Source organism: Streptomyces sp. H39-S7, assembly GCF_027158205.1.
Lineage (GTDB): Bacteria > Actinomycetota > Actinomycetes > Streptomycetales > Streptomycetaceae > Actinacidiphila.
Genome location: NZ_JAPVLU010000022.1, coordinates 100,225 through 146,164 on the forward strand (window position 1 = coordinate 100,225; position 45,940 = coordinate 146,164).

General features: G+C 72.2%; 41 protein-coding genes and 1 pseudogene (1 of these 42 cut by a window edge). 19 read left to right on the forward strand and 23 right to left on the reverse strand.

Features of this window, described 5'->3' with window-relative positions; translation table 11 throughout:
- Nucleotides 1-235, reverse strand: the beginning of a protein-coding gene (xylA, locus tag O3X23_RS22275; protein ID WP_269273243.1) for a xylose isomerase. Its footprint begins 935 nt before the window's first position; 235 of the gene's 1,170 nt are visible here — the first part of the coding sequence; it begins with the start codon at nt 233-235; its stop codon lies off the left edge, out of view.
- 77 nt (nt 236-312) lie between these two features.
- On the opposite strand from xylA, the gene xylB reads away from it, so the two are divergent.
- Both xylB and O3X23_RS22285 read left to right on the forward strand, forming a co-directional pair.
- Nucleotides 313-1,716, forward strand: a complete 1,404-nt coding sequence (gene xylB / locus O3X23_RS22280) for a xylulokinase (RefSeq protein ID WP_269273244.1) — start codon at nt 313-315, stop codon at nt 1,714-1,716.
- Nucleotides 1,717-1,900: 184 nt separating this feature from the next.
- Nucleotides 1,901-3,121 carry an ROK family transcriptional regulator gene (locus O3X23_RS22285; protein WP_269273245.1) on the forward strand — a complete coding sequence of 407 codons (1,221 nt, stop codon included), beginning with the start codon at nt 1,901-1,903 and terminating at the stop codon, nt 3,119-3,121.
- Nucleotides 3,122-3,214: 93 nt separating this feature from the next.
- Here the strand turns inward: O3X23_RS22285 and O3X23_RS22290 are convergent, their stop codons facing one another.
- Together O3X23_RS22290 and O3X23_RS22295 are read right to left on the reverse strand one after the other, a co-directional pair.
- Nucleotides 3,215-4,441, reverse strand: a complete 1,227-nt coding sequence (locus tag O3X23_RS22290) for a L,D-transpeptidase (protein ID WP_443047936.1) — start codon at nt 4,439-4,441, stop codon at nt 3,215-3,217.
- A gap of 307 nt (nt 4,442-4,748) precedes the next feature.
- Nucleotides 4,749-5,132 (reverse strand): hypothetical protein, encoded by a 384-nt coding sequence (locus O3X23_RS22295; protein WP_269273246.1) that lies wholly within the window; start codon nt 5,130-5,132, stop codon nt 4,749-4,751.
- Nucleotides 5,133-5,233: 101 nt separating this feature from the next.
- Here O3X23_RS22295 and O3X23_RS22300 point away from each other — a divergent pair, with 101 nt between their 5' ends.
- Nucleotides 5,234-5,446 carry a hypothetical protein gene (locus O3X23_RS22300; protein WP_269273247.1) on the forward strand — a complete coding sequence of 71 codons (213 nt, stop codon included), beginning with the start codon at nt 5,234-5,236 and terminating at the stop codon, nt 5,444-5,446.
- 170 nt (nt 5,447-5,616) lie between these two features.
- Here O3X23_RS22300 and hutH read toward each other — a convergent pair whose 3' ends face one another.
- From hutH to O3X23_RS22325, 5 genes are all read right to left on the reverse strand, one after another.
- Nucleotides 5,617-7,170 carry a histidine ammonia-lyase gene (gene hutH, locus O3X23_RS22305; RefSeq protein WP_269273248.1) on the reverse strand — a complete coding sequence of 518 codons (1,554 nt, stop codon included), beginning with the start codon at nt 7,168-7,170 and terminating at the stop codon, nt 5,617-5,619.
- 137 nt (nt 7,171-7,307) lie between these two features.
- On the reverse strand, nt 7,308-8,462 hold the full coding sequence (locus O3X23_RS22310) for a GGDEF domain-containing protein (protein ID WP_269273249.1): 1,155 nt from the start codon (nt 8,460-8,462) through the stop codon (nt 7,308-7,310).
- An 85-nt stretch (nt 8,463-8,547) separates the two neighbouring features.
- Nucleotides 8,548-9,351, reverse strand: coding sequence for an enoyl-CoA hydratase/isomerase family protein (locus O3X23_RS22315; protein WP_269273250.1), 804 nt, complete (start codon nt 9,349-9,351; stop codon nt 8,548-8,550).
- 92 nt (nt 9,352-9,443) lie between these two features.
- Complete coding sequence (locus tag O3X23_RS22320; RefSeq protein WP_443047933.1) at nt 9,444-10,595, reverse strand: adenylate/guanylate cyclase domain-containing protein; 1,152 nt, start codon at nt 10,593-10,595, stop codon at nt 9,444-9,446.
- Between the two features lie 149 nt (nt 10,596-10,744).
- Entirely contained in the window at nt 10,745-11,608 is an 864-nt protein-coding gene (locus O3X23_RS22325; protein ID WP_269273251.1) for a biotin--[acetyl-CoA-carboxylase] ligase, read from the reverse strand.
- 147 nt (nt 11,609-11,755) lie between these two features.
- Between O3X23_RS22325 and O3X23_RS22330 the strand changes: the two genes are divergently transcribed.
- From O3X23_RS22330 to O3X23_RS22345, 4 genes are all read left to right on the forward strand, one after another.
- The gene (locus O3X23_RS22330; RefSeq protein WP_269273252.1) at nt 11,756-13,345 is read left to right on the forward strand and encodes an acyl-CoA carboxylase subunit beta; all 1,590 of its coding nucleotides are present in this window, start codon (nt 11,756-11,758) and stop codon (nt 13,343-13,345) included.
- Nucleotides 13,346-13,432: 87 nt separating this feature from the next.
- Nucleotides 13,433-13,636 carry an acyl-CoA carboxylase subunit epsilon gene (locus O3X23_RS22335; protein WP_269273285.1) on the forward strand — a complete coding sequence of 68 codons (204 nt, stop codon included), beginning with the start codon at nt 13,433-13,435 and terminating at the stop codon, nt 13,634-13,636.
- A 78-nt stretch (nt 13,637-13,714) separates the two neighbouring features.
- Nucleotides 13,715-13,852 carry a morphogenic membrane protein MmpB gene (mmpB, locus tag O3X23_RS22340; protein WP_269273253.1) on the forward strand — a complete coding sequence of 46 codons (138 nt, stop codon included), beginning with the start codon at nt 13,715-13,717 and terminating at the stop codon, nt 13,850-13,852.
- 85 nt (nt 13,853-13,937) lie between these two features.
- On the forward strand, nt 13,938-14,540 hold the full coding sequence (locus tag O3X23_RS22345; RefSeq protein ID WP_269273254.1) for a nucleoside triphosphate pyrophosphatase: 603 nt from the start codon (nt 13,938-13,940) through the stop codon (nt 14,538-14,540).
- A 31-nt stretch (nt 14,541-14,571) separates the two neighbouring features.
- Here the strand turns inward: O3X23_RS22345 and O3X23_RS22350 are convergent, their stop codons facing one another.
- Entirely contained in the window at nt 14,572-15,030 is a 459-nt protein-coding gene (locus O3X23_RS22350) for a hypothetical protein (RefSeq protein ID WP_269273255.1), read from the reverse strand.
- Between the two features lie 374 nt (nt 15,031-15,404).
- Here O3X23_RS22350 and O3X23_RS22355 point away from each other — a divergent pair, with 374 nt between their 5' ends.
- On the forward strand, nt 15,405-17,171 hold the full coding sequence (locus O3X23_RS22355; protein ID WP_269273256.1) for an acetyl/propionyl/methylcrotonyl-CoA carboxylase subunit alpha: 1,767 nt from the start codon (nt 15,405-15,407) through the stop codon (nt 17,169-17,171).
- A gap of 73 nt (nt 17,172-17,244) precedes the next feature.
- Here O3X23_RS22355 and O3X23_RS22360 read toward each other — a convergent pair whose 3' ends face one another.
- Entirely contained in the window at nt 17,245-18,672 is a 1,428-nt protein-coding gene (locus O3X23_RS22360) for an MFS transporter (protein ID WP_269273257.1), read from the reverse strand.
- Nucleotides 18,673-18,801: 129 nt separating this feature from the next.
- On the opposite strand from O3X23_RS22360, the gene O3X23_RS22365 reads away from it, so the two are divergent.
- Nucleotides 18,802-19,371, forward strand: coding sequence for a TetR/AcrR family transcriptional regulator (locus O3X23_RS22365; RefSeq protein ID WP_269273258.1), 570 nt, complete (start codon nt 18,802-18,804; stop codon nt 19,369-19,371).
- A gap of 66 nt (nt 19,372-19,437) precedes the next feature.
- Here the strand turns inward: O3X23_RS22365 and O3X23_RS22370 are convergent, their stop codons facing one another.
- Together O3X23_RS22370 and O3X23_RS22375 are read right to left on the reverse strand one after the other, a co-directional pair.
- Nucleotides 19,438-20,376, reverse strand: a complete 939-nt coding sequence (locus O3X23_RS22370) for a DeoR/GlpR family DNA-binding transcription regulator (protein WP_269273259.1) — start codon at nt 20,374-20,376, stop codon at nt 19,438-19,440.
- A gap of 149 nt (nt 20,377-20,525) precedes the next feature.
- Nucleotides 20,526-21,974, reverse strand: coding sequence for an NAD(P)H-quinone dehydrogenase (locus tag O3X23_RS22375; protein WP_269273260.1), 1,449 nt, complete (start codon nt 21,972-21,974; stop codon nt 20,526-20,528).
- Between the two features lie 63 nt (nt 21,975-22,037).
- On the opposite strand from O3X23_RS22375, the gene O3X23_RS22380 reads away from it, so the two are divergent.
- The 3 genes from O3X23_RS22380 (at nt 22,038) to O3X23_RS22390 (ending at nt 25,331) form a co-directional block, all read left to right on the forward strand.
- Nucleotides 22,038-22,475: a gamma-glutamylcyclotransferase gene (locus tag O3X23_RS22380; RefSeq protein ID WP_138352192.1), complete on the forward strand. Its 438-nt coding sequence runs from the start codon at nt 22,038-22,040 to the stop codon at nt 22,473-22,475.
- A gap of 135 nt (nt 22,476-22,610) precedes the next feature.
- A complete protein-coding gene (locus O3X23_RS22385) occupies nt 22,611-23,420 on the forward strand; it encodes a purine-nucleoside phosphorylase (RefSeq protein WP_269273261.1) in 810 nt (269 codons plus the stop codon).
- Between the two features lie 228 nt (nt 23,421-23,648).
- The gene (locus O3X23_RS22390) at nt 23,649-25,331 is read left to right on the forward strand and encodes a phospho-sugar mutase (RefSeq protein WP_269273262.1); all 1,683 of its coding nucleotides are present in this window, start codon (nt 23,649-23,651) and stop codon (nt 25,329-25,331) included.
- A 7-nt stretch (nt 25,332-25,338) separates the two neighbouring features.
- On the opposite strand, the gene O3X23_RS22395 is transcribed toward O3X23_RS22390, so the two are convergent.
- From O3X23_RS22395 to O3X23_RS22435, 9 genes are all read right to left on the reverse strand, one after another.
- Nucleotides 25,339-26,160 (reverse strand): phosphate ABC transporter ATP-binding protein, encoded by an 822-nt coding sequence (locus tag O3X23_RS22395; RefSeq protein ID WP_269273263.1) that lies wholly within the window; start codon nt 26,158-26,160, stop codon nt 25,339-25,341.
- Nucleotides 26,161-26,177: 17 nt separating this feature from the next.
- Nucleotides 26,178-27,083, reverse strand: a complete 906-nt coding sequence (locus O3X23_RS22400; protein WP_269273264.1) for a sortase — start codon at nt 27,081-27,083, stop codon at nt 26,178-26,180.
- A 77-nt stretch (nt 27,084-27,160) separates the two neighbouring features.
- A complete protein-coding gene (locus O3X23_RS22405) occupies nt 27,161-28,291 on the reverse strand; it encodes an Ig-like domain-containing protein (RefSeq protein ID WP_269273265.1) in 1,131 nt (376 codons plus the stop codon).
- Between the two features lie 116 nt (nt 28,292-28,407).
- Nucleotides 28,408-29,385 carry a substrate-binding domain-containing protein gene (locus O3X23_RS22410; RefSeq protein ID WP_269273266.1) on the reverse strand — a complete coding sequence of 326 codons (978 nt, stop codon included), beginning with the start codon at nt 29,383-29,385 and terminating at the stop codon, nt 28,408-28,410.
- A gap of 204 nt (nt 29,386-29,589) precedes the next feature.
- Nucleotides 29,590-32,022 (reverse strand): hypothetical protein, encoded by a 2,433-nt coding sequence (locus O3X23_RS22415; protein ID WP_269273267.1) that lies wholly within the window; start codon nt 32,020-32,022, stop codon nt 29,590-29,592.
- A gap of 44 nt (nt 32,023-32,066) precedes the next feature.
- Nucleotides 32,067-33,770 carry a phosphate ABC transporter substrate-binding protein PstS gene (gene pstS, locus O3X23_RS22420; RefSeq protein ID WP_269273268.1) on the reverse strand — a complete coding sequence of 568 codons (1,704 nt, stop codon included), beginning with the start codon at nt 33,768-33,770 and terminating at the stop codon, nt 32,067-32,069.
- The gene (pstA, locus tag O3X23_RS22425; protein WP_269273269.1) at nt 33,767-35,038 is read right to left on the reverse strand and encodes a phosphate ABC transporter permease PstA; all 1,272 of its coding nucleotides are present in this window, start codon (nt 35,036-35,038) and stop codon (nt 33,767-33,769) included. Before pstA ends, pstS begins: the two co-directional genes overlap by 4 nt.
- A gap of 11 nt (nt 35,039-35,049) precedes the next feature.
- On the reverse strand, nt 35,050-36,072 hold the full coding sequence (gene pstC, locus O3X23_RS22430; RefSeq protein WP_269273270.1) for a phosphate ABC transporter permease subunit PstC: 1,023 nt from the start codon (nt 36,070-36,072) through the stop codon (nt 35,050-35,052).
- 672 nt (nt 36,073-36,744) lie between these two features.
- Nucleotides 36,745-37,158 (reverse strand): ATP-binding protein, encoded by a 414-nt coding sequence (locus tag O3X23_RS22435; protein ID WP_269273271.1) that lies wholly within the window; start codon nt 37,156-37,158, stop codon nt 36,745-36,747.
- A gap of 158 nt (nt 37,159-37,316) precedes the next feature.
- On the opposite strand from O3X23_RS22435, the gene O3X23_RS22440 reads away from it, so the two are divergent.
- Together O3X23_RS22440 and O3X23_RS22445 are read left to right on the forward strand one after the other, a co-directional pair.
- Entirely contained in the window at nt 37,317-37,859 is a 543-nt protein-coding gene (locus O3X23_RS22440; RefSeq protein WP_269273272.1) for a GntR family transcriptional regulator, read from the forward strand.
- A gap of 3 nt (nt 37,860-37,862) precedes the next feature.
- On the forward strand, nt 37,863-38,624 hold the full coding sequence (locus O3X23_RS22445; protein ID WP_269273273.1) for a GntR family transcriptional regulator: 762 nt from the start codon (nt 37,863-37,865) through the stop codon (nt 38,622-38,624).
- A 26-nt stretch (nt 38,625-38,650) separates the two neighbouring features.
- On the opposite strand, the gene O3X23_RS22450 is transcribed toward O3X23_RS22445, so the two are convergent.
- Nucleotides 38,651-39,292 carry a PH domain-containing protein gene (locus O3X23_RS22450; protein ID WP_269273274.1) on the reverse strand — a complete coding sequence of 214 codons (642 nt, stop codon included), beginning with the start codon at nt 39,290-39,292 and terminating at the stop codon, nt 38,651-38,653.
- A 234-nt stretch (nt 39,293-39,526) separates the two neighbouring features.
- Here O3X23_RS22450 and deoC point away from each other — a divergent pair, with 234 nt between their 5' ends.
- From deoC to O3X23_RS22470, 4 genes are all read left to right on the forward strand, one after another.
- Complete coding sequence (gene deoC / locus O3X23_RS22455) at nt 39,527-40,519, forward strand: deoxyribose-phosphate aldolase (protein WP_269273286.1); 993 nt, start codon at nt 39,527-39,529, stop codon at nt 40,517-40,519.
- A 5-nt stretch (nt 40,520-40,524) separates the two neighbouring features.
- The gene (locus tag O3X23_RS22460; RefSeq protein ID WP_269273275.1) at nt 40,525-41,955 is read left to right on the forward strand and encodes an aldehyde dehydrogenase family protein; all 1,431 of its coding nucleotides are present in this window, start codon (nt 40,525-40,527) and stop codon (nt 41,953-41,955) included.
- Nucleotides 41,948-42,853, forward strand: coding sequence for an aldehyde dehydrogenase family protein (locus tag O3X23_RS22465; protein WP_269273276.1), 906 nt, complete (start codon nt 41,948-41,950; stop codon nt 42,851-42,853). The genes O3X23_RS22460 and O3X23_RS22465 overlap by 8 nt, the downstream gene beginning before the upstream one ends.
- A gap of 165 nt (nt 42,854-43,018) precedes the next feature.
- Nucleotides 43,019-44,632, forward strand: a complete 1,614-nt coding sequence (locus O3X23_RS22470) for a hypothetical protein (RefSeq protein ID WP_269273277.1) — start codon at nt 43,019-43,021, stop codon at nt 44,630-44,632.
- Here the strand turns inward: O3X23_RS22470 and O3X23_RS22475 are convergent.
- The gene (locus O3X23_RS22475; protein ID WP_269273278.1) at nt 44,585-44,980 is read right to left on the reverse strand and encodes a hypothetical protein; all 396 of its coding nucleotides are present in this window, start codon (nt 44,978-44,980) and stop codon (nt 44,585-44,587) included. The two genes, O3X23_RS22470 and O3X23_RS22475, sit on opposite strands and share 48 nt — an antisense overlap.
- A 192-nt stretch (nt 44,981-45,172) precedes the next feature.
- Between O3X23_RS22475 and O3X23_RS22480 the strand changes: the two are divergent.
- Nucleotides 45,173-45,857 (forward strand): annotated as a pseudogene (locus O3X23_RS22480) (uridine kinase family protein).
- Nucleotides 45,858-45,940: the final 83 nt, after the last annotated feature.

Consider the following 45,940-nt stretch of genomic DNA (forward strand, 5'->3'; position numbering starts at 1 on the left):
GGGCCTGCCGGAAGCGCTTGATGTGCGCCTCGCGCTCGACCTCGGTGGCGCCGAACGGGATGAGGTCATCGTCGTGGAACGTCACGCCGTACGCGCCCAGCTCGGCGAGGCGGGTGACGGACTCGACCGGGTCGAGGGCGGGACGGGTCGCGTCGCCGAACGGGTCACGGCCCTGCCAGCCGACCGTCCAGAGGCCGAAAGTGAACTTGTGATCCGGGGTGGGGGTGAGACTCATGACGCTTGCTCCTATTCGTAAGACCGTTAAACAAATTAGTATGCGGAAGCCGCGATGGGAAGAGAGAGGGTCGTTTCATGGAGTCAACGGTCGTGATCGGGGTGGACAGCTCCACCCAGTCGACGAAGGCGCTGGCGGTCCGCGTGGACACCGGCGAGGTGCTGGCACGCGCCCGGGCACCGCACGCGGTCAGCGGGGGCGGGAGACGGGAAACCCACCCGGAGGTCTGGTGGCAGGCCCTGACCAGCACCCTCACCGAGCTGCGGGCCCAGGTGACCACGGCCCCCGGAGCGATTTCCGTCGGCGGGCAGCAGCACGGCCTGGTCACCCTCGACGCGTCAGGAGCGGCGCTGCGGCCCGCCCTCCTCTGGAACGACGTGCGATCGGCGCCCCAGGCCGAGGCACTCGTCGCGCGCTTCGGCGCGAAGCACTGGGCCGAGCGCTTCGGCTCGGTGCCCGGCGCCGCCTTCACCGTCGCCAAATGGGCCTGGCTGCGCGAGAACGAACCGGCCGTCGCCGCCGCGACAGCGGGCGTGCGGCTGCCGCACGACTTCCTCACCGAACGGCTGACGGGTCAGGCCGTCACGGACCGCGGCGACGTCTCGGGAACCGGCTGGTGGGCCTCGGACACCGAGACCTACGACGACGCCGTCCTCACCGCCGTCGACCTCGACGAGGCACTCCTCCCCCGCGTGCTGAACCCGGGCGGGTCAGCGGGCCCAACGCTCCACGGCCTCCCCCTCCCGCCCGGCATCCCGGTCGCCTCCGGCACCGGCGACAACGCCGCGGCCGCCCTCGGCCTCGGCCTGGCCCCCGGCCGCGCCGCGCTCAGCCTGGGCACGTCGGGCACCGTCTACACCCCCTCGGTCAACCGCCCCGCCGACCCGACGGGCACGGTCGCCGGCTTCGCGGGAGCGCACGGCGGCTGGCTCCCGCTCGCCTGCACGCTGAACTGCACACAGGCTGTGGACAAGATCTCCCAGCTCCTCGGCATCACCCGGGAAGCGGTCGAGCCCAACACCGCGATCACCCTCCTGCCCTTCCTCGACGGAGAGCGCACCCCCAACCTCCCCCACGCCTCGGGCACCCTCACCGGCCTGCGCCACGACACCACGCCCGGCCAGATCCTCCAGGCCGCCTACGACGGCGCCACGTACACCCTGCTCACCGCCCTGGACCTGGTCCTGGCAGTCGACGACCGGCCGTCCGACGAACCTCTCCTCCTGATCGGCGGCGGCGCCCGCGGCACCGCCTGGCGGCAGACCGTCCGCCGGCTGTCCGGACGCGCGGTCCAGATCCCCGACGCCGACGACCTCGTAGCCCTCGGCGCCGCCGCCCAGGCAGCCGCCCTGCTCACCGGCGAATCGCCCGCGGCGATCGCCACCCGCTGGGGCACGGCGGCAGGACCGGTCTACGATCCGATCGAACGCGACGACGCCGCGCTGGAATACCTGGCCGCAGCACTGGAAGCCACCAGCTGACGCGGCGTTCCGGGAAGCCGCCGAGCAACCGCCCCAACGGGTGGCTCGAACCGAAGGGGGACGGGTCCGCAGGTGCAGGAGTCCGAAATGCTGCCGTGTATTTGTGGGCGGCCACGCCCGTAAATATACGATTTCGGACCCCTGCACCGGAGGGCCCGGCCCCCGACCCGAAGAACGGAGCCCCGTGGCCAACGGAACCGGCCCCCAGGCCGCCCTGCGCCGCCGCAACCTGTCCAGAGTCCTGCACGCCGTCGCCACCGGCGACAAGTCCCGGGCAGCGGTCGCCGCCGAGGTCGGCCTCACGAGGGCCACGGTCTCGACGCTCGTCGACGACCTCATCGCGGCCGGCCTCGTCTCGGAGCTCGGCGCGCAGCGCCCCGGCACCGTGGGCCGCCCCGGCACCGCCCTCGCGCTCAGCGCGCGCGGCCCCGCCGGGATCGGCGCCGAAGTGGGCGTGGACCACCTCGCGGCGTGCGTCGTGGACCTGCGCGGCACCGTGCGGGCCCGGGCGACGGTCGAGTCCCGCAACCGCGGCCGGGCCGCCGCTCAGACGCTCGGGGAGCTGGAGGGGCTCGTCCGGCAGGTGACGGAGGAGGCGGTGGGGCTGGGGCTGCGGCCGGCCGGACTGACCGTCGCGGTCCCCGGCCTGGTGGGCCGGGACCACCACACGGTGCTGCGGGCGCCGAACCTCGGCTGGAAGGACGAGCGCACCACGCTCACCGTCGAGAACGAGGCGAACCTGGGTGCGCTGGCGGAACTGTGGCTGAGCGGCGGGGAGACCCCACCCGGCGCCTCCGGCACCCCCGGCACCCCCGGCACCCCTGAGACACCCGGCGCCCCCACCGCCCGGACGCCCCTCACCGACTTCATCCACGTCTCGGCGGAGATCGGCATCGGTGCGGCCCTCGTCATCAACGGCGGCCTCTTCCGCGGAGCGCGCGGCTTCGCCGGCGAGCTCGGGCACGTCCCGGTCTACCCGGATGGCCCGCGCTGCTCGTGCGGGGCGCGCGGCTGCCTGGAGCAGTACGCGGGCGAGGAGGCGGTGCTGCGGGCCGCGGGCATCGCCCCGGAGCTGCCGGGGCGCCTCAAGGCGCTGCGCACGGCGGCCGCGGACGACGACGCGCCCGCGCTGGCGGCCCTGGAGGCCGCCGGCCGGGCGCTCGGCATCGCGCTGAGCGGCGCCGTGAACCTACTCGACCCGCAGGCGGTGGTCCTCGGCGGCCCGCTCTCCGAGCTGGCGCCGTGGCTGCTGCCGGGTGTGCGGCGGGAGCTGGGCGAGCGCGTCACGGGCGGCGGCGCGCTGGTGGTCGAGTCCCGCCTGGGCCGCGACGGCGTCCTCCTGGGCGCGGCCTACAGCGCGATCCGCGCAGTCCTGGACGACCCGTCGGAATGGACGGCCCGCTAGGCCGAATCAGCCGGAAGCCGCGCAAGCGCAGGGCGCCGTCGCCCGCGCGGCGACGAACCCGACCGAAACCCGACCCTGCAGGCCGACCGCAGGTCAGGACGTGGCGCCCAGTGCCGATCCCGCGCTCCACGCGCTCCACGTCATGTTCCACCCGTTCAGCCCGTTGTCCGGCTGGACGGTCTTGTCGGGGGAGTTCTTCATGACGACGACGTCGCCGATCACCGAGTTGTTGTAGAACCAGGCGCCCAGCGTGTCCGGGTCCTTGGCGCCCTTGGCGTCACTGAGGCCTATGCAGCCGTGGCTGGTGTTGGCCGAGCCGAAGATCGACTTGTTGCCCCAGTAGTTGCCGTGGATGAACGTGCCCGAGGAGCTCAGCCGCATGGCGTGCGGGACGTCGGGGATGTCGTACTCGCCCGCGAAGCCGACCGAGTCGCCGTTCATGCGTGTCTGCGTGTACTTCTCGGAGATCACCATCTGACCGTTGTAGGTCGGGTGCTCGGTCGAGCCGGCGGAGATCGGGATGGTCTTGATCGTCTTGCCGTCGCGGACGATCGTCATCGTCTTGGTGTGGGCGTCGACCGTCGAGACCTGGGACCGGCCGACGGTGAAGTTGACGTCCTTGTTCTGGACGCCGTAGACGCCCGTGGAACCCTCGACGCCGTCGAGGTTCAGCTTGACGGTGACGTTCGAGCCGGCCTTCCAGTACTCCTGGGGACGGAAGTCCAGCCGCGTGGAGCCGAACCAGTGGCCCACGACCGTCTGGCCGCTGCTGGACGCCACCTTGATCGCGGACTCGACGGCCTTCTTGTTGGTGACGGCCTTGTCGAACTTGATCGACACCGGCATGCCGACGCCGACCGTGGAGCCGTCCTCCGGCGTGAAGTAGCCGATGAAGCTGTTGCTCGCGGAGACGGTGCCGAAGCTGGAGGTCTCGGTGACGGTGCGGCCCTTCGCGTCCTGCGCGGTGGCCGCGACCTTGTACTTCTTGCCGCGGTCGAGCGACGCGGCCGGCTTCCAGCTCAGCCCGTCGCCGGCTATCGCGCCCGTGACGGCCTTGCCGCTGACGACCTCGGTCATGGCGACCGCGGTGAGCTTGCCCTCGGTCACGGCGACCTTGGTGCCGCTGGCGATGCTCGCGTTGGTGGTCCCCGTCTTCGGGGTGATGACGATCTTGGCGTCCGAGGCGTCCTTGGCGGCCGCCGCGTCGACGTCCGCCTGCGTCTTGCCCTTGTCCGCCGCGGCGCCGCCGGCGTTGTCGGAACCGCCGCCGCACGCCGTGAGCGCGACCGCGCCGCCGAGCACCACCGCGGCGACCGTCAGTCCGGTGCGCCGCCTGCGCCGCGAGCGCGCGTGCTGGTCGGGCGTCGTGCCCTGGACGGGGCCGATGGCGGTGCCGGGCGACTTCACACAGATCTCCAATGCCTACGAACGCCCGTTCCCGACCCGCGTCCCCGCGGGCGACGGATCCGGACGAGATGGATCCGGAAACGAGCCTCTTCCATACCCAGAGGAACACGGACCGCTAGGGGTCCGTTCCGTTTGTCCGGAAAGTGTGTCGAGGCCCACGTACGGAACCCCGGGCCGCCGAACGGCCCGGGGTCGGGGAGATGTGCTGGTCAGACCGCCATCAGGCCGTCGTAGTGGCCTCCTGGACGTCCTCCTCGGCGTCCTCCTCGGCGGCATCGTCGTCGTCGTACATGTCCCACTCGTCGGACTCGGGGTCGTACTCGGTGTGCGCACAGGACCACGAGGCCTGCACGAGTTCGATCCCGGGGACCGACGTGACCAGGTCGAACGGGTCGATGAGGTAGGCCAGCGCCTCGGACTCGTCCTGCTTGACGGCCGCCTCGGCGTGGGTCCGCTCCTCGGCGGGCATCTCCGCGTCGGAGGCGATGTGCTCCAGCGCGGCAGCGGTCATTTCCTGCTCTTCGGTGACCTCGAGAACGAGCTCGACCTGGAGTCGTACATAGCGCGGGCCACTCTCGCCACGGGGAATCTCAGTAGTGCTCATGCCACGGAGCGTAAACGCCGGAGCGCCGGCTTCCCACCAGGCACACCAGGTCACTACCATCGGCGTCTACGGTCAAGTCGCCGCACCCAATGGGGGATCCGTTGACCTCTCCTCTGGCTTCTCCGCGCCCGTTCGTCGCCGCCGCCGCGGCCTCCGTCCTGGCCGCGCTCTACTTCGTGCCGTCCGCCACCGCCAGCCCGGATCCTGCCCCTGCCGCGCAGGTCAAGGCGCCCGCGGCGGCCTCAGGACCGACGACTTCGACGACCGGGACACTCCATCTCCCGGCCACCGGCACGGCGGACAGCACCCCCTGACCGACCGTCGGGGCCGCGTGCCTCGTCGACGGTCCGGGGCCTGCGCCGAACACCGGCCGCCCCTCCCGCGCAGGCGCTCCGACGCGCCGGGGGACGCACACCCGCGGGTGTGCGCCCCCTCCGTCGTCACGCTCAGCAGTCGGACCCGCGGCCCCACGACTGATCAGGCGTCAGGCCAGCGGCCCCGTCACCGACTCGGCCGCCTCGGTGAGCTTTCCGGCCCGGACGAACGCGTACGCGGCCTCCAGGTCGGGTGACAGGAAACGGTCCGGGCCGACGCCGTCGATGCCCGCCTCACGGACCGCCGCCACGATCGCCCGGGTCGCCGGAGCGGGCCGCAGGCCGTTCCCGGTGAGCTTCTCGCGCATCTCGATGGCGCGGGTCGCGGCGAACAGCTCGACCGCGATGATCCGCGCCAGGTTGTCGACCGCGGTACGCAGCTTGCGGGCCGCGGACCAGCCCATCGAGACGTGGTCCTCCTGCATCGCGGACGACGGGATGGAGTCCACGGAGGCCGGGACCGCCAGCCGCTTCATCTCGCTGACCAGCGCGGCCTGCGTGTACTGGGCGATCATCAGGCCGGAGTCCACGCCCGGGTCGTCGGCGAGGAACGCCGGCAGGCCGTGCGAGCGCGACTTGTCGAGCAGCCGGTCGGTGCGCCGCTCGGCGATGCTGCCGAGGTCGGCGGCGGCGATCGCCAGGAAGTCCAGGACGTACGCGACGGGCGCGCCGTGGAAGTTGCCGTTGGACTCCACGCGGCCGTCGGGCAGCACCACGGGGTTGTCGACGGCGGAGATCAGCTCGCGGTCGGCCACCAGGCGGGCGTGCGCGAGGGTGTCCCGGCCGGCGCCCGCGACCTGCGGCGCGCAGCGGATCGAGTAGGCGTCCTGCACGCGCGGGGCGTCGTCCTGGTGGTGGCCGGTGAAGCCGGAGCCCTCCAGCACGCGGCGCATGTTCTCGGCGCTCGCGGCCTGGCCCGGGTGCGGGCGGATGGCGTGCAGTTCGGGCGCGAGGACGCGCTCGGTGCCGAGCAGCGCCTCCAGCGAGAGCGCGGCGGTGATGTCGGCCGCGGTGAAGAGCTGGGCGAGGTCCGCGCACGCCATCACGAGCATGCCGAGCATGCCGTCGGTGCCGTTGATGAGGGCCAGGCCCTCCTTCTCGCGCAGCTCCACCGGCTCGATGCCGGCCTCGGCGAGCAGCTCGCCGGCCGGACGAATCGTTCCGTCAGGGCCTTCGGCCACGCCTTCGCCCATCAGCACCTGCGCGCAGTGGGCGAGGGGTGCGAGGTCGCCGGAGCAGCCGAGCGAGCCGTACTCGTGCACGACGGGGGTGATCCCGGCGTTCAGGATCGCCGCCATCGTCTCGGCGACGACCGGACGCACACCGGTGCGGCCGGACGCGAGCGTCTTCAGCCGGAGGAACATCAGGCCGCGTACGACCTCGCGCTCCACGCCGGGACCCATGCCGGCGGCGTGCGAACGCACCAGGGAGCGCTGCAACTGGGCACGCAGCTCCGGGCTGATGTGGCGGACGGCCAGCGCGCCGAAGCCCGTGGACACGCCGTAGACCGGCTCGGGCTTGGCCGCCAGCGCCTCGATGACCTGCCGCGACGCGGCGATCCCGGTCAGTGCCTGCTGCGACAGTTCCACCTTCGCGCCGCCGCGAGCCACGGCCAGGACGTCGTCCGCGCTCGCGCCGTCGGCGCCGATGACCACGTTATGCATATTCATATTCACGCACCCTAGAGAGTGAATCGCTGCCTGTCACTCCTTACCTTCGCAGGCGATCTTGGCGGACCCTCCCCCACGACCGCTCGCGGCCGGGCACAGCCCGCCCGCACGCCCCTCCGTCCGTCCGTCCGTCAGGGCCGGTGCCCCCCGCGGATCCGTCGCCGCTCCCCCTCCGGCGCGGGCGGCTGGTCCGCGAGGCGTACGACGGGGTCGTCCGGGCCGCCGCGCCCGGCGACGACGGGCGTGGTCGAGCGCAGCGCCTTGGCCCGGTACTGGGCGGCGTCCGCGAGGCGGAAGAGCCGGCGGGCGGTGCGTACCGGCCCGATCGGGTCGCCCGTCGAGGCGACCCCGCACGCGACGCCCTCGCCCACGTCCAGCTCGGCGGCCCGCCGGCACAGCTCCTCGGCCGCGCCCACCACCTCGTCCGCGCTCTGGCCGACCGCGAGGAGGCAGAACTCGTCGCCACCGAGCCGGGCCGCCAGGCTTCCCGGCAGGAGCGCTCCGCACAGCGACAGGACGGAGCCGAAACGTTCCAGCAGTTGGTCCCCGACCGCGTGCCCGAGCCGGTCGTTCACCTTCTTCAGGCCGTTCAGATCGCACACCACCAGGCTCACCACGGTTTCGGCCACCCGGTGCAGCTCCAGTGCCTCGTCGAGCCGGACATCGACCGCGCGCCGGTTCCCGAGCCCGGTCAGCGGGTCGGAGAAGGCCAGCCGCTGCACCTCGGCGAGCCGTTCGGTCTGCGAGATCCCGGCCGCGATCACGGCGGCCAGGACGGTCGCGAAGTCCGCGTCCTCCCGGTCGAAGACCGGCTCTCCCGCCCCCCGCGCCACGTACAGCTCGCCCCAGGCGCGCCCGTGCAGCACGATCGGCGCGACGACGCAGCAGCCGCGCCCGCGCCGCCGCAGGGCGGCGACCCGCTGGTGGCAGTACGCGCCGGTGCCCTGCGGCGCGCCGTCCGCCGTCTCGACCCAGGCGTGCGGTTCCCCGCCGCCGGCCCATTGCCCGTGCAGGAACTCGACGATCTCCGGGAAGTCGTTCACGGGATAGGTCTCGTCCTGCGGCTCCGGGAGCTCGCCGGGTGCCAGGTCGCCGTCGTTGACGAGCACCCTGAGCTGGCCCGATCCCCGTTCCCACGACGACAGCGCAGCGAACGACCCGCCCATCGCGCAGCGCGCCTTGGCGGCGGCCACCCGTACCGCCTCGCCCGGGTCCTGAGCGGCCGCCATCCCCTGCGCCAACTCCACGACCGCTCGCAGCCGCCGATCGGCCGTCCCGTCACCCATCCCACCAGGTTAAGAACAAATGTCTGCCTTGGGGCTGTTTGACTACTCCCTCAGCTGATTTACCTTTTGCCCATCAGCCTTCTGGTCACTCCCCCGGCCACTCCGGCGTCCGCTTCTCGTTGAACGCCGCCACGCCCTCGGCCCGGTCGCCGGAGAACGCGACCGTCCGCCACGCCGCGTCCTCGACGTCCAGCCCGGCCCGCAGATCCAGCCCGTGCCCCAGCCGCAGCGCCCGCTTCGCGGCCCGCAGACCCACCGGCGAGTTCGCCGCCATGCGCTCCGCGAGGGCCAGCGCGTCCGCGCGGTCCTCGCCCGCGGCGGCCAGGATGTCGACGAGCCCCAGCTCACGGGCCTCCTCGGCCGGCACCCGGCGCGCCGTGAAGATCAGCTCGGCGGCCCGTGCCGCGCCGACCCTGCGGGGCAGCAGCTGCGTGCCGCCGCCGCCGGGGATGACACCCACCGAGACCTCCGGGAGCCCCACCACGGCCGTGGCGTCCGCCACGATCACATCGCAGGACAGCGCCAGCTCGAACCCGCCGCCGAGCGCGAAGCCGTGCACCGCGGCGATCGACGGCATCGGCAGTTCCAGCACCGACGTGTACGCCGCCCGGGTGTGCGGCCGCTGCCGGCCGAGGTCGGCGTCCGTGAAGGAGTTGCGCTCCTTCAGGTCCGCGCCGACGCAGAACGCCCGCTCGTGGGTGGACGTCAGCACCACGACGCTGACCGTCCGGTCGGCGGCGAGCGCCGCACACGCCGCCGCCACGCTCCCGGCCATCTCCGTCGAGATGGCGTTCATCGCCTTGGGGCGATCCAGCACCAACTCCGCCACGCGCGCGCCATGCCGCCGCACGGCGACCCATTCCCCGAACCGCACTTCAGACTCCGTCATGCCCCGGATCATGCCAGCCCCGCCTGCCGCGCGGCAGAGCAGGCAACCCGGCCCGGCCCGGCGGGTTCGCTGCGCGGGGCCCGCGCGGGGCGTCAGGTTCTGCGGGTGAGCAGCCAGGGTTCGACGACCCCGAGGCCGCGGACCGGGCGGCGCCACATCGGCTGGAGGGCGAAGCGGTACTTGTCGTCCGCGGAGGCGTCGACCTCGGAGACGGGCGCGTCGCCCGCCTCGCCGAGCGCCTGCGCGAAGTCACCGTCGACGAGGACGGCGTCCCGTGGAGCTATGGACGTCAGACGGCTCGCGAGGTTCACGGTGGTGCCGAAGACGTCGCCCATCCGTGTCGTCACGGTCCCGAAGGCCATCCCGACGCGCAGCGCGGGCATGGACTCGTCGCCGGTCATCGTCTCGATGAGCCGCAGCGAGATCTCGGCGGCGGTGCCGGGGTCGTCGGCGACGTACAGCACCTCGTCGCCGAGCGTCTTGATCAGGCGGCCCCCGTACGCGGCGACCTGGTCGGCCGCCGTGGTCTCGAAGGCCTCGACGAGCTCGCCGAGCTCCTCCTCCTCCAGCCGCCGGGTGAGCCGGGTGAAGCCGACGAGGTCGGCGAAGCCCACGGCGAGCCGCCGGTCGACGGCCTCCTCGTCGTCGGACTGCACGACGCGGCTGGTGGCGGCGGCCAGCTGGCGCCGCCAGACGTAGATGAGGAACTCCTCCAGCTCGGGCAGGAGCAGTTCGACGAGCGGGTAGGCGACCTCGGCCCGCGTCATGCCGGGCTCGGGCGGCTCGGTGAGCCCTTCGAGGAAGGAGTCGGTCTGCCAGTCGGCCAGCCGGGCGGTGGTCTGGCCGGTGGAGCGGGCGACCTGGATGGCCATCGACTCGCTCAGCAGCCCGGCCTCGACGAGCCCGGCGAGGCGGCGCAGCGCGAGCACGTCGGCCTCGGTGAGCGCCTTCGCCTGGCCGATGTCGGCGAAGCCCATGGCGCGCCAGAAGCGGGAGGCGAGGTCCATCGAGACGCCGGCGGTGCGGGCCGCCTGGAACGGCGTGTACTGGCGGCCGGCGCCGAGGATGAGGTGTTCGAGGCGCAGCGCCAGCGGATGCTCGGCGGGATCGGTGGAGTCCGCGCCGTTACCGGGGTCGGCGGAGATGGCCGGGTCGGCCGGTTTGTCGGGGTCGCCCCCGTCCGGCTCCGGGCCGGTGCCCGGGTCCGTCGCGTGCGGGGGAAGGTCCGCGTCGTCCACGCTCACCCTCCGCCCCCTGTCAGATCCCTGCGCAATCCGTCCGAGCCCTTCCGATCATCAAGCCGACGCGCCGCCTCAACGATACGGCAGGTGTGCCGTAGCTCACGTCACCTGCCCGGTCCGCAAGACGCGGCGGTCGACGGCCCTACGCGCGCCTACGCCCGGCGGATGTGGACGACGTCGCCCGCGCCGACCGCCTGCTCCCCGTCCGCGGTGGCGAGCACCAGCCGGCCGTCGTCGTCCACGCCCACCGCGGTGCCGGCCAGCTCGCGCCCGCCGGGCAGCTCGGCGCGGACCTCGCGGCCGAGCGTCGCGCAGCCGGCCGCGTACGTCTGCTGGAGGCGGGAGGCGGCCGGGTCGCCGCCCGCCGCGCGCCATGCGGTGTACCAGTCGGCGAGGGAGCGCAGCACCGCGCGGAGCAGCGGGTCCCGGTCGGTGCCCTTGGCGCCGGCGAGGGCCAGCGAGCCGGCGGCGGGGACGGGCAGCTCGTCGGTGCGCAGCGACACGTTGATGCCGATGCCGATGACGACGCCTCCCCCGAACTCCGTCCGGGAGGTGCCCCCACCCGTGCGCTCGGCGAGGATGCCGCCGGTCTTGCGCTCCTCGCCGTCGATGGTCACCAGCAGGTCGTTGGGCCATTTGAGTGCCGTGTCGACGCCGGCCGCCCGCGACAGCGCGGTGGCGGTGGCCACCCCGGCGAGCAGCGGCAGCCAGCCCCAGCGCTCCACCGGCACGTCGGCCGGCCGCAGCAGCACCGAGAAGAAGAGGCCGGAGCGCGGCGGCGCCGACCACTGCCGGTCGAGCCGGCCGCGTCCCGCGGTCTGCTCCTCCGCGACGAGCACGGCGCCTTCGGCGGCGCCCGCCCTGGCACGTTCCGCGAGGTCGCTGTTGGTGGAACCGGTGGCCTCGACGACGTCGAGGGACGTCCAGGGGCTGTCCGGCGCGATGACCGCGCGGCGCAGCGCGGCCTCACCGAGAGGGGGGCGCTCCAGGTCGGACCAGCGGTTGGGAGTCGTCATCCGTTCAGATTAGGAGAAGACCCGTGAGCGGAGTGTGTCCAACGCCGCACTGCTGGAGAAGCAGTCGCGCCGTTACGCTACGAAACAGCGTTACTCGCCAGTCAAGTAGGACCCGACAGGACCCACGAGAGCAGGAGAGCCGCCTCCATGGCCGAGCCGGAGCACGACATCCACACCACCGCGGGCAAGCTCGCGGATTTGCGCCGCCGTATCGAAGAGGCGACGCACGCCGGCTCCGAGCGCGCGGTGGAGAAGCAGCACGCCAAGGGCAAGCTGACCGCCCGCGAGCGGGTCGAACTGCTCCTCGACGAGGACTCGTTCGTCGAGCTGGACGAGCTCGCCCGCCACCGGTCGACCAACTTCAGCCTGGAGAAGACCCGTCCCTACGGCGACGGCGTCGTCACGGGGTACGGCACGGTCGAGGGCCGCCCGGTGGCCGTCTTCTCCCAGGACTTCACCGTCTTCGGCGGCGCCCTGGGCGAGGTCTACGGCGAGAAGATCGTCAAGGTCATGGACTGGGCGATGAAGACCGGCTGCCCGATCATCGGCATCAACGACTCCGGCGGCGCCCGCATCCAGGAGGGTGTGGCCTCGCTGGGCATGTACGGCGAGATCTTCCGCCGCAACACCCACGCCTCCGGTGTGATCCCGCAGATCTCGCTGATCGTGGGCCCGTGCGCGGGCGGCGCGGTGTACTCGCCGGCCATCACGGACTTCGTGGTGATGGTCGACCAGACCTCGCACATGTTCATCACCGGGCCCGACGTGATCAAGACGGTGACCGGCGAGGACGTCGCCATGGAGGAGCTGGGCGGCGCCCGCACCCACAACACGACGTCCGGGAACGCGCACCACATGGCGGGTGACGAGAAGGACGCCATCGAGTACGTGAAGGCACTGCTGTCCTACCTGCCGTCCAACAACCTCGCCGAGGCCCCGGCCTACCCGGTCGAGGCCGATCTGGCGACCAGCGCCGAGGACCTGGACCTGGACGTCCTGATCCCGGACTCCGCGAACCAGCCGTACGACATGCACAAGGTCATCGAGCACGTGCTCGACGACGGTGAGTTCCTGGAGACGCAGGCCCTGTTCGCGCCGAACATCATCGCGGGCCTCGGCCGGATCGAGGGACGCCCGGTCGGCATCATCGCCAACCAGCCGATGCAGTTCGCGGGCTGCCTGGACATCGACGCGTCCGAGAAGGCCGCCCGCTTCGTCCGCACCTGCGACAGCTTCAACATCCCGGTCGTGACCTTCGTGGACGTGCCGGGCTTCCTGCCCGGCACCGACCAGGAGTGGAACGGCATCATCCGGCGCGGCGCCAAGCTGATCTACGCCTACGCGGAGGCGACGGTCCCGCTGATCACCGTCATCACCCGCAAGGCATACGGCGGCGCGTACGACGTGATGGGCTCCAAGCACCTGGGCGCGGACCTGAACCTGGCGTGGCCGACCGCGCAGATCGCGGTCATGGGCGCCCAGGGCGCGGTGAACATCCTGCACCGCCGCACGCTGGCCGAGGCCAAGACGCCGGAGGCGGTGGAGGAGCTGCGCCAGCAGCTGATCACCGACTACGAGGACACGCTGCTGAACCCGTACGTGGCCGCCGAGCGCGGTTACATCGACGCGGTGATCATGCCGTCCGAGACGCGCTCGCACCTCGTCAAGGCGCTGCGGACGCTGCGCAACAAGCGCGAGAGCCTGCCGCCGAAGAAGCACGGCAACATCCCCCTGTAGCCGCCGGCCCGCCGGCCGCCCGAGCCGGCGGACCGACCGAGCCGACAGTCCGCAGCCGCCCCCGACCGCTGAAGGAGCCGTCCCGTGGTGATCAAGGTAGAGCGGGGAAATCCGACCCCGGAGGAGCTTGCCGCCGTCGTGGCACTGGTCCAGGCGCGGGCCGCCGCGTCGGTGGGCAGCGCCGACGGCCCGCAGCGGACGGACGAGTGGGCCGCCCCGGCCCACAACCTGCCGCGCGCCGTCCCCGGCCCGGGTCCCGGTGCCTGGCGCACGTCCTACTGGCCGCGCTGAGGAAATAGTCATCTCCCGGCCCGCGCCTGAGTACCCGTACTCAGGCGCGGGTCTTTTCCTGGGCGCAACCTGGAAGACATGTTGTGGTCGGACCGCGACCGGCGCGACGAACCGCCGGAGGACATGCGGCAGGTGCAGGCGATGCTGCGGCGCGCGATGCTCGTCATCGCGCTGACCCTGCCGCTGCTGATGCTGCTGGTCGGCTGGCGCGGCTGACCGCCCGAGGCCTGCGCTCCGCCCCGGCACCGCCCCCTTTCCGCCCCGGCACCGAAGCGGCGGCGGCCCGAATTACGATGGCCCGATGAGCACCCGCCGCCCCCTGGTCCTGGCCTCCGCGTCCCCCGCCCGTCTCGCTCTGCTGCGGCAGGCCGGACTCGATCCCCGGGTCGTGGTGAGCGGGGTCGACGAGGACGCGCTGACGGCCGCGAACCCGGCGGAGCTGGCGAAGGTGCTGGCCGAGGCGAAGGCGGCGGCCGTCGCGGCGGAGCTGACCGGCGGTGAGCTGGTGGTCGGCTGCGACTCCGTCCTGGAGTTGGACGGCGAGGCGCTGGGCAAGCCCGCGGACGCCGCCGAGGCCACCGCCCGGTGGATGGCGATGCGCGGCCGTTCGGGCGTACTGCGGACCGGGCACTGCGTCATCGACACCGCGAACGGCAAGCAGGTCTCGGTGACCGCGTCGACGACCGTGCGCTTCGGGTCGCCGGACGACGCCGAGATCGCCGCCTACGTCGCGAGCGGCGAGCCGCTGTACGTGGCGGGGGCGTTCACCCTCGACGGCCGCTCGGCCGCGTTCGTCGACGGCATCGACGGGGACGCGGGCAACGTCATCGGGCTCTCCCTGCCGACGCTGCGGCGGCTGCTGGGCGACCTGGACGTACGGATCACCGACCTCTGGACGGAGTAGGCCTCCGGGCCCCGCTGCCGGCCGCGACGACCTAGGCTGCGGCGGGTGCGGTCGGCGGCGGGACCTCGCCACCGTTGGCCGTGACGGCGCTGCCGCTCTCCTCGGTGTCCGGGAAGAGCACCAGGGTGCCCACGACGAGCGCCATGACCAGCATCATGAAGATGAAGGCGGCCCATCCGACGAGGCCGACCACCAGCGCGCCCAGCAGCCCGTGCAGGACGGCGCACACGATGAGCAGGATCTGCCCGAACCGGCCCGGCGGGCGGCCACGGAGCGCTACTCGCGCGGGGACGAGGGCACAGCCGATGAGGAAGAGACCGAACAGGGCACCGCCGACGAAGGTACCGACGGCCATGACGTCGGAGTCGAGTCCGGCGAGCGACATGCTCTGGTTGCGCACGACGAGGCCGAGCACCACATGGACGAAGGCGATGACGAGCGCCTCCAGGATGAGCACTACAGCCGTGGTCGCGGCCAGACCTCTGCGCACCTTGCCCCCTTCAATCTGCAACCGTTACCCCGGGTATCACGCACCGCGAAGGCTACTAACGGGTAGTCCGCGCGGCAAGGTCCGTGACCCCACCACCCTTTCGGGGTGGCGGACCAGCAAAGATTCGACCCCCTATTCGTGGAGAACCCACAAAGGATCCGCCATTCTGGCCTCAGTCACCCTGAGAGACATGGACCACACCGAGGGCCCTGCAGCACCCGGACGAAAGGGGTCGTACCGTGAATTTTGCAGGCACTCGGACGCTCGACCAGCGCTCGAATCACCCTCCGTGTGGGCAAGCTCACCTGTAGGGGTGACTCGGCATGAAGTGTCGTCAGTAACTAAACTCGGCTTGTTTCAAGGAGGGAGCCATCGTGCGCAAGGTGCTCATCGCCAACCGCGGTGAAATTGCAGTCCGCGTCGCCCGCGCCTGCCGGGATGCCGGGATCGCCAGCGTAGCCATCTACGCAGACCCGGATCGGGACGCGCTGCATGTCCGCGCGGCCGACGAGGCCTACGCGTTGGGCGGTGACACGCCGGCGTCCAGCTATCTGGACTACGCCAAGGTGCTTGCCGCCGCAGCCGAATCGGGGGCGGACGCGATCCACCCCGGATACGGATTCCTGTCCGAGAACGCAGAGTTCGCCCAGGCGGTGCTGGACGCCGGGCTGACCTGGATCGGACCGCCGCCGCAGGCGATCCGCGATCTCGGTGACAAGGTGGCGGCGCGTCACATCGCGCTGCGCGCCGGTGCCCCGCTCGTCGCGGGCACCCCGGACCCGGTCGCGGGTCCCGACGAGGTCGTCGAGTTCGCCCGGCAGCACGGGCTGCCGGTCGCCATCAAGGCCGCCTTCGGCGGTGGCGGGCGCGGTCTGAAGGTCGCGCGCACCATCGAGGAGATCCCGGAGCTGTTCGACTCCGCGGTCCGCGAGGCGGTCGCCGCCTTCGGGCGCGGCGAGTGCTTCGTCGAGCGGTACCTGGACCGGCCGCGCCACGTCGAGACGCAGTGCCTGGCCGACAGCCACGGCAACGTCGTGGTCGTCTCCACCCGTGACTGCTCGCTGCAGCGCCGCCACCAGAAGCTGGTGGAGGAGGCGCCGGCGCCGTTCCTGACCGAGGAGCAGAACGCCGAGCTGTACCGGGCGTCCAAGGCCATCCTCAAGGAGGCCGGCTACGTCGGCGCGGGCACCGTGGAGTTCCTGGTGGCCGTGGACGGCACGATCTCCTTCCTGGAGGTCAACACCCGTCTGCAGGTCGAGCACCCGGTCACCGAGGAGGTCTCCGGCATCGACCTGGTCCGCGAGATGTTCCGGATCGCGGACGGCGAGGAGCTCGGCTACGGCGACCCGGTGCTGCGGGGTCACTCGATCGAGTTCCGTATCAACGGCGAGGACCCGGGCCGCGGCTTCCTGCCCGCTCCCGGCACCGTCACCACGTTCCAGCCCCCGTCGGGACCCGGCGTCCGGCTGGACGCGGGCGTCGAGTCCGGCTCGGTCATCGGCCCGGCCTGGGACTCGCTGCTCGCCAAGCTGATCGTGACCGGGGCGACGCGGCAGCAGGCGCTGCAGCGTGCGGCCCGTGCGCTGGCGGAGTTCCGCGTCGAGGGCATGGCCACGGCCATCCCGTTCCACCGCGCGGTCGTGACCGACCCGGCGTTCGCCCCCGAGCTGGGCGGATCGGCCGAGCCGTTCACCGTCCACACCCGGTGGATCGAGACGGAGTTCGAGAACACCATCACGGCGTTCGCGCCGGTCGGTGGCGACGACGACGAGGCCCCGGCCCGCGAGACGGTGGTCGTCGAGGTCGGCGGCAAGCGCCTGGAGGTCTCCCTCCCGGCGTCGCTCGGTGTCGCGTCCATGCCGGTCGGCCTGAACAAGAAGGCGCCGCGCCGCGCCAGCACCAAGAAGGCCGGTTCGGCCGCTTCCGGCGACTCCCTGGCATCCCCGATGCAGGGCACCATCGTCAAGGTCGCGGTCGAGGAGGGCCAGGAGGTCAACGAGGGCGACCTCGTCGTCGTCCTGGAGGCCATGAAGATGGAGCAGCCGCTCAACGCGCACCGCTCCGGGACCATCAAGGGCCTGACGGCCGAGGTCGGCTCCTCGGTCACCTCGGGCGCGCTGATCTGCGAGATCAAGGACTGATCCGCGGTCGGTCGGAGTGACGATGCCGGGCGGGCCCGATCGGGCCCGCCCGGCATCGCTCTGTCCGCCACCCTCACCGTTTCGCGGGGGTCCGGACGGCCAGCACGAGCAGCAGTGCCAGGCCGGTGAAGACGGCGGCGGCCGCGAAGGCGGCGGTGGCGCCCGCCGTGAAGACCTCCCCCGCGCCGCCTCCGGCGTCCCGGGAGGCGGTGCCGAAGACCGTCACCAGGATCGACAGGCCCAGGCTGCCGCCGATCTGCTGCATCGTCTGCAGCAGCCCGGACGCCGAGCCGGCGTCGCGCGGCTGGACGCCCGTCAGGATGAGGGTGTTGAGCGGCATCATCGTGAAGCCGACCCCCACCCCGATCAGGGCCAGCGGTCCGAGCAGCGCGCCCGCGTAGCCGGTGCCCGCGTCGAGCTGCGTGAGCCACAGCGTGCCGCTCAGCGAGAGCAGGGCGCCGGTCGCCGCGACGCGCTGGGCGCCGAAGCGGGCCAGGGCGCGCGGGGCGGTGCGGGCCGCCACGAAGAGCGGGAGCGCCAGCGGGAGGAAGGCGAAGCCGGTACGCAGCGGGCTGTAGCCCAGCACGCCCTGGAGGAACTGGGTCGAGAAGTAGAAGACCCCGAACATGCCCGCCGGAATGAGCAGCATGCAGCCGTAGGCCAGCGCCCGGTTGCGGTCGGCGAAGAGCCGCAGGACGACCAGCGGCCGCTCGACCCGTACCTCGTTGACCAGGAACGCGGCGAGCAGCGCGACGGACACGCCGAAGGTGGTCAGCGCCCGGGTGTCGCTCCAGCCCTGGTCGGCGACGCGGATGAACGCGTAGACGAGCGAGGCCATGCCGAGGGTGCCGGTGAGCGCTCCGGCGATGTCGAACCGGCCGCCGGGGTGGCGGGCCGTCTCGGCGACGTGGCGCGGGGCCAGCGCGGCGATGGTGAGCCCGACGGGGATGTTGATGAAGAACACCCAGCGCCAGGAGCCCCACTCGGTGAGCATCCCGCCGACGATGAGGCCGACGGCGGAGCCGGCGCCGGAGATCGCGGCGAACACGCTGAGCGCGCGGTTGCGCTCGCTGCCCTCGGTGAAGGTCGTGGTGAGCAGGGCGAGGGTGCTGGGCGCGGCCAGGGCGGCGGCGGCTCCCTGGGCTCCGCGGGAGATGAGCAGCGTCGTCGCGTCGGTGGCGAATCCCCCGGCCACCGAGGCAGCGGTGAAGGCCAGCACGCCGATGATCAGGGCGCGGCGGCGGCCGATGAGGTCGCCGATCCGGCTGCCGAGGAGCAGCAGACCGCCGAACGACAGGATGTAGACGTTCAGGATCCAGGACATACCGGTGGAGGAGAAGCCCAGGTCGGAGCCTATGCCGGGCAGGGCGACGTTCACCACGGTCGCATCCAGCAGCAGCATCAGCTGGGTGCCGACGATGGCGGTGAGAGCGAGTAACGGGCGGTGCCGCCGGGTCGGGGCGGAGGTGGTGACCGGAGCCGTGCTCAAGGATGTGGACATGGTGAGTAGACCTCCAGTGGAGGAGAAAACGGAGGGTGCCTCCGTTAACTATACGGAGGACGCCTCCGGTTCTACAATGCCATTCTGGGATCACGGAATTCCGGATCGGACGTTGGGAGGCAGGTGGCGATGCGGGCAGACGCGCAGCGCAACTACGACCGGTTGCTGGCCGAGGCCCGACAGGCCTTCATCGTGCACGGCACCGACGCGTCGCTGGAGGACATCGCGCGCCACGCGGGCGTCGGCATCGGCACCCTCTACCGGCACTTCCCCGACCGCTACGCGCTGATGAACGCGGTCTTCGAGCAGGAGGTCGACCTGCTGACCGTGGGCGCCCAGGAACTGCTGACGGCCGACTCACCGACCGACGCGCTCGTGCGGTGGCTCCGGATGGTCGCCGTCCACTCGACCATGTACCGCGGGCTGGCGGCGGCCATCATGGCCGCGGGCGACGCGAAGATGGTCGCGTGCAAGGTACCGCTGCGCGCGGCGGGCGGGGCGCTGCTGGAGCGCGCCCAGCGGGCCGGCGAGGTGCGTGCGGACGCGACCATCGCCGACCTGCTCAAGCTGACGAACGCCATCGTGCTGGTCGCGGAGAAGGACCCGGAGCGCCAGGCGATCTTCGACCGCCTGATGACCCTGGCCCTGAACGGCCTGCGCACCCCCGCGGGGGTCGCGGAAGCCGCCGCGCGGAGGTGACCCGGGCTCAGGGGCGTCGGAAGCGCCCCGGGCCCGGGTCTCGTCGCCGTGAACCCAGGCCGTGACCTAACGGCGTCGCAGGTCGGCGATCCTGGCTGCCTGCTGATCGGCCGCGAGCGGCGCCGCGCTGCGCAGCGGCGGCTGTCCCGCGTGCGGGTGCCTCCGGGGCGCCGGCATCGGCATCTCGCGGCGCGGCCGGCCGGCCGCCAGGGCGTCCGCCCCGACGAGGGACGCGACCGCGACCTGGACTCCGCGGTCCGCGAGGGCCTGGAGCTCGGTCGCGCTGCGATCGTCACCGGGCGGCGGTTCGTCCGTCACCAGATGCGTGATCAGATCCGTGGGCACGGTCTGGAACATGGTGTCCGAGCCCAGTTTCGTGTGGTCGGCCAGGACGACGACCTCGGCCGCCGCCTGCACCAGCGCCCGGTCCACGCTCGCGGAGAGCATGTTGGACGTCGACAGGCCGCGTTCCGCGGTCAGTCCCGCACCGGACAGGAAGGCCCGCGACACGCGCAGCCCCTGGAGGGACTGCTCCGCTCCGCTGCCGACCAGACCGTAGTTGGAGCCACGCAGAGTGCCGCCGGTCATGACGACCTCGACCCGGTTCGCGTGGGCCAGCGCCTGCGCCACCAGCAGGGAGTTGGTGACGACGGTCAGCCCCGGGATCCGCGCGAGCCGGCGGGCCAGCTCCTGCGTGGTGGTCCCGGCGCCGACCACGATGGCCTCGCCTTCTTCGACGAGACCGGCCGCGAGGTCGGCGATGGCCGTCTTCTCCGCGGTCGCTAGATGGGATTTCTGCGGGAAGCCGGACTCCCTGGTGAAACCACCCGGCAACACCGCACCGCCGTGCCGGCGGTCGAGCAGTCCTTCGGCCTCCAGGGCGCGCACGTCCCGCCGTACGGTCACTTCGGAGGTCTGGACGACACGGGCGAGTTCCCGGAGCGAAACCGCTCCGTTGGCCCGCACCATTTCGAGGATCAGTTGGCGACGTTCTGCAGCGAACACGGAACTGACAGTAACGCCAACGACCGTCTGCTTTCAGCACTTTGCGCCACTTAACCGAAGTCGTGCACAAAAGAGACCATCGGGTGGTAGAGCCTTTACGGCTCCACCACCCGGCTACCGTCCGGTCATCTCCGGGAAACCCCGGCGGGCTACAGCTCGCTCGCGGTCTTCCTGGTGTGCAGCTGGCGGGCCACTTCGGCGATCGAGCCCGACAGGGACGGGTACACGGTGAACGCGTTCGCGATCTGCTCGACGGTCAGGTTGTTGTCGACCGCGATCGAGATCGGGTGGATCAGCTCGCTGGCCCGCGGCGACACGACGACACCGCCGACGACGATCCCGGTGCCCGGCCGGCAGAACAGCTTCACGAAGCCGTCCCGGATGCCCTGCATCTTGGCGCGCGGGTTCCGCAGCAGCGGCAGCTTGACGCAGCGGGCGTCGATCCGGCCGCTGTCGACGTCGGCCTGGGTGTAACCGACGGTGGCGATCTCCGGGTCGGTGAAGACGTTGGAGGAGACCGTCTTGAGGTTGAGCGGCGCGACCGCGTCGCCCAGGAAGTGGTAGACCGCGATCCGGCCCTGCATGGCGGCGACCGAGGCGAGGGCGAACACGCCGGTGACGTCGCCTGCCGCGTACACGCCGGGCGCGGAGGTGCGGGAGACCTTGTCGGTCCAGATGTGGCCGGAGTCCTTGAGCTTGACGCCCGCCTCCTCCAGGCCCATCCCGGTGGTGTTCGGGATGGCGCCCACCGCCATCAGGCAGTGCGAGCCGGTGATGACCCGGCCGTCCGCGAGGGTCACCTCGACCCGGTCACCGACCCGCTTGGCGGACTCGGCGCGCGAGCGCGCCATCACGTTCATGCCGCGGCGCCGGAAGACGTCCTCCAGCACGGCGGCGGCGTCCGGGTCCTCGCCCGGCAGCACGCGGTCGCGCGAGGAGACGAGCGTCACCTTCGAGCCGAGCGCCTGGTAGGCGCCGGCGAACTCCGCGCCGGTCACGCCGGAGCCCACCACGATGAGCTCCTCGGGGAGCTCGTCCAGGTCGTAGACCTGCGTCCAGTTCAGGATCCGCTCGCCGTCCGGCAGCGCGTCCGGCAGCTCGCGCGGGCGGGCGCCGGTCGCGATGAGCACCGCGTCGGCCGTCAGCGTCTCCGACGTGCCGTCCGCCGCCTCGACGACGACGCAGCGGGTGCCGCCCGCGGTCTGGCAGCCCTCCAGCCGGCCGCGGCCGCGCATGACGCGTGCGCCCGCACGGGTGACGGAAGCGGTGATGTCGTGCGACTGGGCGAGTGCCAGTCGCTTCACCCGCCGGTTCACCTTGCCCAGGTCCACGCCCACCACACGCGCCGCCTGCTCCATCGGCGGGGTGTCGTCCGCGACGATGATGCCCAGCTCTTCGTACGAGGAATCGAAGGTGGTCATCACCTCGGCGGTGGCAATCAAAGTCTTCGAAGGGACGCAGTCGGTGAGGACCGACGCCCCGCCCAGACCGTCGCAGTCGACGACGGTCACCTCCGCGCCGAGCTGCGAGGCAACGAGCGCTGCCTCATATCCGCCGGGTCCGCCGCCAATGATCACGATCCGAGTCACGTACCCCATTGTCCCGCACGCGCCAAGCGTTCACTTACAGGGGGCTCACCTCCCTCCCGTACTCTCGTCCTCATGTCGCTCTACGCCGCCTACGCAGGCAACCTCGACGCGCGGCTCATGACCCGCCGCGCCCCCCACTCCCCATTGCGCGGCACCGGCTGGCTGGACGGCTGGCGGCTCACCTTCGGCGGTGAGCAGATGGGCTGGGAGGGCGCTCTGGCGACCCTGGTCGAGGACCCGCTGCGGCAGGTCTTCGTGGGGCTGTACGACATCGCGCCGATCGACGAGGAGTCGATGGACCGCTGGGAGGGCGTACCGCTGAGCATCTACCGGCGGACGACCGTCCGGGTGCACACGCTGGACGGCGAGGTCGCCGCCTGGACCTATGTGCTGAACGATTACGAGGGCGGCCTGCCCAACGCCCGCTACCTCGGTGAGATCGCCGACGCGGCGGAGTCGTGCGGCGCCCCCCACGACTACGTGATGGAGCTGCGCAAGCGCCCCTGCTGACCCGTCCGCCCCGCGCCGGAACGGCGTCCCGACCGCCCTCGGACCCGGGCGTCAATCGGTGGATCATCCGAAATTCGGGAGACGCTCCACTAGGACGTCTACGCGCGTAGGCCGGAACCGGATACCCTCGTGCGCGTGAACGCTTCTGTTATCCCCGACCCGTACGGCGCCGCCGATGCCGCCGCCGCCCGCCTGCGCGAGCTCACCGGCGCCGAGACCCATGACGTCGCCCTCGTCATGGGCTCGGGCTGGGTGCCCGCCGCCGACCAGCTCGGCACCGCCGACGCCGAATTCCCGATCACCGAGCTCCCCGGCTTCCCGCCGCCCGCCGTCGCCGGCCACTCCGGCATGGTGCGCTCGGTCACGATCAACGGCGTCCGCGCCCTGGTCTTCCTCGGCCGCAACCACCTGTACGAAGGCCGCGGTGTCGCCACCGTCGTGCACGGCGTCCGCACCGCCGTCGCCGCGGGCTGCAAGACCGTCGTCCTCACCAACGGCTGCGGCGGGCTGCGCCCGCACTTCCGCCCCGGCCAGCCGGTCCTGATCAGCGACCACATCAACATGACGGCGACCTCCCCGATCGTGGGCGCCAACTTCGTGGACCTCACCGACCTCTACTCCCCGCGGCTGCGCGCGCTGTGCAAGGAGGTGGACGCCACCCTGGAGGAGGGCGTCTACGTCCAGCTGCCCGGCCCGCACTACGAGACCCCGGCGGAGATCGGCATGGTCCGCGCCATCGGCGGCGACCTCGTCGGCATGTCCACCACGCTGGAGGCCATCGCCGCCCGCGAGGCCGGCGCCGAGGTGCTCGGCATCTCCCTCGTCACCAACCTGGCGGCGGGCATGACCGGCGAGCCGCTCAACCACGCGGAGGTCCTCGAAGCCGGCCGCGAGTCCGCCACCCGGATGGGCAACCTGCTGGGCCAGGTCATCAGCCGCCTCTGAGGGCCGTTCCGTCGGGGCCGGGACGTCAGGCTCGAGCCGTCCCGGCCCCGACGCCCGGCCGCCGACGTCCGGCCCGTGGCGTCGTCTTCGTGTCGTCCGGTCCGAACGGGTCGAACGCCCCGCCCGCCGGGCAGGCTTGCTGCACAGGCCTGCCCGGCTGCGCTCCCCGGTGCCCGCGCCGCGGCAGTATCCGCACCACACCTCCCTCCCCCCGATCAGGAGCCTCTTATGGGAACCGACAGGACTCAGCTCACGCACGCCGCGCGCACCTGGCTCGGCGAGGACCCGGACCCGGACACCCGGGCGGAGCTGGAGGCCCTCCTGGCGGCGGTGGAGGCCGGTGACGAGGTGGCCGCGGCCGGACTGGAGGAGCGGTTCGCCGGGACGCTCCAGTTCGGCACCGCCGGGCTGCGCGGGGAGGTCGGGGCCGGCCCGATGCGCATGAACCGCTCCGTCGTCATCCGCGCGGCCGCGGGCCTCGCGGGCTACCTCACGGCGCAGGGGCAGACCGGCGGCCTCGTCGTGATCGGCTACGACGCGCGCCACAAGTCGTACGAGTTCGCCCGCGACACGGCGGCCGTGATGACCGGCGCGGGCCTGCGGGCGGCACTGCTGCCCCGCCCGCTGCCGACGCCCGTCCTCGCCTTCGCCATACGGCATCTCGGTTCGGTGGCCGGCGTCATGGTGACCGCGAGCCACAATCCGCCGCAGGACAACGGCTACAAGGTCTACCTCGGCGACGGTTCCCAGATCGTGCCGCCCGCCGACGCGGAGATCGCCGACCAGATCACGGCGATCGGATCGCTCACCGGCGTCCCCCTGGCCGAGGACGGCTGGGAGGTCCTCGGCGAGGACGTCATCGACGCCTACCTGTCCCGTGCGGCCGGCGTCCTGACGCCGGGCGGCCCCCGCGACGTGTCCGTCGTCTACACGCCGCTGCACGGGGTGGGCCTCGAGGTCCTGACGGCCGCGTTCGCGCGCGCCGGCTTCCCCGCTCCGACACCCGTCGCCGAACAGGCGGAGCCCGACCCGGACTTCCCGACGGTGGCCTTCCCCAACCCGGAGGAGCCGGGGGCGATGGACCTGTCCTTCAAGGCCGCGCAGTCCCTCGGCCCGGACGTCGTCATCGCCAACGACCCGGACGCCGACCGCTGCGCCGTCGCCGTCGCCGACCGCTCCTCGGCGTCCGGCTGGCGGATGCTGCGCGGCGACGAGGTCGGCGCGCTGCTCGCCGTCCACCTGGTGCGCAAGGGGATGACGGGCACCTTCGCCGCCTCCATCGTGTCGTCCTCGCTGCTCTCCAGGATCGCCGCCGCGGCCGGCCTGCCCTACGAGGACACCCTCACCGGCTTCAAGTGGATCGCCCGCGTCGACGGCCTGCGCTACGGCTACGAGGAGGCGCTGGGCTACTGCGTCGACCCCGCCGGGGTCCGCGACAAGGACGGCATCACCGCCGCCCTGCTCATCGCCGAACTGGCCGCGAGCCTCAAGGAGCACGGCCGCACCCTCGACGACCTCCTGGACGACCTGGCCCTGGAGCACGGCCTGCACGCCACCGACCAGCTCTCCGCCCGCGTCGCCGACCTCTCCCTCATCGCTGACGCCATGGCGCGCCTGCGCGCGAAGCCCCCGACCGTCCTCGCGGGCCTCACCGTCACCTCCGCCGAGGACCTCGCCGAGGGCACCGAGGCGCTCCCGCCCACCGACGGCCTGCGCTACACCCTGGCCGGCGACCCGGCCTCCGGCGTCGCGTCGGCCCGCGTCATCGTCCGCCCGAGCGGCACCGAGCCCAAGATCAAGTGCTACCTGGAGGTCGTCGTCCCGGTCACCACCCTGCCCGAGGCCCGCACCACCGCGAACACGGCCCTGACCGCCCTCAAGAAGGACCTGGCAGCGGCGGCCGGCATCTGAGGGAGGCTCAGCCGAACCGCCCGTTGACGTAGTCGGTGGTGCGCGGGTCCTGAGGGTCGCCGAACATGGCGTCCGTCGGCCCGTGCTCGACGATGACGCCGGGCGTGCCCTGCTCGGCGAGGAAGAACGCGCAGGTGTCGGACACCCGCGCGGCCTGCTGCATGTTGTGGGTGACGATCACGATGGTGACCTCCGACGAGAGGTCCGCGATCGTCTCCTCGATGCGGCGGGTCGACGTGGGGTCGAGCGCCGAGCACGGCTCGTCCATCAACAGCACCCGCGGCCGCACGGCGAGCGACCGCGCGATGCACAACCGCTGCTGCTGCCCCCCGGAGAGCGCGCCCCCGGGCTGCCGCAGCCGGTCCTTGACCTCGTTCCAGAGCCCGGCCCGCGTCAGACACTCCTCGACCAGGGCGTCGCGCCCCCCACGGGTGGACCTGATCCCGCCCAGCTTCAGCCCGGCGACCACGTTGTCGTAGAGCGACATCGCGGGGAACGGGTTCGGCTTCTGGAACACCATCCCGATCTGCCGGCGAGCGCTGGTGATACGGCGTCCCCGCTCGTAGATGTCCTCGCCGTCCAGGAACACCTGCCCGGCCAGCGACGCCGAGCCGATCAGCTCGTGCATCCGGTTCAGCACGCGCAGAAAGGTCGACTTGCCGCAGCCGGACGGGCCGATGAGGGCCGTGACCTGGCGTGCGGGCATGGTCAGCGAGACCCGGTCCAGAACCTTGTGGTCCCCGAACCACGCGGAGACCGCCTCGGCCCGCAACCCGGCGGCGCCGTTCCCGCGGTGCACCGGCAGTACCTGGGTATCGATGTCGGTCATGGTGCGGAACTCCGTTCTCAGAGCAGATTGGGAAGCAGACAGGTCGCCGCACCCGACGCGGCGACCCCGAGCGCGGCGAGCACCGGCACAGCGGTGATCCAGGTCTGCCACCGACCCCACCGACGGTGCAGCCACACGGTGAGCAGCGCGGCCGCCAGCAGCGCCTGCGACCACAGATAGACCGACAACCAGGCCCCGTCCTCGCTCCCGAGCGGCTTCTCGGAGTCCTCGATCCACCCGGCCCGGCGCGGCCGGGGCGGACTCGGCTGCGTCTCCGACACCAGATCGGCATCGACCCGCACCACCCCGGACGGCGTATAGGCCCCGCCGGTCGCGGTGACGAGCGTGAGCCGCCCCTTACCGGCCCCGGGAACCGCCGGCAGCGGATCGCCGTCCCGCCGCGTCCCCGTGACGCGGTACTCGGCGGTGGACTGCCCGGTCGTCACCCTGATCTCGGCACCCACCGGCAGCCGGGCGATGTCGTTGAACGGCCCCCCGTACCCCCACGCCCGCCCGAGGATCTGGCTGGTGCCCGCCTGCCCGGGAAACGGGGTGTCCCGCCGGTGCCCGGGCCCGGAGCGCAGCACACCCGACCCGGTCCCCTCGAAGACGACCTGCTTCACCCCGAGCGCCGGAATCCGCAACAACGCCATGGGCGCGCCCACTTCCAACGGCTCGCCGTCGAACGTGGCCTGCCCGACCGGCGCGGTCCCCATGGCGAGCTGCGCCCGCAGATCGTCATACGCGGTGCGCTGATCACGCGCGTGCTGCAGGTGCCCCACCACCGTCAGGTTGGCGGCAAAGCCGAGCAGCAGCGCCGCGAGCACGCACAGGGCGGCGCCCGCCAGCGCGATCCCCGGGGCGGCCGGAGGATCGGCGACGGGCTCCGGGGTCGCGAGCGGGGGTGGGGCAAGCACGGTCACGGCAATGCGCTCCTGGTAGTTGGTCCGCTCGGGACACGAGCAGGACGCCGAACGGGAAAGTCACGGCCGCCGGCCGGTCAGCGGTGCCGCGGAGCACCGAATGTCAGCAGCCCACTGCGCCGCGCGTGCCGCACGAACAACGCACCCGCCACAGCCAGCGCAGCAGCCGCAAACCCCAGCGGCAGCGCCGCCCCGGCACCGGTGTGGGCCAGGCTGCCGTTCCCACCGGTGCTGCCGCCGGAAGACCCGGACCCACCGGACCCACCGGAACCCCCGTCACCAGAAGTCCCGCCCGACGTCGCATCGCTCGTGGTCTCCGTCGAAGTCGTCGTAGTCGACCCCGTGTCGGTGGGCGACGGAATCCCGGTGTCGGAAGGGGTCGGAGACCCCGTCCCCGTATCCGTGGCGGAAGGCGACGGCGACCCCGTAGCCCCCGTGATCGCGTACGCCACCACCGCCGACGACGACGCAACGAACGCCGCCGGATCGGTGGGCGTGAACCGCGCCGTCAGATCATGCGCGCCCGCGACCAGCGCGGAGGTCTTCACCACGGCCTGCCCGGAGACCACGTCGGCCTCCCCCAGCGCGGTCGCGCCGTCGAAGAACGCGAGCTTGCCGACGGCGGCGGCCGGGTCGACGGTCGCCGTGAGGGAGACTTCGGCGCCCGCGGCGGCCGTGCCCGCAGGGCTCGCGGTCAGGGTGGTGGCGGTGGGAACGGCCTGGGACTTCACCGTCCAGGTGTCCCCGGTGCTGGTGATGGTCGTGGAGAAGGCGGCCGGCGCCGCGTCCCCGGTGCCGTTCCAGCACGTGACGCGCAGTTCGTGGTCACCGTCGCCGACCGGCGCGCCGATGACGTCGGCCAGCGTTCCGCCGATCGCGTCGTAGGTGAGGGTGAACGGCCCGGTGTCGAATCCGCCGGACTCGCGGGCGCCGGGGATGGTGACAGCGGTGCCGTCCGGCAGGACGAACTGCAGCGCCGCCGACGCGCCGAAGCCCGCCGGGCAGGCGGCGGAGGTCCGCAGTGAGGCGAGGAACGGATCGGCGGTGAGGTCGCCGTTGGCCGGGGTGGGCGCGAACGTGCCGGCGCCGGCGTCACTCCCGGCGTGCGCGGCCGGAGCCGCGCCGAACAGGGCCGCCGCGGCGGCGAGGAGGAGCGCCGCCAGGGCGAACAGGGCGGCCGGGACTCTTCGTGGTGCGATGACGATCATGGTGGCGATCCCCCCAAGGGATGTACGGCGGTTCAGGACGGAGGGCCGGGCGCCTGGAGGGCGCCCGGCCGTCACGCGGGGTGGGGTGTCAGGTCAGCAACAGGGCAGCGGAACCGTTACTTCTCGCCCTTGACGGTGGTGGCGCCGCAAGCGGTGCCGAGCGAGCCGAAGCCGTAGTTCTGGATGACGGTGGTCTGGGCGCAGACCTTCGACGTCGTGCCGACGAAGGTGGTGGAGATGAGCGCGTTCGTCAGCTTCGCGGTCGGGACGACGTTGTAGACGTCACGCACGATCGGGAACGCGGTGTTCAGGACGCCGGAAGTGGTCGGCGCGACGCCGTTGACGTTGCGCAGCACGGCCGAACCCCGCCGGTTCGGCACGTTCGGCAGGCTCTTGCCCTGCGCGATGTACTGGGCGATCGAGTACGGCATGATCTGGCTGTTGTTGGTGAGCGCCAGGCCGTTGTTCTCCTGGATCGTGCCGTTGACGCACGAGCCGATCGTGGCGTCGGTCAGGCCGAGGGTGTTCAGCCAGAACTTCCGCGTGCCGGAACCGGTCTGCGGCAGCAGGGGCTGGATCGTCACACCGTTCAGCGACGTCAGCGTGCACTTGTAGATGTCGGTCAGCTGGGTCTTGGTGAGGTTCGTCGGCAGTGCGCTGAAGGAGCGCGTGGCGTAGGTGACGCCGTCCTTCGCGAAGGGGATGAAGGTCAGGTCCGTGGTGCTGGTGTCCGACGGGCCGCTCGACGAGCGCGCGAAGTCGAGGCAGCCGGTGGCGTTGTCCACGGCGTTGTTCAGGGCGGCGATGCCGGCCCCGGAACCGTCGGGGCGGGCGAGGGTGTCACAGCCCACCGCACGCGTCTTGATGGGGGACGTTCCGGTCGCGTCGTAAGAGGCGATGATCTTGCCGCTCGCGTTCGTGACGACGTCGCCGAGACCGTTCACCACGTCCTGGGTGGTGTCGGAACCGACCCCGGCGAGCTGCCGGTACTCGCCGGCCGGCGGGTTGGCCGAGGCGGGGACGGCCAAGGCGGCGAGGCTGAGGGCGGCAGTGGCGGTGATGAAGCCGATACGAGCGCGGGACTTGACGTTCACTTCTGTTCTCCTCCGAATAAACGGAATACCGAATGGACGCTCAAGCAAAATCCGGACTTTCGTGCTGCCGACCCGTCGATCGGCCACGGCAAACAATTCCCCAAATCCGTTGCGGGGGCCACCAATTGAGGCGGATGAAAAGGTTACGGGAGGGTTTCCAAGGCGCCCCTTAGGGAGTTCGCCGCACCACTCGCACCACAAGACTCAGGACCGCCGCCGCCACGCCCCCCACCTGAGCATCGCCGGGCCCGCCAGCGCCGCGGCGCCGCCCGTGACGAGGACCGCCAGCAGTACCCAGCGGACGGCGCCGAGCACCGCGCCCGGCGTGGAGCCGGTGGCGCGCACGACGTTCTGCTTCTGCGGATCGATGTGCTTCGCCGGGTTCACGGGCGGGGTGGCGGACGCCGGGGGCCCGCCCGAAGCGCCGCCGGCGCCTGTCGTGCCGCCGCCGGGACCGCCGGACGCCGCCCCACCGCCGGTACCGGACGAGGTCCCGCCCGCGCTTCCCGCGCCGGCCGTGCCGCCGCCGTCCGCGCCCGCCGGGCCCGTCGCCTTCTCCAGCGAGACGGCGGCGGCGAGCGCCTGGGCGCGCAGCGCCTGCGGCATGGGCGCGTAACCGGGCGGCAGCTGGCCCGCCGACACCCCGGGCGTCTGACCGGACCCGGCCGCATAGCGGATGAGGCGGCTGTACGCCGTACGGTCGGTGGCGGACCTGCCCGTCGAGGCGGCGGCGTAGGTGACGGTGGTCAGCGGGTATGCCCCGCCCCTGGCGCCCGCCGGGTCGGGGGTGAGCACTCCGGGGACGGCGGAGGGCCGCATCGTCCCGACGCCCTGGGCGAGGGACTCGTTCGTCGGCTTCACGAACGTGCCGTCGGCGGTGCGCAGCGCGGCGGTCCGCAGTCCGTACCGGGCCGCGGAGGCGGAGTCGACGAGGGCGATGACGGCCCGGTCGCCGGGCTTGGAGGCCTGGCTGACCAGCTTCGCCTTGTGCGCGTTGCTGTCGAGTTCGGCGACGATCGTCCGCCCGGTGTTGCCGCGCCGGGTGCGCTGGGCGCTGTCGTGCATGTCCTGGGTGTACGGGTCCAGGTCGGTGATGCCGTACGTGAGCGGGTCGTTCGCGGGCACCGAGAGCGCGGGCGACAGCGTCGGGTCGGACTTCGGGAAGTCGGTCAGACCGGTGTCCTTGTCCAGGGTCAGGCTGCCGAAGTACGGGTTGATCCTCGCGCCCCAGGGGTCCGGCTTCCCGGCGAGGAAGTCCCTGGCCTCCGGGTCCGACCGCAGCCACTGCCAGACCAGCCGGGCGGTGTCGGTCTCGTCCAGCGGCACCAGCAGCGAAAGCGGCCGGGCCGCGTCGACCGCCCAGTTCTTGTACTGCGGATTGAGGGCGATGAATTCCGGGTCGTTGCGCAGGGACGCGGGATTCTTCGCCACATGTGCCGGCGGTTGCGCCAATTGCCAGCCCGGCACGTCACGAATATAGGAATGGGTGAGCATTTTCGCTACGAGTCGCGGCGTCAGCCGCATTTCCTGCAGCTCGCCGGAGCCCGGCGTCTCGATATGGAACCCAAGGGTGAGGCCGGAGACCGCGACCGGCGCGTGCACCACCGGCGGACCGCCCTCGGCCGCCTCCACCGGGTCGAGGGTGAAGGCCAGCCCGGGAGCGTCGGCCGCGGTCGCCGTGACCTGGCGGCGGGCGTACGGCTCACCGCTCTGGCTGAAGCCGAACGTCGTGCCGGTGCTCTGGCAGAGCACCGGCTGCCACGACGTCAGCGCGTCCGTCACCATCTCCGAGCCGATGGTGCGGGACTCGGGCTGGCCGATCGGGCAGTAGGAGCCGGTGGCCAGGAAGTCCAGCCGGAAGACGAGCCGCTGCTCCCAGCTGGTGGCGGAGAGCCCGGACGCGTCCACCTTGTCCCCGGCGGTCCCCGTCGTGCCGTCCGCGTCGTGCGCTCCCCGTGGCACGACGACCAGCCAGCAGTGCCGCGGCCCACCGGCCGTGGCGTCGCCGCAGCCCAGGTGGGGTGCCTGGACGACGGTCTGCGCCTCGAAGACCGACTCCCCCGTGCCGTCGGCTCCGACGCGTACGAACGGCTGCTCGTTGGTGTCGATCGGGCCGAAGTAGGTGAAGTCGGTGGAGGACTTGGTCGGCTTCCCCTTGACCGGGCGGAACGGCACGAACGGGTTGTCGAAGGGGTGCGCCGGGTCCAGGACGTAGGTCTTCTCGCCCGGGTCGACCTGGTCGGGCAGCGCACGCTGGCCGGCCCACCGGCCGCCGGTGCCCCCGATGCCCGAGGCGCCGAACTCGCAGTTCTCCCGGTCGGGACCGTCGGGTCCGTCTCCCCAGCACTGCATGAGCTGCAGGTAGTTGGAGGTGAACTCGGTGTCGGTGGTCGGTGCCCCGCCGGTCCAGGTGACCCGGACGCCCTGGGCCCGCAGCTTCCTCGTCTGGTGGACGGTGACCTTCAGGGCGGAGAAGTCGTCGTAGCGGCCCTTGGGCCCGGAGAGCGTGACGGCGGACTCCTCGCCGTCGGCGGCGCTCGCCTGGGAGGTGGTGGCAGGCAGCGGCAGCAGGGCGATCGCGAAGGCGGCGAGGAGGGCGGCGAAACCGAGTACCCGCTGGTTCGTGCGCGTGCTCATGCGCGTGTTCATCCGCGTGCTCGTGCGCTCGTTCATGCGCTTGTTCATGCGCTTTTCCTCTTGCGGTCGGCCCGGTCGCCCAGCACCCGGGCGGCGATCGGCGGGCCGACGACCACACCGAGCAGCAGGATCGCGGACAGCGCCATCAGCGTGGTGCGCAGCGCGCCCTGCCCGTCGGCGGCGAGCGAGACGGGGTTGCCCGCCACGGACGGGTCGCCGCCTCCGCCGCCGCTGTCGGCCGGCACCTGCTCCCCGGTGTCCGGGTCGATGGCGGTGGCGCCGGTCGTGCCGGTCGTCGCGCCCGCCGTCGTGGCGCCGGTGGTCCCGCCCGCCGCGGTGCCGCCGGTCGTCCCGGCGGACGTGCCGGCCGCCGTCCCGCCGGAGGACGTTCCGGACGCACCACCGGAGCTTCCTCCGTTCGCGCCGGCCTTCACCGGCGTCCGCTGGTCCTTGGCGCCGGCCGTGCCCGTCGAGCACTGTGTGCTGCCCCGCTGGTCGCAGGGCTGCGGGTACGGGGCCTTCTTGGCGAGGGTGTTGGAGCCGTCGGCGGAGAAGGTGGGGTTGCGGCAGCCCTTGATGTCGACGTTCTTGGCCTCCACGCCGGGGATCCGGCGGACCTGTGACAGCCCGGCCTGCACCAGGTTGATCGGCAGCGGCGAGTAGCCGAGCTGGTCGGCCTGCTGCTGCCCCTCGCAGAGGAAGTAGTAGGCGAACGCGCCGAGCGTCCTGCCCTTGTCCTCGGTGAAGGGCGCCTCGTTCGAGGTCGGGACGATCATGTAGCTGTAGCTGGACAGCGGGTACGCCCTGCGGTCACCGGAGCGGTAGACGTTGTCGAGGATCTGCGTCAGGTAGTCCGTGGAGTTCTTGTCGTCGTTGATCCGGGCGGACATCAGGCCCACGGCGACGCTGGAGGCCGTCGGCTCGACGTAGTAGCCGCTGCTGTTGAGCAGTTTGGCGACCGGGAAGCCGGTCTTGATCGCGTACGAGTACTCGACGTACGTGATCGCGCCCTCCGCCTGGGGCTGCCGGACGTAGCCGGAGACGCCCAGCGAGCCGGACTGCGCGGTGAACCCGGAGCCGGGGACGACCGGGTAGTACGACGTGAGGCCGCAGGGCGTCGGCTTGCCCGCGCGCCGGCAGTAGTCGTTCCACAGGCCGCTCTGCTCCTTGGCCATCCAGGTGCTGAACTGCGCGGTGGTGCCGGAGCCGTCGGAGCGGACGACGGGGATGACCCGGCGGGCCGGGAGCGTCAGGCCGGGGTTGTCGGCGGCGACCTCGGGCGCGTTCCACATGGTGATCTTCCCGGTGAAGATCTTGGTGAGTACCGCGCCGGACAGCCGCAGGTTGGTGACCCGCTTGCCGCCGATCTTGAGGTTGTACATGAACGAGGTGCCGCCCGCGACGATCGGCATATAGGCGTAGCCGCGCTTCGGCGGTGCGTCCTTCACGCCGAACTCGGTGAGCCCGTACGGGATTTCCGAGACGCCGAAGTCCGAGACCCCGTTCTTGAACTGCTCGCGCCCGACGGACGAGCCGACCGCCGCGTAGTTCACCGTCATGCCGTACTGGGTGACGTTGCGCCGCCACTGGTCCAGCGCGTTGGAGCTCCAGGTGGAGCCCGCGCCGCTGATCTTGGTGTACGAGTCGGCGTGCGCGGCGGGCAGGTTCGCGGCGAGGAGCACGCAGAGCAGCGCGAGGAGCGCGGCGACGAGTCGGGCGCGGTTCATGGTTGCGGGTGCGGGTGTCACAGAGCACTCCTGGTCGAGGCGGATGCAGGTGAGCCGGTCGACTCTGCGGCCCGTGCGGCGGTCCGTGCCCGGAACCGGGCCGCGTCGCGGCGCGAGGCCAGCACGCGCCGGTGCTCCTGGCGGCGGGTCAGCCGGCCGGGGCCGCGCCCGCCGATCACACGGGCGGCGATGAACAGCAGCAGGACCAGTGCCATCAGCACCGCGGCCGTGCCGAACCCGCGCGCGATCATCGTCGGCTCGGGGGACTTGATGAACTCGAACGTGGCCAGCGGCAGCGAGACCTGCGGCCCCGACAGCGGATCGGTGTTGGTGACGGCGGTGAAGCCCGCGGTGAGCAGCACCGGTGAGGTCTCCCCGATGCCGCGCGCGGTGCCGAGGATCACGGAGGTGGTGAGCCCGGACCTGGCGGTGGGCAGCACCACGTGCCACACCGTGCGCCAGCGCGAGGTGCCGAGCGCGTACGCGGCCTCGCGCAGCGGTCCCGGCACCAGCCGGATGACGACGTCGGCGGCCCGGATGATGATCGGCAGCATCATCACGGCGAGCGCGAGGGCGGCGGCCAGCCCCGAACGGTCGAGCCCGAGGGTGAGGATCGCGGTCGCGTAGACGAACAGGCCCGCCACGATCGACGGCAGGGCCGTCATCGCCTCCACGACGGTCCGCACGAACCGTGCGAACCGGCCCGGCACCTCGTTGAGGAAGACCGCGCACAGCAGCCCGGTCGGGACGGTGACCGCGAGGGCGATCCCGATCTGCTCCAGCGTCCCGGTGATCGCGTGCAGGATGCCGCCCGCCGACAGCGGGTCGAGAGGCCCGGCCGACGCCATGTCCTGCGTGTAGAAGTTCAGGTGCGGCAGCGCCTTGCGGCCCTCCCACAGGGTGTAGACGACGACGAAGGCGAGCGCGGCGAGCATCAGCAGGCCCAGGCTCTGGGTGATGACGGCCGCCACCCGGTCGCGGACGGCGGGGCCGTCCTCGTCGAACGAGACCAGCAGCGCGTACAGGCCGAGGAAGAGCCCGTACGCGACGAGCGCGAAGCCGAGCCCGCCGCTGAACGGCAGCAGCCGGGTGAAGAGCAGCGCGGTGATGCTCAGCGACGCCGCCGCGGCGCCCAGCAGCGCGTACACGTCGGTGGCCCGCAGCAGCGCGAGCCGCCGGCGGGGCTCGCGCTGGGGCTCAGCCGTCGTGGTGGCGGTGCCGGCGGTGGGAAGGGTGGTGCGCGGGGCGAGCGGTGGGCTCTCTCCGCGCGGTGGGGCGACGAGGGTCATCGGGCACTTCCTCAGGAGTCGCTGGCCGCGCCGGAGCGGCTGCGGGCGACGATCGACGATGCGGCGAAGTTGACGACGAGGGTCATCAGGAAGAGCGCGAGGCCCGCGGCCATCAGCGCGGACATGCCGAACTCGCTGGCCTCGCCGTACCGCAGGGCGATCAGCGAGGAGACGGAACTGGAGCCGTTCTGCAGGATGTGCGGCTGCACGGCGAAGACCGGCGAGATGATCAGGTACACACCGATGGTCTCGCCGAGCGCGCGGCCCAGGCCCAGCATCGTGCCGCCGATCATGCCGCCCTTGCCGAACGGCAGCACGACGCTGCGGATCATGCCCCAGCGCGTCGCCCCCAGCGCGTAGGCGCCCTCCCGCTCGCCGACCGGCGCCTGTGAGAAGACCTCGCGCATCACCGAGCAGGCGATCGGCGCCACCATCAGCGCGACGACGATGCCCGCGACGAAGGTGGAGGACGTGTAGACGGTGGCGGTCGCGAGCGGGTCCGACGGATCGGCGCCGTCGACCTTGAACAGCGGGAACCAGCCGAAGTACCGGGCGATCCAGCGCGCCGTGCCCAGGACGTGGCCCTGGAGGAAGAACAGCCCCCACAGCCCGTAGACCACCGACGGCACGGCGGCCATCAGGTCGACCAGGCTGATCAGCGTCTGCCGCAGCCGGGGCGGCGAGTACTCGCAGATGTAGAGCGCCGTGCCGATGGCGAGCGGTACGGCGAAGCAGATCGCGACGAGCGCGATGAGCACGGTGCCGGTGAGGACGGCCGCGATGCCGAAGTTCCCGGCGTCGGGCTCCCACGCCTGCGTGGTGAGGAACGAGAACCCGGCCCTCGACAGCGCCTGCCACGCCCGGTACAGCAGGAACCCGCCGACCAGCAGCATCACCGCCAGAACGAACCCGCCCCCGCCGCGGGCCACCCCGCGGAAGACACGGTCCGGCAGCCCGGGATCCGCGTACAGCCGCCTCGGTACGTCCTCGACGGCGGCTGCCGCGGGTGGTCGGTCATGCGCTTCCGTTGTCACCTGGCTGACGCTCACCGGGTGCGGTGGCCGCGTGCGCAAGCGGATGTGAACGAGGGGCCCCGTAGAGGCAACTTCCGTTCACCCGGGCGGACTTAACGGCACATCGACGCTGTCGGAGCCGATCTCGGTGAGCAGCGCGCGGAAGCGGTCGTAGGCGGTCGGGCACGTCGAGTGCCGCTGGTGGGGCCGCGACGTGACGGCGCCCGTCCATCCCGCGCAGCCGCCACACCCACCCGTTGCTGTCGGCAGCGTGCTGCACTCCCCCGGGCAACCCCACCGACCCGGCACACAACCGCTCGAACGCCCGCAGGCACTCCCCGTAATCCGGGTAAGCGGTTGCGCCGACGGCGACCGTCCGCCCGTTCTGGGCGGTGAGCCGCCAGGAGTGAAACCCCTCGTCATCGATGTCTATCCGACAGCGCGCACCGATCCCGGCCGCGCCCCCCGTGTCCCCTGCTGCCATCCCCCACCCCTGCTGGCCGTCTCAAGGAAGGCTGCATATGCGGCAGACATGCAGCACACGCAATGTAATGAGACGGCGCAGACAAAGGGCGTACTCACAGCAGCGCCACAGCATGCCTTCACCCCGAAGTTGCCCCTCGTTCACCCCACCCCAGCAAGCGCTCTCCGCTCCCCGCTCCGGGGCGCCGGGCACAGCCGTCACCGGTCGGCTCACACCGCGGGCTCGGCCCTGAACCGCGACCAGACGACCTTGCCGAGCGGCTCGCGGTCCTCGACACCCCATCCGTCGGACAGTGCGTCCACGATGAGCAGTCCCCGGCCGGAGGCGTCCGTACGGCCCGGATGCCGAAGGCGTGGCTCGCGCTCGCTGCTGTCGTGCACCTCCACCCGGAGCCAGCCGTCGGCGGCCGCCATCCTCACGAGGAATCCCCGGCCCGGGAGGGTGCCGTGGGTGAGTGCGTTGGAGGCGAGCTCCGAGACGCAGAGCCGAACGTCGTCGGCCCGCCCTGCCACATCCCAAGCCGCCAGGGTCTCGCCGGCGAAGTCACGGACTATGGCGATCGACGCGGGCACCGCTGGAAAGAACCGTTGCGCGTCCTGCGACGGGACGGGCGTCGTCGTCATTGGGTCCACTGATCCCCTGGGGCACGGCCTCGCCGCGATGTTGCGAAGCTCACATCGCAAATCTTAAGGCGATTCGACTTAAGGTGGCAAGCTGTTCGGCACGTCGTCCTCCGAGCCCCTGGCGATACGTTGGAGGTCTCCTCCTGAAGGGATGTCACGTGACGAGCAAGGAATGGGAGAGCGAGTCCACGCGCTACCTGACACCCCGCGGGCAGGGGCGGGCGGACGCGTGGACGGAGGAGGCCGCGGAGAACAACCGCCGTGGCGGACAACGACTCCTCACTGCCGGGATGGTCGTGCCGCCGCCTGAGGTCGCCCGCGCGCTACGCCTTCCCGAGAGCGAGCAGGTGGTCGTACGCCGGCGCCTGATCCTGCTCGACGCCCTGCCCGTGGAACTCGCGGATTCGTACTACCCGGCCCGGATCGCGGCCGGCACCGGGCTCGCCGAGCCGAAGAAGGTGCCGGGAGGCGCGGTTACGCTTCTCGCGCGGCTCGGTCACGTGGCAGCTCATGTCGAGGAGACGGTCACCGCGCGCATGCCCACCGACGCAGAACGGGAAGCCCTGCAACTCGGTGAACAGCAACCGGTGATCCTCCTGTCGCGGCTTATCCTCTCCGGTGACGATCAACCGATGGAGGCCTGCGTGATGACCATGACCGCAAGCGATCGCGCGCTGCGCTACCGGCTCCGGCTCGGCTGACACATGCCCCACTGGAACGACCCTCGGCCCGCCCATCAGCAGATCGCCGCGCATCTGCGCGACCTGATCATGGCGCGCCGTCTGGAGCCGGGCGGCAAGTTCCCCTCGACGCAGCAGCTCATGAACGAGTTCGGCGTGGCCGGCACCACCATCCAGAAGGCGCTCCAGGTCCTGAAGGCCGAAGGCTTCGCCGTCGGGCACCCCGGGAAAGGCGTCTTCGTCCGCGAGCAGCCGAACCACACGATCGTCCCGGCCTCGTACATCCCGCCCTCGAAGGGCGGGGCGCCGTACAGCTGGGTGGACCAGGCGACAGCGCGGTCCAGGACCGGAGCCACCCGGATCCTCGACGTCGCCGAGGCCGTGGCCCCGCGCGATGTCGCGGAGGCGCTCGGGCTGACGGACGGTGGCACCGCCGTACTCCGGTCCCGGCTCATGCTGCTCGACGACGAGCCGGCAGAACTCGTGCACTCCTACTACCCGGTCGAACTCGCCCGCGGCACCCCGCTCGCCGACCGACGGCGCATCCGCGGTGGCTCACCGACGCTCCTCGCCGAGCTGGGCCATCCGCCCAGGGAGTTCGTCGACCGGATTTCCGCACGTCCCCCGACCTCCGACGAACTCACCGCGCTGGAACTGCCCGCAGAGGTGTGCGTTCTGCGGACCTTCCGGGTCGTCCACTCCGACGGGGACCGCCCCATCGAGGTCTCCGTGATGGTGAAGGCGGCCCACCTCTACGAACTCGAATACCGCCTGCCCGTGCTCTGACGCCGACCGGCGGCCAAGCCAGGACGTCAGCCGATGGCGAGGAGGACGGCCAGGACGATGGCGCCGGCGGCGATCGGGGCGATGATCTCGTAGGCCCAGCGGACGGTGACCTCGCCCTGGGCGCCGGGCTTGGCGGCGTTGGTCTCCGCCAGGTTGCGGAGTTCGTCGACGGCCTGGTCGGACCAGGCGCGGGCCGGGAGGTCCGCGGCGGTGAGGGCGGTGGACTGGCGGACGGTCGCGGTGGCCGCGCGGGCGGTCTGGCGGGCGACGCGCTTGCGGGCGCGCAGGGAGACCGGGATCGCCCAGAGCTGGAAGCGCCGGCCGCCCGCGTGGACCTCGGTCGAGTAGCCGGCGCGGAGGTGTTCCACCGCCGCCCACGGCACGGTGATCGTCCGGAACGGGTTGCGGATGCGGAGTCGTTCCTCGCCCGCGTAGACGGCGGGCCGGATGGTGAAGGCCGCCAGCAGGGGCAGTGCCGCCAGGAGTCCGGCGAGCGTCAGCCACGGGGTGCGGCCCGAGCCGCGGAGCACCGCGTCGCCGCCGAGCCACAGGGAGAGCGCGATCAGCAGCACGCCGGTGACGATGCCGGCCATCGACCGGTAGGAGCGGTCGTCGTACTTCGGCGGGTCGGGCTGCGGGGTCGGCGTGGGGTCGTCGGAACTCGTCATAAGGCCCGATTCTGCCTGACGGGCACCGCGCGACCGGTCGCCCCCAGGTTGCGGTACGGCATCGGAGGCGGCGACGCCCCTGCTCCGAACGGCCTGGCCGGCCCTCCTCGCCCTTGCGGCGCATGCCTTGTGCGGCCTCCGGCCCCGCCCGCGCACGCCGACCCGTGTGGCGAACGAATCAGGGGGGTGGTGGTGACAGGTCGCTACGCGCGTAGATATGCTCATGTGGTGACCATGCCCACTGTTCCCGCTTTCGGCCCAGAAGCCGCGGCCCGGCTGGCGACGATGGCGGACGTGACCGCCTCGGACACCGCGCTCCGCCGCTTCCTCCACGGACTGCCCGGTGTCGATGCCGTCGGCCTCGAAGCCCGTGCCGCCATGCTCGGCACCCGCTCGATCAAGACGACGGCGAAGACCTACGCCATCGACCTGGCGATCTCCATGATCGATCTGACCACGCTCGAGGGCGCGGACACTCCCGGCAAGGTCCGGGCGCTGTGCGCCAAGGGCATCCATCCGGATCCGACCGACCGCACGGCCCCCAAGGTCGCCGCGATCTGCGTCTACCCGGACATGGTGAAGACCGCCAAGGAGGCGCTGCACGGATCCGGTATCAGTGTCGCGTCCGTCGCCACCGCCTTCCCGGCCGGCCGCGCAGCGCTGCCGGTGAAGCTCGCCGACACCGCCGACGCGGTGGCCGCCGGCGCGGACGAGATCGACATGGTCATCGACCGCGGCGCCTTCCTCTCCGGCCGCTACATGCAGGTCTTCGAGGAGATCAGGGCCGTCAAGGCGGCCTGCGCGAGGTCGGACGGCAGCGCCGCCCACCTCAAGGTGATCTTCGAGAACGGCGAGCTGGCGACGTACGACAACATCCGCCGCTGCTCCTGGCTCGCGATGCTCGCGGGCGCCGACTTCATCAAGACCTCGACGGGCAAGGTCGCGGTCAACGCGACGCCGCCCAACACGCTGCTGATGCTGGAGGCCGTGCGCGACTTCCGCGACGCGGTGGGTGTGCAGGTCGGTGTGAAGCCGGCCGGCGGCATCCGCACCACCAAGGACGCCGTCAAGTACCTGGTGATGGTCAACGAGACGCTCGGCGACGAATGGCTGTCCCCGCACTGGTTCCGGTTCGGCGCCTCCAGCCTGCTCAACGATCTGCTGATGCAGCGCCAGAAGCTCAGCACCGGGCGTTACTCCGGTCCCGACTACGTGACGGTGGACTGACCGACATGGCATTTGAATACGCACCCGCACCCGAGTCCCGCGCGGTCGTCGACATCGCGCCGTCGTACGGGCTCTTCATCGACGGCGAGTTCACCGAGGCCGCCGACGGCAAGGTCTTCAAGACCGTCTCGCCCTCCTCCGAGGAGGTCCTCTCCGAGGTCGCCCAGGCCGGGGCCCAGGACGTGGACCGGGCGGTGAAGGCCGCCCGCAAGGCATTCGCGAAGTGGTCCGCGCTGCCGGGCTCCGAGCGCGCCAAGTACCTGTTCCGGATCGCCCGCATCATCCAGGAACGCTCCCGCGAGCTGGCCGTGCTGGAGTCGCTGGACAACGGCAAGCCGATCCGCGAGACCCGCGACGCCGACCTGCCGCTGGTCGCCGCGCACTTCTTCTACTACGCGGGCTGGGCCGACAAGCTCGGCCACGCGGGCTACGGCGCGAACCCGCGCCCGCTGGGCGTGGCCGGCCAGGTCATCCCGTGGAACTTCCCGCTGATGATGCTCGCGTGGAAGATCGCCCCGGCGCTCGCCACGGGCAACACGGTGGTGCTCAAGCCCGCCGAGACGACCCCGCTCAGCGCCCTGTTCTTCGCGGACATCTGCCGCCAGGCCGGGCTGCCCCGGGGCGTCGTCAACATCATCACGGGTGACGGCGCCACCGGCGCGGCGCTCGTGGAGCACCCGGACGTCAACAAGGTCGCCTTCACCGGCTCCACCGAGGTCGGCAAGGCCATCGCCCGCTCCATCGCCGGCACGGACAAGAAGGTCACGCTGGAGCTGGGCGGCAAGGCCGCCAACATCGTCTTCGACGACGCGCCGGTCGACCAGGCCGTCGAGGGCATCGTCAACGGCATCTTCTTCAACCAGGGGCACGTCTGCTGCGCGGGCTCCCGCCTCCTGGTCCAGGAGTCGGTGGCGGAGGAGGTGCTGGACGCGCTCAAGCGTCGGATGCAGACCCTGCGCGTCGGCGACCCGCTCGACAAGAACACCGACGTCGGCGCCATCAACTCCGCCGATCAGCTGGCCCGCATCACCGAGCTCGCCGAGGCCGGCGAGGCCGAGGGTGCCGATCGCTGGGCGCCGTCCTGCGACCTGCCGTCCGCCGGCTACTGGTTCCGCCCGACGCTCTTCACGAACGTCACCCAGGCGCACCGGATCGCCCGCGAGGAGATCTTCGGCCCGGTGCTGTCCGTCCTGACGTTCCGCACCCCGGCCGAAGCAGTCGAGAAGGCCAACAACACGCAGTACGGCCTGTCGGCCGGCATCTGGACGGAGAAGGGCTCGCGCATCCTGTGGATGGCGGACCGGCTCCGCGCGGGCGTCGTCTGGGCCAACACGTTCAACAAGTTCGACCCGGCCTCGCCCTTCGGCGGCTACAAGGAGTCGGGCTTCGGCCGCGAAGGCGGCCGTCACGGCCTGGAGGGGTACCTCGATGTCTGAGAAGTCCGAGAAGCTGGAGAAGGCTGAGAAGTCCGAGCGGCTCAGCGTTTTCAAGACGTACAAGCTTTACGTCGGGGGCAAGTTCCCCCGCAGCGAGAGCGGGCGGGTGTACGAGGTGACCGACTCCAAGGGCAACTGGCTCGCCAACGCGCCGCTGTCGTCCCGCAAGGACGCGCGGGACGCGGTCGTGGCCGCCCGCAAGGCGTTCGGCGGCTGGTCGGGCGCGACCGCGTACAACCGCGGCCAGGTGCTCTACCGCGTCGCGGAGATGCTGGAGGGGCGCCGCGAGCAGTTCGTCGCGGAGGTCGCCGCCGGTGAGGGCGTCTCGAAGGCCAAGGCCGCCGCACAGGTGGACGCGGCCGTGGACCGCTGGGTCTGGTACGCGGGCTGGACCGACAAGATCGGTCAGATCGTCGGCGGCGCCAACCCCGTCGCCGGGCCGTTCTTCAACCTCTCCACGCCCGAGCCGACCGGCGTCGTGGTCGTCCTCGCCCCCCAGGCGTCGTCGTTCCTCGGCCTGGTCTCGGTGATCGCCCCGGCGATCGCCACCGGCAACACGGTGATCGTCGTGGCGAGCGAGAAGTCGCCGCTGCCCGCCCTGTCGCTGGGCGAGGTGCTCGCCACCTCGGACCTGCCCGGCGGCGTCGTCAACATCCTGTCCGGGCGGACGGCGGAGATCACCCCGTCGCTTGCCTCCCACCAGGACGTCAACGCGATCGACCTGACGGGCGCGGACGAGGCGCTGGCCAAGGAACTGCAGATCGCCGCGGCCGACAACCTCAAGCGCGTCCTGCGCCCGCGCGGCGCGAAGGACGGCGACTGGTCCGGCGACCCGGGCACCGACCGGCTCACCGCGTTCCTGGAGACGAAGACGATCTGGCACCCGATCGGCGTCTGAGCGACCCTCGCACGTCACATGTGAGCAAGGTCTCCGTCCACCGGCACCCCTCGCGGGGCAGGCTTGACCCGCGGGGGGTGTTGCGTTCGAGGTACCGGTTCCGGTACCGGTTCACCCGTGCCGCCGCGTCTCCTCGCGACAGTGCGCCACCGTCGGAGGATCCCTGTGTGGGACGGCTTCACCGGGGTTCTTCCCTACGTCGCCATCAGCGCGTTCCTGTGCTTCCTCGTGCCGTCCGTCCCGGTGTGGCTCGGACGGCGCAAGATCCGCGCGGTCGCCGCGGGCCGGGCGATACGGATCCGCAGCCGGCTGCGCGTCGACGAACCCGCGCGCAGCACCTCCGAGCGCGGCGAGCTGGTGGCGCTGCCCGGCGGGCCGCTGTACTTCATGCCGCCGGAGGGCCCGGTGCTGGAGCTGCCGCCCGGCGGCACCTTCGAGCGCACCCTCTACGCCCGCGCAGGGTCCGTGCCCGGCTCGGGCCGCCGCGTCGTGCGGACCGCGCTCGTCCACCGGACGCCTTCGGGCGGCAGCCTGCGCGTCGAGACCGCCCGGGGGGACAGCCGCGCCCTGCCGGCGGCCCTCCAGGCGCCCGCAGGCGGCCGTCCCGCCCCGCGCGCCCTGCCGGCCCGCCTGCCGGTCTGGTGCGCCGTCCTGGCCGTCCTGGCGCTGCTCGGCGCCGTGCCGGTGGCCTCGATCGCCGTGTTCGGCGAGCGCGTCACCGCCCATGTCACGTCGAACACCGGGGACGACTACTGCGGTGTCGGCTGGGCCGACCCCTGGGACGGCTCCCGCAGGGACGCCGAGGTCGACTGCATCCGGGCGGACGAGCGGCAGTACCGGCGCGGCGACTCCCTCGACGTCATCGCCCTGCCCCGGCCGCTGCGCGGCAACGCCTTCGACACCGACAGCCTGCCGATCCTCGGCGCGCTCTGCGCGGCCGGACTGCTGGTCAGCGCGCTGGGATTCGCCCTCGGGCACATCCGGTGGAGCCGCCACTGGCGGCCCTCGGAAGCCGTCCCCGCCGCCGCCACGACACCGGATCGGCCCGAACAGCCGTCCGGCGACCCGGTGCTGTCGCTGGCCCGGCCCCTCGACCGGCTGCTGGCCCGCCGGCTCCATCTGGCGCCCGACTTCCACGACTCGCCCTGGTGGCGGGTTTCCGTCCTGCGGAAACTGGCCATCCGCGACGGGGTCTCGTTCGGCGGCCTGACGCTCCTCGGCCTGGCCCTGGTGCTGCTGCACGACCTGTGGACCCACGACAGCGACGCCACCCTCTGGATCGCCCTGACGGCCCTCACCGCGCTCGGGGCCGCCGCACGCGTCGTGCACCGCGCGGTCGACGCCGCCCGCGTCGTCCGCACCCTGCTGCGCGCGGTCCGCTCGGGCGACCCGCAGGAGGTCCGCCACGCGCTGCTGTACGTCGCGGAGGCCGTCGACACCGGTTGCCTGTGCCCCGAGAACGCCGAGAACCGGCACGCGGAGGTCGCTGTCGCGACGGCCTCCTTCGGCATCGGGATCCCGGGCGCGGCCGTGCCGAGGGCCAGGACCGGAGCGGACGCGGGAAGGCCCGGGCCGGGAGAGGCCGGAGCTGCTCACCCGCAGCGGGCCGAGGCGACACATTCGCAGCGGGTCGAGGCCGCGTACGCGCAACGGGCCGAGGCGACACACGCGGAGCGGGCCGACGCCGGGTACGCGGAGGAGGGTTCCTCCGCGTACCCGGAGGGGGGTTCCTCAGCCGGGCAGGAGCTCGGACAGCGGGCCCAGGAGCGGCAGCTCTGACAGCGAGTCGCCCTCGGCGAGCGGCCCGGTCACGGCGCCCGTCGAGATCGGCTTGAAGTCCGCCACCTGCGGCGTCACGACATTGTCCAGCGGGTCCGTGCCGGTGTGCGCCAGCGGGTTGATCGCCAGGTGCTTGATGGGGCCGAGCGCCGAACCCAGGGCGGAGTGGGTGCCCAGCGTCGTGCCGACGGCCGAATCCGCGCCGAGGCCCGCCGCGTCGGTGAGAGCGGGCACCGCCACGCCGGCCGACGCCGAGCCGCCCGCCGCGAGGACGGCGGCCGCCGCGACGGTGGCGGTGGCCGCGGCGCGCAGCAGGGAGTTCGACTTCGGACGGGCGTGGTGTGACATGGCCACCTGCTTGGCATAGAGGTACGGCGATCGGGCGGAACGCGGCATGGGGACGCGCCCGGGGCGACGCTCGACGGCATGACACCGCGAAGGCCACCACTCGGCCACCCAGGGTAGCCATTCGGGCACGCAGCGTCCAAACCTTTCCCCGGGGGGTCACCCGCACGGCGCAATGCCGCACACTGGTCTCTCGTGAGTTCCTCTCCCTCCGGCACCCTCCCCGCCGCCCGCGTGATCCTGCTGACCGGGCCCTCCGGGTCCGGCAAGTCGTCCCTGGCCGCCCGCACCGGTCTGCCGGTGCTGCACCTCGACGACTTCTACAAGGAGGCCGACGACCCGACCCTCCCCCCAGCTGCCGCACGGCGCCGGGACGGACTGGGACTCGGCGCTGTCCTGGGACGCGGACGCGGCGGTCGCCGCGATCGGCGCGCTGTGCGCCACCGGGAGCGCCTCGGTACCCGAGTACGACATCGCGTCGAGCTCCATCACCGGTGAGATCCACGTCGAGCTGACCGGGTCCCCGGTCTTCGTCGCCGAGGGGATCTTCGCGGCCGACATCACCGACCGGTGCCGCGAACTGGGGCTGCTGGCGGACACGCTGTGCCTGCGCGGCCGTCCGGCCGTCACGGCCTGGCGGCGGTTCCGGCGCGATCTGGCCGAGGGCCGCAAGTCGGTGACGGTCCTGCTGCGCAGGGGCTGGCGCCTGATGCGCGGCGAGCGGGCGATCGTGGCCCGCCAGACGGCGCTGGGCGCCTACCCGTGCGGCCAGGACGAGGCGCTGCGCCGCATCACCGCACTGCCGCCGGCCCCCGCACTGCCGTCGGCCCCCGCCCCGCGGCGGTCGGACCGCCCGGCCGACGTACCGGTGGACGCGTAACCGAAAGGTGCGGGGTCAGGCAGTCCCCCCGGATTGCCCGACCCCGCACCCACCGCGCTCCCCCGACCGCGGTGTTTCCCCCC

Excerpts from the sequence above, each read along its gene's own strand:
- O3X23_RS22310 (WP_269273249.1), bottom strand. The coding sequence starts at position 8,462 with ATGGGTGACGGGACGGCCGATCGGCGGCTGCGAGCGGTCGTGGAGTTG.
- O3X23_RS22295 (WP_269273246.1), bottom strand. The coding sequence starts at position 5,132 with ATGAGCACTACTGAGATTCCCCGTGGCGAGAGTGGCCCGCGCTATGTA.
- O3X23_RS22475 (WP_269273278.1), bottom strand. The coding sequence starts at position 44,980 with ATGTCACACCACGCCCGTCCGAAGTCGAACTCCCTGCTGCGCGCCGCG.
- hutH (WP_269273248.1), bottom strand. The coding sequence starts at position 7,170 with ATGCATAACGTGGTCATCGGCGCCGACGGCGCGAGCGCGGACGACGTC.
- mmpB (WP_269273253.1), top strand. The coding sequence starts at position 13,715 with ATGTTGTGGTCGGACCGCGACCGGCGCGACGAACCGCCGGAGGACATG.
- O3X23_RS22435 (WP_269273271.1), bottom strand. The coding sequence starts at position 37,158 with ATGACGACGACGCCCGTCCCGTCGCAGGACGCGCAACGGTTCTTTCCA.
- O3X23_RS22375 (WP_269273260.1), bottom strand. The coding sequence starts at position 21,974 with ATGGGGTACGTGACTCGGATCGTGATCATTGGCGGCGGACCCGGCGGA.
- O3X23_RS22345 (WP_269273254.1), top strand. The coding sequence starts at position 13,938 with ATGAGCACCCGCCGCCCCCTGGTCCTGGCCTCCGCGTCCCCCGCCCGT.
- O3X23_RS22405 (WP_269273265.1), bottom strand. The coding sequence starts at position 28,291 with ATGATCGTCATCGCACCACGAAGAGTCCCGGCCGCCCTGTTCGCCCTG.
- O3X23_RS22315 (WP_269273250.1), bottom strand. The coding sequence starts at position 9,351 with ATGACGGAGTCTGAAGTGCGGTTCGGGGAATGGGTCGCCGTGCGGCGG.
- O3X23_RS22465 (WP_269273276.1), top strand. The coding sequence starts at position 41,948 with ATGTCTGAGAAGTCCGAGAAGCTGGAGAAGGCTGAGAAGTCCGAGCGG.
- O3X23_RS22415 (WP_269273267.1), bottom strand. The coding sequence starts at position 32,022 with ATGAGCACGCGCACGAACCAGCGGGTACTCGGTTTCGCCGCCCTCCTC.
- xylB (WP_269273244.1), top strand. The coding sequence starts at position 313 with ATGGAGTCAACGGTCGTGATCGGGGTGGACAGCTCCACCCAGTCGACG.
- O3X23_RS22360 (WP_269273257.1), bottom strand. The coding sequence starts at position 18,672 with ATGTCCACATCCTTGAGCACGGCTCCGGTCACCACCTCCGCCCCGACC.
- O3X23_RS22445 (WP_269273273.1), top strand. The coding sequence starts at position 37,863 with ATGCCCCACTGGAACGACCCTCGGCCCGCCCATCAGCAGATCGCCGCG.
- deoC (WP_269273286.1), top strand. The coding sequence starts at position 39,527 with ATGCCCACTGTTCCCGCTTTCGGCCCAGAAGCCGCGGCCCGGCTGGCG.
- O3X23_RS22380 (WP_138352192.1), top strand. The coding sequence starts at position 22,038 with ATGTCGCTCTACGCCGCCTACGCAGGCAACCTCGACGCGCGGCTCATG.
- O3X23_RS22365 (WP_269273258.1), top strand. The coding sequence starts at position 18,802 with ATGCGGGCAGACGCGCAGCGCAACTACGACCGGTTGCTGGCCGAGGCC.
- O3X23_RS22390 (WP_269273262.1), top strand. The coding sequence starts at position 23,649 with ATGGGAACCGACAGGACTCAGCTCACGCACGCCGCGCGCACCTGGCTC.
- O3X23_RS22325 (WP_269273251.1), bottom strand. The coding sequence starts at position 11,608 with ATGACGACTCCCAACCGCTGGTCCGACCTGGAGCGCCCCCCTCTCGGT.
- O3X23_RS22460 (WP_269273275.1), top strand. The coding sequence starts at position 40,525 with ATGGCATTTGAATACGCACCCGCACCCGAGTCCCGCGCGGTCGTCGAC.
- O3X23_RS22450 (WP_269273274.1), bottom strand. The coding sequence starts at position 39,292 with ATGACGAGTTCCGACGACCCCACGCCGACCCCGCAGCCCGACCCGCCG.
- O3X23_RS22395 (WP_269273263.1), bottom strand. The coding sequence starts at position 26,160 with ATGACCGACATCGATACCCAGGTACTGCCGGTGCACCGCGGGAACGGC.
- pstA (WP_269273269.1), bottom strand. The coding sequence starts at position 35,038 with ATGACCCTCGTCGCCCCACCGCGCGGAGAGAGCCCACCGCTCGCCCCG.
- O3X23_RS22330 (WP_269273252.1), top strand. The coding sequence starts at position 11,756 with ATGGCCGAGCCGGAGCACGACATCCACACCACCGCGGGCAAGCTCGCG.